A 48,373-nucleotide genomic window follows, 5' to 3' on the forward strand; every position below is an offset into this window, starting at 1 on the left:
GCAATACTAATGCTTTTATCTTTTCTAGGCTGGTGTGTACTTCTGAAAGCACGATGTGAGGATGCTGGATGGTTTGAACGAGAGCGTACAGGCTTCGCTTTCGTTCTTCCAATCTCTGTTTCCCCCCTGTCAAATGATCAAATGCGACAAATGTACACGGCCTTTCCCGGGAGGCCCTGGCTATTACAGCTTCCTTCTTTAACCGTCCTCTCGTCTGCAAGCGAGAGAAGTTTGTCTGCCACCGTGTGTTACGGATGACGAGTTCCCCGTCAATCGTGAAGGGGAGCGAGTCGGCTGGGGGGACAAATCCGCATATTTCCGGGAAGCGGCCACTCAAGTCCTTGCCGTTTCTACTCCATAGCTTTATCCCGTCCTCCGAAGCATGGAGGAGACAGCGGAAGCCGTCATACTTCACTTCATAAATCCAATCCGGTCCGGTCGGCAAATCTTCTGCAGCAGTCAATAGCATCGGTTTCAAAGACACCCGCTCCTTTTTTATATGCTGCTTAGTTTACCCACAGCCGGCGAACATATTTTACCGACCTGTCGTGAATGCTAGGAGAAAAAGGAGTCGAGAACTATGCATACGATGTGGAAAGGAACCATCAGCTTCGGTCTCGTCAATATTCCGATCAAGCTTCATGCAGCGACGGAGAACAAGGATATTAAGCTAAGGCAGCTTCACAAAGAATGTAAGACACCGGTGGAATACAAAAAACGCTGTCCGGTATGTGAAGAGGAAATCAGCCAGGAAGAAATTGTGAAAGCCTATGAATATGCCAAGAACAAATTCGTGGTGCTGGATGAAGAGGATTTGGAACAGCTGAAGAAGGAGCAGGAGGATAAGGCGGTCGAAATCCTCGACTTCGTCAAGTTGGAGGAAATCGATCCGATTTATTTTGAACGAAGCTATTTTATATCGCCCAATGAAGGGGGATCGAAAGCATACGGGTTGTTACGCCAAGCTCTGTCCGATACGGGGAAAATAGGTGTAGCAAAAATTATTATTCGATCCAAGGAACAGTTGGCGGTTGTTCGTGTTTATGAAAATACATTGCTCATGGAAACGATCCATTTCCCGGACGAAGTAAGAAACGTACAGGATGTCCCGAATGTGCCGGCAGAGGCGGATTTAGGAAAGAAAGAGCTTAGTACCGCAGTGACATTGATCGATCAATTGACCGAAACATTTGATCCGGGAAAATATACGGACGAATACCGAACCGCGTTGATGGACTTGATTGAGGCGAAGAAGAACAACGAAGAGGTTACGACGGCAGCAGACAAACAAAAACCGGACAATGTCACCGATTTGATGGAAGCTCTGGAGAAATCGTTGGAGCGGACCAAAGGCGCGAAGAAGAAAAAAACAACGAAACGAAAAACGACTACCTCCACTAAGAAGAAGACGTCATAATCCCTTATGTGACAAGGGTTTGTCGAACGTTTTGACTGTATTATTAAGAGGCGTTGTAGTATAATATATAGTAGATACAAGTGGTTCGGAGGGGAAAGAATGAGTGTTCGGACAGAAGAACAGGCAGAGCATTTGATGCGTTCTGCGAAAGCGTCCATGGCTATTGAAGGGTTCAGCTTGAATAAGAAGCAGGAATCATTAGTTAAGAAGTGTCTTACAGGAGCCATATCCCATAAAGAATTCGTCAAGCGGGCTTTGGAATTGTCCCGCCATGCCTAGTTCCAGGTATGGGGGTGAATCCTCCCGCTATTGTTATGCAGGGACTGATGTGCTGATTAATCACTATGACCTTATGGACGACAAGCAGCTGGAATATATGGAGGCGATCCTTGCCACCCAGCGTTTGTCGGAACTGCAGGAAAAGCCTGTGGAAGGGGACTTCGACCTCAGACATTTGCAGCGTATTCACGCCCGTTTATTTTCCGATCTTTATCCTTTTGCGGGCAATATCAGGACAGAGAATATTACGAAGGACGGGTTTTCTTTTGCGCAGGCCCGCTTCATTCAGGAAGCTTCTGTCCCGATCTTTGATTCTCTAATGAAGGAAGAGTGGGCAGGGATGGACAAAGAGGACTTAGCACGGAAACTGGCTCACTATATGGCGGAGTTGAACGTCCTTCATCCGTTTCGGGAAGGAAATGGTCGGAGCTTGCGTGAGTTCATCCGCACAATCGCCTTGGAAGCCGGCTACCATCTGGATTGGTCCTGTGTACCGAAAGAGGAGGTCTTTCAGGCGAGCATCGATTCAGTCAAGGATATCAGCAGTCTTTATTCGGTTATCCAAGCGTCGCTTGTTCCACTTGCCAAATGAGCAAAAGCCGGGGGAATCCCCGGCTTTTTATTCATCTTCTACAAGCACTTCCTTCTCCGGTCCTTCGTTTTCCTTAAGAACAATCTGCCACTGGTCATCGTCTTCATCAAATAGAATTTCCGCCACGGCAACAATTTTGTCATCTTCTACATCGGTTAGAGCGGAAGCCAAGGCTTCGGAGGTCGTCAATCGGGCCCCTTCTACTTCACTCATCTCCACTTCGGAAACCTTATCGGCAGGTGCTTGTTCTGGAAAACTTTCTTTAATGGGGCCGTCTGTCCAAACATCTACATACTTACCTGTCCATTCGTTGTCCGGAGCTTCAGACACCCACATCGCCCGCCCTTTGTCTTCTGACTCTGTAGTTGGAGTGACGACAAGGATACTGGATCCTTCCTGTTCCATCACATAACCGCTGATTTCTGCTTGCTCCGGAGGCGCCTCTGCTTCCGTTTCCTCATAATCCGAGCCGGCTGGTGCAGAACTGCACCCCGCCAAAAGAATCAAACAAGCGGCCCCCATCATTGTCCAGATGTTTCTCATTGTCATTCTCCTCTCTAATACAGATATTATTCAGAATATTGCACATGACAGAAGATACGAACTTTGTTATCATAAGATTCAACCAAGCAAATAGTACGATTCAACTACTAGGGGGGCCTTGTTACAGGCTGAGAGGAAAGCGTAAAGCTTTTCGACTCTTATGAACCTGATCTGGTTAATACCAGCGGAGGGAAGTAGTCAGACGAACGAATAGTTATTCATCGACTGTCTATGATCCGAGTCAGGTCCTCTCCAGGACCTGGCTTTTTTATTTTCCTATGGAAGGGGGGAATGTATTGAACCGTACACGTTTATTGACTATTATGGCACTGTTTGTTGCCATTGGAACATTCGGAGCACAGCTGCTCTGGTTTCCGGCAGGCATCGCGAAGGCATATCCTGTCCAACATGCGGTAAATGTCATGGCTGCTGTGATGCTTGGACCGCTGCCTGCTGCTGCCATTGCTTTCTGCATCGGCCTGCTGCGATTTCTTTTAGGGCTAGGAACACTGTTGGCTTTTCCTGGTGGAATGGTCGGAGCATTATTTGCTGGTTTGTTTTATCGGATATACAAACGGAAAGGGGCAGCTGTAGTCGGCGAGGTGATTGGAACTGGAATCATTGGAGCATTACTCGCCGTTCCACTGGCTGGATTCGTCATGGGCAGTGCGGCCGGAGCGTTTGCCTTTGTTCCTTCTTTCTTCATCAGCAGTCTGTCAGGAGCTGCCATCGGCTGGTTTGTGCTGTCACGTATCAAAGCAGAACAACTTCTATTACAACCATAATACACGGAAACTGCTAGGGGCGCGAATTATCGCTGAGATAAGGATTATCCTTTGTCCCTCAACACCTGATCTGGTTCGTACCAGCGTAGGGAAGTAGTCTGGACCTCTGCAATCCTCTAGTAGCTTCCGAATAACCCAGGGAGGCACCACTATGTCATTCTCCACTCAATTAAGAAAAGAAAATCAGGACGTGTTTGAAGCTATTTTTCACCATCCATTTGTTGAAGGTCTCGGAAAAGGAGAACTTCCGAAAGAAGCTGTCGCTCATTATGTGAAAGCGGACTTTGAATATTTGAATGCATTTATGCATGTGTACGGCATTGCTGTTTCCAAATCACCAAAAAGAGAAGATATTGAGCTCTTCAATGACCAGATCAACTTTGTGCTCCACAGTGAAGTGCATCCCCATAACAACCTGTGCCGATATATCGGTAAAGAATATGAGGAACTGCAGGGTTACCCGCTGCCACCGACAGCGGACCACTATATTAAACATATGCTCTACCATGCGCATATGGGCAGTATTGGAGAAATTATTGCCGCCTTACTTCCATGCCCCTGGACATATCTCGAAATCGGTAAAGAACTAACGAAAGCCTATCAACCGGACGAAAATCATCCGTTCTTTGATTGGATCGATTTCTATGCAGAGGAAGAAATAGGCGGATTGACAGGACAGCTTTGTGAGAAGCTTGATGCCTATGCAGAGCAAGCTTCAGACGAGGAGAAGAATAAGATGCGTGAAGCTTTCCGAAAGAGCTGCCAGCTGGAATTATCCTTCTGGGAAATGGCCTATACCGTCGAGGAATGGCCCGTAGCTGAGGGGGTTTACCGATGAACCGAGTGAAGTGTGCTCTTACCATCGCCGGAACGGATCCAAGCGGCGGTGCGGGTATCCAGGCGGATTTAAAGACGTTTCAAGAGCTTCAAAGTTATGGGATGAGCGTCGTCACTTCGGTAGTCGCTCAGAATACGACCGGCGTATCTGCGGTTCATCATCTTCCGGTCACGATGCTGAAGCAGCAGCTCTATGCAGTATCAGACGATATGCCGATCGATGCACTGAAAACGGGTATGGTGGCAACTATCGATATGATGGAGGTCCTTAAACAATGGCTGAAGGAAACAGAGGCTGCATACGTCATGGACCCTGTGATGGTAGCAACGAGCGGCGATCCTTTAATTGAGGAAAAGGCGAGGGATTATCTCAGGAAAGAGCTTGTTCCTTTAACAACGCTCGTAACACCGAACATACCGGAAGCGGAGTATTTGACCGGTAAGGCGATAGAGACGGAAGAAGCTATGAAAAAGGCAGCGGAAGAACTTGTCGAGGTTTATGGAGCTGGTGCAGCACTTGTCAAAGGAGGTCATCTGAGAGGTCATGCGGTCGATTATTTATATGATGGAAACGAGATGACCGTTTTGGAAGCAGAGCGAATCGATACGAATAACACCCATGGCACCGGTTGTACGTATTCGGCTGCGATCACGGCATACTTAAGCCGGGGCGATACGTTGAAAGAAGCCGTCCGTAAAAGTAAGTACTTTGTTACCGAAGCCATTCGTTACTCCTTTGACCTGGGAGCAGGAAGCGGACCCACCAATCATTTTGCCACCAGGAAGGAGACGATGAAAGGATGAACACCATCATAGAAAAAGTAAGAGAAAAGCGGCCGCTGATTCATCACATCACGAACCAAGTGGTCGTCCATTTCACAGCGAACGGTGCGCTTGCTTTCGGGTCTTCGCCAATCATGGCAGCCGCCCATCAGGAAGCGGCGGACGTAGCGATGTTGGCAGACGGGGTGTTGTTGAATATCGGAACATTGAATGATTACCAGGTGGAATCCATGATCTTGGCAGGAAGAGCCGCTAATGAGAAAGGTATTCCTGTCGTTCTCGATCCCGTCGGGGTAGGGGCGACCAAGTATCGTTATGAAGCATTTCAACGCATCGTAAAGGAGGTTCAACCGACGGTCATCAAAGGAAATGCAGGAGAGCTGGCTCGGCTGGTTGATATAGAAGTGGAGACGAAGGGAGTCGATTCTGTCGGGGAAGGGAATACCGGGGAAATTGTTCAAGCGGTTGCTGAAGCGTTCCGAACAGCGGTCGTCTGCACAGGTGCCGTTGACCGCTTTTGTGCAGATGGAAAAAGCGGTCGGAACGAGAGCGGTCATCCGCTGCTTGGCCGCGTCACCGGTTCCGGCTGTCTCCTGGGTTCCATTCTCGCCGCTGTTCTTAGTGTCGATGGCGGAGTGTACGAGAAACTGGAAACGGCGTTGAAGCATTACGGTCGTGCAGCGGAGCAGGCCGCTTCTCTCCCATCTGTTCAGGGCCCTGGAACATTCCTGCCGCATTTCCTTGATGCACTCAGCCGGGATCTGGAGGAAGGCATATGACACTTTCTCATCGTCTGCGGAAGTATTTAGTCATGGGTAGCCAAGACTGTGTAAAAGATCCTTTGGAAACGCTGTCTGAAGCTGTTTCCGGCGGAATCACGGCTTTTCAATTCCGGGAAAAGGGGGATGGTTCTATGGAGTGGGAAGATAAAGTCGAACTCGGGCGTGCTTTGAAGCGGGTATGTGATGCAAACAACGTCTTATTTGTCGTCAATGATGACATCCGACTGTTCGAAGTTTTGGAGGCCGAGGCCATTCATGTGGGGCAGGAAGATGCTCAGGTAGAGAGTATCCGGGCGGCATACCCTGACGCTGTGATCGGCCTATCTTTGTCCGATAGGAATCACCTGGAACAAAGCCCTCTTCATCTAGTCGATTATGTTGGTGCCGGGCCGATTTTTCCTACTTCCACGAAGCGTGATGCTAATCCAGTTACGGGTCCGGAGTTTATTCGTGATATACGGATGACTCATCCCGAATTACCAGTCGTCGGTATCGGGGGCATTGATGAGCATAATGCGCATCTTGTCATGGAGGCAGGGGCGGCCGGCGTCGCTGTCGTATCGGCCGTGACGAAAGCCGCGGACATTGAACGAGCGGTTCAGTCATTATAAAAACAAAAGGAGTTCCGGCAAACATTGCCGGAACTCCTTTTTTTAAAAGTCTGTGTAACACTTAAAGCCGTTAACACATCCATTACGGGACGTCATGCCCCATTGAACTTTGCAGGATATCAAACCACTGATCGCGGTTTAATTGGTAATCGAGCGCGCGGACAGCTTGGAGAACCCGCTCCTTCTTGCCGGAACCGATAATCGGCATAATGGAGGCCGGGTGGGCCAGCAGCCAGGCATAAAGCACTTGATCGATACCATCCGCTCCGATTTCATCCTTCACCCTATGTAAGCTGTCGCGCAGGCGCACGGCTTTCTCGTCATTGGAGTGGAAAATATCTCCACCGCCCAAAGGAGACCACGCCATTGGTGCCGTACGTTTCTCCTGGCATACATTCAGCGTACCGTCCTGGAAATTTTCAAGCTGTATGGCGGAGAGCTCCAGTTGGTTGGTCACTAATGAGAAATCCAAATAGGATTGAAGCATAGTCCATTGGTGATTTTTAAAATTGGACACACCAAAATGCCGGACTTTGCCTTCCTTTTTCAATTGAGTGAAAGCGGCCGCCACTTCCTCCCCGTCCATGAAAGGATCCGGGCGGTGAATAAGCAAAGTGTCGATATAATTGGTTTGGAGGTTGGTCAACGAATGATCTACAGAGGTGAGTATATGCTCCCGGCTTGTATTGTAATGGTGTGATTTATGCTCAGGCCGGTTTTTGGAAGGAAGGACGATGCCGCATTTCGTCACGATCTCCATTTTTTCTCGTAAAGAAGGTTTTAGAGCCAAAGCTTCCCCGAATAAAGCCTCACACGTGTAACTTCCGTAAATATCTGCATGATCGAAAGTTGTGATGCCGAGATCAAGGTTATATTCCATTAACTCCAATGTTTCTTCCTTCGTCTGCTTCCAGTCTGCCAGCCTCCAAAGGCCGTGGATGAGTCTTGAGTAAGACATGTCTTCCGTAATAGATACGCGTTGCATATTTGTTCCGCCTCTCGTTATGGTTTTGGTTCTATGCTATATCCTACCATGAAGCATTTAAAACAGTGTGGATAACGCTTCCTTTCCGGTTTCAATTCATCTTGTCGGGGTACAAAGAGGCTAAGGAGGAGATATTAGTGGCTCAATATTTTGCGAATCAGAATCAGCAGGCAGACGGCGGACATGAGGTGCATGTCGAAGGTTGTAATTTCATGCCTTTCGAGAAGAACCTGCTTGCTTTAGGCGGACATAGCGAGTGCAGCAGTGCACTCGAGGAAGCGCGAAATACATTTGATAAGGTCAATGGCTGTCAACATTGTTGTCCGGATTGTCATATGTAAGGGAAAAGGGAGCGGAATTCCGCTCTTTTTTTATTTGGGATGGAACATCTTCTCATGGATAAGTTTTGATTGGGCGTACATAGTAAAACTGATGAAATTCCTGAGGAGGATAAAGAAACATGCCTAAACATTTATGGTACACAGCATTTGCCGTCATGATGCTCATCATGCTTGCGGCTTGTAATACAACAGATCAATCTGCACGGGAAAGACAGCAGAATAATTTAAATGAGGTCAGTTTTGATCCTGCAGACCGTGGGACGCAGGATCGCGGAAGTTATGGGCAGTATGAGAACGGACAGAATCGTTTTGACGCGAACATTCCTTTCGAAGGGATGAACCCGAATGGTACAGCGCAGGATCCATACTTATTTGAACAAAAAGACGGTCAGGATCAGTCTGCCGCACCAGAAGGGGATTTTCAACAGAAGGTCCTGGATCTTACAAATGAAGCTAGAGAAAAACAAGGACTTCAGCCTTTGAAGAATAGTAATGAGGTGGAAGATGTAGCCCAGGATAAATCCGAAGATATGGCAGAAAACAATTACTTCTCTCATACATCACCGAAGTATGGAAGTCCGTTTGAAATGTTGAAAGAGTATGGGGTCGATTATAAAAAGGCCTCTGAAAACATAGCGGCAGGACAAAGCACACCGGATGAGGTTGTCAAAGGATGGTTGAACAGTCCCGGACACCGCAAGAACATAATGGATAAGAACATGACCCATGTAGGAGTCGGATTTTCCGAAGACGGAAACCAATGGGTACAGATGTTTATTCGGAAATAGTCAGACGGGTGCCTTAGCGGGCGCCCTGTCTTACATAATTCAAGAACAGGGGATGTATAAGGTGAAAGTTATATCGATATTGACTGCGCTGTTTCTCGTCTTGTCCTTTCCGCTTACCGCCGGAGCTTTTCAAGATAAAAGAATGGTCGCGATAGGAGACTCCATTCCGTTTGGATACAACCTGGTAGAAGGGAACTTAAATCCTCCTAAGCAATCGTTCCCATCCCTTATTGGTACGGAGCGTGATATGGAGGTCATCAACTTAAGCATCCCTGGTCTTACATCGGAAGAACTGCTTCAGGCCGTCCGTTCTAATGATATATTTCGTGAAGCGCTTCATGACGCCGACTATGTCGTCCTCTATATTGGAGGGAATGACCTGCTGAATATTCTTAAGAAAAATGGTGGCTTGAAGGGTTTGAAGATGGAGGAGGCGGCGCCGATTATCAGAGACCTTATCTACAATGTTTATTCAACTATATTAGAAATCGATCAACTGACTGGCGGGAAGATTCTCGTCTACAATATCTATAACCCTTATCCGGCAGCAGGGGAGAAACTTTCGACACCATTATCCTATATCAATCAGCAGTATGCATCTGTCATTAAACTGCTCCAGCATTTCGCTTCTGTGAAGTTGATCGATGCCCATAAGGCTTTTGAGGGAAAGCCGAAGCTGATCATCGAAGGAGACGTCCACCCGACGACAGAAGGCCAGGAAATCCTTGCTGAAATTGGTCTGAAGCACATCGACTGAAATTTCCATCAGGTAGGTCTTTTCATTGGTGTGTTGTATAATAGTGCTACATTAACGAATGGGGTGTTAGGATGATCAGGTTCGCAGTGATCGGAACAAATACGATTACAGAGAAGTGGATAGAGGCGGCCCGTCAGCATAAAGAGGTAGAACTGACAGCCGTCTATTCCAGGACGGAAAGCCGTGCCAAAGCATTTGCGGAGAATTATGGAGTTTTCCAAACGTACACAAACATCCATGCACTGGCTGAAAGTGATAAAGTGGATGCTGTATATATTGCCAGTCCAAATGCCTTTCATGCCCGACAGGCTGTTGAGCTTATGAAGGCTGGGAAGCATGTTCTGTGTGAGAAGCCGATGGCGTCCAATCAACAGGAGATCGCATCGATGATTCAAGTGGCAAAGGAGAATGGTGTCGTCCTTATGGAAGCTGTCAAATCCACAATGATGCCCGGTTTTCTTGCTGTTCAGGAGAATTTACATAAGATTGGAAAGGTCAGAAGGTACGTAGGTGTTTTCTGCAAATATTCTTCCCGTTATGATGCTTACAGAGAAGGGGAAGTATTAAATGCTTTCCAACCTTCTCTATCCAACGGTTCTCTGATGGATCTCGGTATTTATGGGATTTATCCGATGGTCACCCTGTTCGGGGCTCCGGAGGAAGTAAAGGCAAACGGGGTGATGCTTGAATCCGGCGTGGATGGAGAAGGTACCGTCTTAGCCCGATATAAGGATATGGAAGGTGTCGTCATGCATTCGAAAATCATCAATGCGTATGCACCGTCGGAAATTCAGGGAGAAGAAGGTACCATAGTCATTTCTAATATTTCAGAACCGAAGGACATACAGATTAGATACAGAGATGGAAGCGTGGAGGAGTTGGAAGTGGAAGAAAAGGAGTTTCTTCCTATGTATTATGAGACCGAAGCATTCGTTTCTCTTCTTAAAGGTGAGAAAAATCATGCTGGAAATAATTCATTGACACATACTTTGATCGCAGCGAAGGTAATGGAAGAAGCCCGTAGACAAATCGGCCTTACTTATCCGGCAGATCGTTCGTTTTGATCCATTCCGAAGAGGCCTCTTCACTCGTTCAAGGGCCTCTTCTTCTTTCAGCAGCTGTTATCCTTCTTATGTTGTATTTCACCGGTAATGTCCTTATCTGACAGACTTATTTGATTATGTATAAGCCCCCAGCGGTTCATACTTTCCAAAAACGTGGATGTCGTTTTCCCATAAGGAGTGATGCGGTATTCCACTTTGGGAGGGACGGTTCCATAATCGATTCGCTCGATTAAACCGTCATCAATCAGCATCTTTAATTCCCTGGTAAGGATTCGGGAGGAGATGTTCCCCTCTATAGAGCGGCGTAACTCGTTGAATCGGATTGAATCAATATGCAGCAGCTGCCAAAGGATCAGTCCTTTCCATTTGCCGCAGACAATATCAAGGGTGACATCGATCCCGGTGGTTTTCCCTGTCACTCCATCCACCTCGTTCTTTTATTTTTTTGTTTTTTGTTTCTCCATCGCTTTTTCATAACCTTCCATGATGCCTTGAGCATAAACCTTGTTCAGAACAGCCATGGTTTGAGGAATGACCTGGTCTTCGTTGTCTGTAGAGACCTGATTGAGCAAATCGACGAGTTCGAGGAGCTCTTCCGTCACTGGAAAAATCGGTTTTATATTGTCCATCAAGCATCACCTTCCTCCGTCGTACTTAAAGCATTATTAATATAATTCTATTTTGTTTGTGCAATTCCCACAAGTACTTACATATATGTTAGCGATACATTCCCATTATGCCGGATTTTTGCTTATTAAACAACGACTAAGTCCGGGTTTTTGGATAGGGGTAAGGCCTCGTATACTGTCGTAATGGTTGTACAAAAGTTATACTGAAATATTTAAAAAAGAGAATGTCTGTATAACCCTGACTGAAGTAGGTTTCAAGAAACCTGTAAGGAGAGGAGGAGGTTCCTTCATGCGTTACGTGTTGGCTTATACAAAGACTTATAAAAGCTCGGCATCCATAGCGTTAATTTTGATGCTGTTGGAACTGGTTGTGGAGTTAGTCCAGCCTCTTTTAATGGCTAAGATCATTGATGATGGAATTCTTCAGGAACAATATTCTGTCGTAGCTCTTTGGGGAGGGATCTTGTTGTTGTTGTCTTTAACCGCGTTTGCAGCCGGAATTACGAACTCTTTTTATGCATCCCGTTTTAGTCAGGGGGTAGGGTATGATCTCCGCAGGGACCTCTTCCGGCAGGTACAGGCGTTCACGGATGAAAACTTCCAGCGTATTCCTACGCCGAGTCTGGTAACAAGGGTCACAAACGATGTCATCCAGATTCAGAATTTTTTGTTCATGTTTGTTCGTATCGGTCTCCGGGCGCCTTTATTCATAGTTTTCGCATTAATAATGGCCTTTACAATTGATGTCCGTCTGGCTGTAATCATGCTCGGCAGTGTTCCGTTTCTGCTCGTTTTTTTGTATTTTGTTCTGACTAAAGGAGTCCGGCTGTTTAGAAACGTCCAAACTAAGCTGGATGCCCTGAATACCGTCATCCGTGAGAATTTAACAGGCATCCGTCTCATTAAGGGATTCCATAGACAAGCACATGAGAAGGACCGGTTCAGCGAAAGAAACGATGACCTTGTAAAGCAGAATAAGCGCGCACTATGGCTCGTGGAAACGGCGATGCCGGTCGTTATGCTCGGTATGAACGTCGTGATTCTTTTCCTGCTCTTCTTCGGCGGGGAGTGGCTGCGTGCTGGAGATTTGCAGGCAGGTGAAGTGGTCGCAATCATCAATTACGCAACAAGGATTTTGTTTACTTTTTCTGTTTTTACGTTTCTTATCATGGTGTTCTCAAGAGCTTACGCATCAGCGGTCCGCCTGGAAGAAGTCGGACGGGAGGATACGGACATCGCAGAACCGTCTTCTCCTGTAACGAAAGAGCTGCAAGGATCTGTAACCTTTCAGGATGTTTCTTTTGAGCGATCCGGCGAATGTGTACTTCAGGAAATTTCCTTTCAGATCGAAGCTGGTCAAACCGTAGGAATTCTTGGAGAAACAGGTTCAGGAAAAACGTCCTTGTTACATTTAATACCCCGCCTGTATGAAAAAAACTCAGGGCAATTGTCTTTGGATGGGGAAGAATTGGAGAACTTCGCCCTCCTGCCATTACGGAAAAAAATAAGCCTGGTTCCACAGGACGTCCATCTCTTCTCTGGTTCCGTACGAGAGAACATCGCTTGGGGGAAAGAGGATGCGACGGAAGAGGAAGTAAAGGAAGCCGCTGAACGGGCTCAAATTCACTCCTTCATTTCAAGCCTTCCTGACGGCTATGATACGGAAATCGGTCAAAAGGGTGTCGTCTTTTCCGGTGGCCAGAAACAAAGACTCTCCATAGCGAGAGCGCTCGTCCGAAAGCCTAAAATCCTTTTGCTTGATGACAGTACAAGTGCGCTCGATGCACATACGGAACAACGGTTGTTTCAAGCATTAAATGAACTGCGCTGCACTGTCTTCATCGTTGCACAGAAAATCAGCTCCGTGGAAAATGCGGACACCATTCTGCTGCTTCAGAACGGCAGGCTGATCGCGAACGGAACCCATGAAGAATTACTGGACTCAAACGATTTTTATCGGGAAGTTCATGCAACCCAGCAGGAAGGGGTGATTTCATGAGCAGGCGTCATCAAGGATTAGGCACAAGTCCCCCGAAGGTTGACCGTGTGTGGGAGACGCTGCAGAGGATATGGGGATATATGGCGACCCAAAAGCAGCGGTTTATTATGGTGATAACGGCTATTCTGGTCAGTTCTTCCTTGTCACTATTAGGTCCGTATTTACTTGGCAAAACCGTGGACTTAGTGATCGAAGTTCCTTCCCGTGACACACTTGTCGGTATGCTTGTCCTGCTGCTCATACTCTACGTATGTCAATCTGTCTTCCTGTGGCTGCAAAACTACTTGATGATCGATATCGCGCAAGGATCGGTTCGCAGAATGCGGAATCACTTATTCTCCCATGTACAAAAACTTCCGGTTCTGTATTTTCAACGGATGCAGCAAGGAGAGCTGATGAGCCGGTTGACCAATGATATCGAGAATGTGAGCCGAACCATGAACACAGCGGTCGTCCAGTTCATTACCAGTGTTCTTACTTTGACCGGTACTATTGTGCTTATGTTATGGCTGAGTCCTTTGCTGACATTGCTGACTTTGACTATCGTTCCTGTCATGTATTTCGGAATGAAATGGATTACGAAACGGACAGGACCTTTCTTTAAGCAGCAGCAGACAGATCTGGGGGAAGTGAACGGGTATGTGGAAGAGATGTTTACTGGCCAGCCGGTCGTCCGTATGTTTTCCAAGGAGCAGCGGGTAATAGAGCGTTTTGAAAAGAAGAATGAAGCACTCAGGGAATCCGGTTATTATGCACAGGTTTACACAGGATTCATCCCGAAATTAATGAACATGCTGAATAATGTAAGCTTTGCCATTATTATCGGTGCCGGTGGTATCCTTGCGTTGAATGGCAGTATTTCCATTGGTGTGATCGTTGCTTTCACCACTTATTCCCGTCAATTTACCCGTCCACTCAATGACCTTGCTAATCAGTTCAATATGATTTTATCGGCAGTAGCTGGAGCGCAGCGTGTATTTCAAGTGTTGGATGAGGAAGTAGAGGGTGAGGTCAAAGAAGAGCCGCTTGAAAGTATATCTGGTGACATCCGTTTTGATTCTGTGTCCTTCGCTTATGAGGAGGGGCAGCCGACGCTTGTGGATATCAACTTTGTTGCAGAACCTGGAGAGACAATTGCACTTGTCGGTCCGACGGGTGCAGGGAAGACAACGATTCTTTCGCTTCTTTCCAGGTTTTACGACCCGGATGCAGGCGCGATTTATTTGGACGGGGTGGATCTTCAGAGAGTACCCAGAAGTTGGCTGAGGAGCAGAATGGGAGTGGTTCTTCAAGATGCGACCATGTTTCATTTGTCTATCAGGGAAAACATCCGCTACGGCCGTTTGGAGGCTACGGATGAAGAAGTCGAGGCTGCAGCAAAGGCCGCGCGTGCCCATGAGTTCATCGTAAACCTTCCTGAAGGATATGAGACGGTTCTGGATTCCGATGGAAAAGGGGTGAGTCACGGTCAACGTCAGCTTCTTTCCATCGCGAGGGCGATGATTGCTGATCCCTCCCTGCTCATTTTGGATGAAGCGACAAGTAGTATCGACAGCTTGACCGAAAGTAAAATTAATACGGCGCTACAGCGGCTGATGGCGGGTCGCACAAGCTTTGTCATAGCTCACAGACTTCATACCATCCGTTCGGCCGACAAAATACTCGTTATGCAGCACGGAAAAATTATAGAGCAGGGTAGTCACCGCCGGCTGATGAATCAGGGTGGATTCTACGCGGATTTGATCAAAGCGCAATCTCCTGTAACGGAAGGTCATCACCAGTGACATATTAATGGAACACTCCTATTGTCTCTACATATGGTAAGGATAAAAGGAGGGGAATGCCATGTCTCGTCACTATCCGAGCTGGACCGAAATACCTTATGCAGGGACGAAGGTGCCGCCTGTTGTAGAACGGGGAGTGGAGTTTGAAGCAGGCGAGTGGAAAACATATTTCATTCAGCATAGTCGAAGGCACGGTTTTAAGAAAATGGATGGTCGTCCCATTCGTCTTGCCATTAAAGATCCGGATACGATCGATTGGTATGAGGAATTAGAAACCGTTAAAGAAACCCTTGCAAACTTGACGCAAGAACAAATTACCATTGCCAAGTACTGGGGAGCTGGTCCGCCTTCCAAACAGTGGATTCCGATCATTGATCGACTCATTGATACGTATGGAGTGGAAGCCCCTCGGGCAGCAAGAATCCTTGGAGCTTTGTTCAGCGGCATGAATGATGCCTTCGTGGTGTGCTGGTCTCTGAAATATAAATGGCTCGTACCCCGGCCGAACCAGTTGGACCGCCATTTAGCTACGGTCGTCTGTACGCCGAAGCATCCGTCGTATCCATCCGGTCACGCTACTGTTTCCGGAGCGGCAGAGATAATTCTCGGCTATTTTTTCCCTGCTGAAAGAAGGAAGCTTAATCAGGTTGCTGAAGAAGATGCACGCTCGCGCCTTTATGCGGGTGTACATTACCAGGCAGACAATGACCAGGGGCTCCGGTTGGGCAGACAAATTGGTCGGATCGTTGTCGATGAGTTGAAGAAGGACAGAGTAAATGGGCGTCCCCTCGATCGGCCGTTTACGGAATATAAGGATGCAGATTTTCTCCCGCACGATTATGTGCAGGCTATTCCTTTTGAATACTCCCAATCCTGTGACTCGCTTTTGATGAATGGGGACGATGAATCTTCTTCCGGCTACACGGAGTGGATCGATCCGAAATTATTTATGTAGGAGCTGCCTTTGGCAGTTCTTTTTTTGTTATCTGGACAAGTTATCCACATTCTTGCATATATATGTACTATCAAGAGGGAGAGGGGGATGTGGATGAATGCGTGGATCGTAAATGCACGGAAGATCGGCTGGATTGCGGGTGCTGTTGTCATTGCCTTCGCTGCATATTTTTTGGGGAGCTATTTCTGGAAAGGAGCCGTAGCTACTTCCACTGCACCGACCAATGAAGAACCCAGGGTCATTCAATTAGTTACCGGTGAATTTAAAACGACGACCGCAGACGGCAGAGAGGTGGAGGCTTACCGTTGGGATCCCGGCACAATTGTCGTCGAGAAGGATGAACCCTTCCAATTGAGTATGTACGGGGTGAATGGGGAGGAACATCCATTCTATATAGAAGGTACGGATATTAAAGGGGTTGTAGAGAAAGGGAAGGAAACAGTCGTCGATTTAAAGTTCAAGAAAGAAGGCGTGTATCGTTTGATCTGCACGACACATGCAGACAAGGCAGCCAGCGGTCCGATGATCGCTTATATTGTTGTGGATTAATTGGACAAGACGAACGCTCCTCTCTTAATGAGCAGGAGCGTTTTTATTGTTATTTTAATCAAGCAGCGATTTCCGGAATACCACCATATCGATGCCGCGGATGCCGTTCTCATAAAACGGCTGAGGGTAACGAAGGAAGTAATCGGGAAGGATATGGTCGAAACGGAAGCCCGCCTTTTGATAAAAGGACAAGTTCTCGATGCTGGAGTTTGATGTGCCCACAATCATACTTGTGTACCCTTTTTCCTTATATTGTTGAGCGGCTTTTGTAATCACGCGTTTTCCAATGCCTTTTCCTCTGTAAGCTTCTGATATGGCGATATTTTTAATTTCGACCGATTCTTCATCTGGAAAAACGAACAGGCATACACCGACTACAGCGGAGTCCAATCGGATGGCTGTCAGCTCTCCTTCATGAAGATAAGCGTCAACCATATCCACTTCTTCATCTGCCAGTAAGAGAAGCGGCTTATATTCTTCCCGGTTATCCACAGGCAGCAATTCTATGTCCATATTCTTTTCCCCTTTAATCATCAGTTATCGTTTGTTTATGGTTATGATAACATAGAAGCAATACATCGATTTCTGAAATGAAGGTATTTTCAGATAAAAAAGGGGTAGTGACTATGGAACAACAAGAACCTATATATGATTTGATCGGAATCGGAACAGGACCTTTCAACTTGAGCCTTGCCGCTCTTTTGGATGATATAGAGGAAGTGGATGCATTATTCTTTGAACAGAAATCTGCCTTCGAATGGCATCCGGGTATGTTGATCGAGGGAACGAAGATGCAGGTTCCGTTTCTTGCGGATCTGGTTACAATGGCCGACCCGACGAACCCGTACAGCTTCCTGAACTATATCAGCAAGCACGATCGGATGTATCAGTTCTATTTCCTGCAGCGTCTGGACATTCCGCGCAGAGAATATAATGATTACTGCCGATGGGTCGCCGATCAGTTGTCATCCTGCCGGTTTGGTAAGCGCGTCACGGGGATCCGTCATGTCAAAGATAACGGGGACACCTTCGAAGTCGATGTTCTCGATATCGAAACAGGTAATTCTGCGCTGTATCGAACCAGGAATCTCGTTATGGGAACAGGCAGCGTTCCATCCATGCCGCAATCTTTCCAAGGACTACCGGAAACGGATGTTTTTCATACGGCAGACTTCCTTATAAACAAAGATGCATGCCTGAATAAGAAATCAATCACAGTGGTCGGATCCGGACAGAGTGCTGCCGAAACGTTCCGCGATCTCCTGCAGGAACAGCGCCGGTACGGCTTCCAGCTGGACTGGATTACGAGATCGCCCGGCTTCTCTTCCATGGAAGAGTCGAAATTGAGTCTGGAACACTTTTCTCCGGACTATGTAAACTACTTTTACAGCCTTCCCCAGGAGCAGAAAGATGAAATTTTTGCTACGCAGGGGTTATACTACAAGGGGATCAGTAATCATACAGTGAATGATATCTATAATTTGCTTTACGAATATTCGGTTGGTGGAGAAGAGCTTCCAGTCGGCCTTCAGGTACTTACCGAAGTCCGGGATGTCCATGCAAAAGCAGACGGCGGCTATGAACTAGACTGCTACCATTATCAAAAAGGGAAGAAGTACACGCACGAAACAGATGTCATTATCGCCGCGACCGGGTATAAGCCTTATGTTCCGGATTTCGTTCATTACATGGAGGACTTCCTTGTCTGGGATGATCAAGGCCGTTATGAAGTGACAGAAGATTACAGATTGAAGAAAAATGCAGACACGCCGAATGAAATATTCGTCCACAGCGGCATTTCCCATACGCATGGTGTCGGTTCGACAAACTTGGGGCTGTCCATTTACCGCAATAAGTTAATTATTAATCAGCTGACCGGCCGCGAAGTCTTTCCGCTCAGTGAGAAGAACATTTTCCAATCCTTTTCTGTTCAATAAATGTGAAGCACATGAAAGGTGACAACTCTTTCATGTGCGTTTTTTGGTTCTGTTGATAATGTGTATAAAATTGTGTATATGTGAATGGAAATCAAAGAGGTGGCGCAGTCTTTCCGGGTTATCCACATGTGTATAAATCCACCCATCCTTTCCTAAGGATGCGATTGGGGATAATGTTGATAAAACAAGGGTTCAGCGAATCTGGGAAAATATTAATATGTAAAAAAATCAATTAGTCTCATCTGGCTATTGACATATTAGGGCTAAGGGTTAATAATATTGTAAATATACAGAGGAAATTATAAATATACATAGAGGTGGTTTTAGTTTGAAAGCAGGAATTGTCGGAGCTACAGGATACGGCGGCATCGAGCTGTTCCGGATTTTACAGGCTCATCCAAATATACAAACAATCACATTGTATTCCTCCTCACAGGCAGGGGAGTATTTTGAAGATATATATCCACAAATGAACAGTGGTACGAAGCACGAATTGAAAGATGTCGAGCCGGAGAAGATGAAGCAAGAACAGGATGTCATCTTTTTAGCGACGCCCACCGGGGTTTCCAGTAAACTCACTCCCCAGCTTGCCGGCAGCCGTGCGAAAATTATCGATTTATCGGGAGACCTGCGGCTGAAGGATGCGGAAAGCTACTCCCAGTGGTATAAGAAAGAACCTGCTGCCTCAAACGTGCTGCAAACCGCTGTCTATGGCCTGCCGGAATGGAATAAAGAGGCGATTCGCGGGGCGGATGTCATCGCAAACCCTGGATGTTATCCGACAGCCACACTTCTTGGTCTTGGGCCGCTGGTCAAAGAAGGCCTTGCCGTTCCTTCTTCCATCATTATTGATGCGAAGTCCGGCGTATCAGGGGCAGGGAAGAACCCGAACCCTGTGGCTCATTTTGCACATGCACAGGAAAACTTTCAAATATATAAAGTGAATCAGCACCAACACATTCCCGAAATTGAACAGCAGCTTGCTGAGTGGGAAGAAGGTACGGAGCCTGTTACGTTCTCTACACATCTCGTTCCAATGACGAAGGGGATTATGTCGACGATCTATATGACTCTCAAACAAGAGGCGACGGAAGAACAACTGCGCTCCATCTACCGTTCCTATTACGCACAGGAGCCGTTCGTGCGTGTCAGGGAAGATGGTACGTTCCCTTGTACGAAGGACGTGTACGGAACGAATTATTGTGATATCGGTGTGACGATCGATCCGAGGACGAAACGGGTAACCATCGTCAGCGTCATCGATAATTTGATGAAAGGCGCAGCAAGTCAGGCGGTACAAAATATGAATCTAATATTCAATAAGGACGAAAGTGCAGGATTACCAGAATTTCCTGTCTATCCTTAAGAAGAGGAGGAGAAACGTTGATAGAAGCGAAGAACGTACATCAAATTGAAAAACTAGAAAAAGGGTCAATCGTGACGCCGAAAGGCTTTACAGCGGGAGGGGTGCATTGCGGTCTCCGATATCGCAGGAAGGATTTCGGTTTGCTGATGAGTGAGACTCCAGCCTCCATCGCGGCTGTTTATACGCAGAGTCACTTTCAGGCTCCACCTCTGAAGGTCACACAGGAGAGTATCGCTAAGGGCGGGAAGATTCAAGCCATTGCAATCAACAGTGCTATTGCCAACGCTTGTACTGGAGAAGAGGGTATGGCCAACGCCTACGAGATGCGTGACCTCATCGCTTCTAGATTCGAGATCCCTAATGAATACGTGGCTGTCGCTTCTACGGGTGTCATCGGGGAACAGCTTCCGATGGATAAGATTGCGGAAGGTAGCCGGACTGTAGAACTCAGCGAGCAAGGCAGCGGGGATTTCCAGGAGGCTATCCTCACTACAGATACATGTCAAAAGCATACATGTTATCAAGTGCAGATCGACGGAGTCGCAGTCACGATCGCCGGTGCAGCAAAAGGTTCCGGTATGATCCATCCGAATATGGCTACTATGCTGGGCTTCATAACAACAGACGCTGTCATTGATACGGCCGATATGCAGGCTGCCCTGAGCCATACGATTGATAAGTCATTCAACCAGATCACCGTAGACGGCGAGACGTCTACGAATGACATGGTGCTTGCGCTTGCAAACGGAAAGGCAGGCCACGAACCGTTAAATACAGATCATCCGGACTGGGAAGCATTTCAAGCAGCCCTTCAGCTCGTCTGTGAAGACTTGGCTAAGCAGATCGCCCGGGACGGAGAGGGTGCCACTAAGCTGATTGAAGTAAATGTTACCGGTGCTAAATCCGACCATGAAGCTCGAATTATCGCCAAGAAAGTCGTCGGTTCCAGTCTTGTCAAAACGGCTGTTTACGGTAGGGATGCCAACTGGGGCCGTATTGTAAGTGCAATTGGTCACAGTGAAGCAACGCTTGATCCGAATGAATGCGATATTCATATGGAAGACCAACTCGTATTCAGTAAAGGTACGGCGTGTGCCTTCTCTGAAGAGAAAGCAGCAGAAGACCTGGAGAATGAAAAGGTGACAATCGGCATCAAGCTTGGCGTAGGGGAAGGTACCGGCACAGCTTGGGGGTGTGACTTGACTTATGACTACATCAAAATCAATGCAAGCTACAGAACATAAACCGGTGATTGTCGTCAAGCTTGGCGGCAGTATGACAGACCAGCTTACGGACGAATTCTATCAAAGCTTCCGGTCAGTGCTAGCACACTATCACTGCATTATCGTCCACGGCGGCGGCCCGGCTATCAACAGAATGTTGGAACAGTTGAAAATAGAAGGTGAATTCTACAATGGTCTGCGTAAAACGACCGCTCCGACGATGGCTGTCGTCGAGATGGTGCTGGGTGGTCAGGTGAGTGCACAGATTACAGGAAGCTTAGCCGCACAGGGTATATCTGCAATCGGAGTCAAAGGATCAGAAGCGGATTTATTAACCTGCAGCTTCGTAGATGAAAAAAACCTTGGCTACGTTGGTCAGGTAGAAGCAGTAGAACCAGGAGTACTGAACCATATTCTCGAAGGAGGGTATCTTCCTGTTGTAGCCCCGTTCGGTAAAACATCGGATGGAGTGACGGTAAATGTCAATGCTGACATGGCGGCAGGAGCAATTGCACGTGCAGTCGGAGCGAAGAAGCTGCTGTATGTGACGGATGTTCCCGGTATTCTTATTAATGGCTCTCTATTGGACGCAACGACGCCGGAAGAGATTGAAAGTATGATCGAAGACGGTTCCATTTATGGTGGTATGATTCCTAAAGTGAAATCCGCTGTCGAAGCACTGTCCGACGATTTGGAAGAGGTTTTGATCGTTAGTGGAGAGACAGCACTGATGGAACATGGAACGATAAAAGGAACGTCGATTTCAGAGAAACGAAAGGAGAAAGTCAAATGAGCTTATTTCCTACCTACAATCGGTTTCCGTTGACGATCGTCTCCGGAAAGGGAACGAAAGTAATGGATGATCAAGGGAAGGAATACCTCGATTTCGTTTCCGGAATCGCCGTATGTAATCTTGGTCACCGGCCGGACAAAGTGGAAGCTGCAGTGAAAGAACAAATGGAGCAGGTTTGGCATGTCTCAAACCTTTATCAGATCCCTGTGCAGGAGCGGGCAGCGGAGCTTTTAGTTTCAAAGACCGATCTGGATCATGTCTTCTTTTGTAATAGTGGAGCAGAAGCGAATGAAGCGGCCATTAAGTTGGCACGTAAACACACTGGAAGAGAAAAGATCATTACATTTAAGCAGTCCTTCCACGGAAGGACATTTGCAACGATGAGTGCAACGGGGCAGGCGAAAATCCACGACGGGTTTGGTTCCTTGCTGCCTACCTTTAACTACTATCCATACAATGATGTGGAGGCTATTGAAGAGGTTCATGACGGCCATGTTGCTGCGATCATGGTCGAAGTCATCCAAGGGGAAGGCGGCGTCGTCCCGGGTACGAAGGAGTTCCTGAAAGCTGTCGAAGCGAAGTGTGACGAGCTCGGTGCTTTGCTGATCATTGATGAAGTGCAGACGGGAATCGGCAGGACAGGTCGACCGTTCGCGTATCAGCATTATGATCTGAATCCCGATATCGTTACTTCTGCAAAAGGTCTCGGCAGTGGTTTTCCTGTAGGAGCCATGCTTGGAAAGGCAGAGCTCGTGGAAACATTCACAGCTGGTGTCCATGGTTCGACTTTTGGTGGGAACCCGTTGGCTTCTGCCGCAGTGAAAGCGACGCTCGAAACAATTTTCAATGATTCCTTCCTCGAAGATGTGACAGAGAAAGGGCGCTTATTCAAGCAAAAGCTTGTGTCTGAGCTATCTTCTGTCGATTACGTGAAGGAAGTGAGGGGCGAAGGATTGATGCTTGGGATTGCACTGGATACGGAAGCAATCCAGCTCGTACATGCTTTAAGGGAGAGTGGATTATTGACAGTCCTTGCTGGTCCTAATGTTCTTCGGCTTTTACCGCCTCTGACAGTTTCGGAAGAGGAGATCGATCAGGCGGTTGCGCTTTTGGGCGAAGTATTAAAGAAACATGAGCAGGAACTTCAAAAAGCTTAATATAAGCAGTGGTGGACCTCGCATTTCGGGGCCACCTTTTCTGGAAATTAAATGTATAAAAATTCATTAAAAATAATATTTATTCAAGTTATGAGGTGAACGTATGAAAGGTTACTTAAGCTTACAAGATGGAAAAACGTTCGAAGGAAAAGTCTCGGGATATTATCAACAACCTGTTCAGGGAGAGGTCGTTTTCTTTACCGGTATGACAGGTTATCAGGAAGTTTTGACGGATCCGTCCTATAAAGGGCAGATTGTTGTTTTCACGTATCCACTAATCGGCAATTACGGCATCAACGCCGATGATGGGGAGAGTAAGGAGATACAGGTAAGCGGCGTCGTCATGTTTCAGTGCGCAGACATGGTGACCCATTACAAAGCGACACATTCTCTTGGTGAATACTTGGAGGAGAATAACGTCCCGTATCTGACTGGTGTCGATACAAGAGAGTTGACTAAGGCCATTCGGTCTGGAGGAACGAGACAAGCGATTTTGGCAGATGAACCTGTCCGTGACTTCGAACCATTGGAAACAAACCAAATGTATGAGGTGCATGGGGAGGAAATAGAAACGCACGGCGATGGACCGCTGCATATAGGAATGATCGACTTCGGATGGAAGAAGTCCATTTTGAAATCCCTACTTAAATGGAACGTCCGTGTGAGCGTTATTCCTTTTACTCAGGTGGAGAAAGTGAACGATCTTCACCTTGATGGACTTGTCCTATCTAATGGTCCGGGGGATCCGAAAGACGTTCTGCCTCATCTTCCGGCTTTAAAAGAGGCGTTGGATACCCACCCAAGTTTCGGAATTTGCATGGGACACCAAGTCATCGCTCTCGCCTATGGAGCCAATACCAAGAAACTGCCTTTCGGGCACCGTGGGGCCAATCACCCGGTTAAAGACCAGCTGACAGGAAAGGTGTTCCTGTCTTCTCAAAACCACAGTTATGTGGTGGACGAAGCCAGTCTAGATGTTACACCACTTACAAAACGATTCTATAACGTAAACGATGGGTCTGTCGAAGGCTTAATGCATAAAGAAAAACCGGTAATGTCTGTGCAGTTCCACCCGGAAGCGAATCCGGGACCTGCGGATGCACAATGGTTATTTAATGACTTTGTAAAGGTAGTGGAAAAAGGAGTGAACGTTCATGTCTAAGAAAGTATTAGTCATCGGTTCTGGTCCGATCGTGATCGGCCAGGCGGCGGAATTTGATTATTCAGGCACACAAGGGTGTCTTGCACTTAAAGAGGAGGGGCATGAAGTCGTATTGGTCAACAATAACCCGGCGACGATTATGACCGATCATGAAATAGCGGACGTCGTCTACTGTGAACCGCTGACGGTCGAGAGCATTGCTGCCATCATCGAGAAAGAGAAGCCGGATTCCGTTCTTGCGGGACTTGGCGGGCAGACGGCACTAAACCTTGCTGTTGAGATGGAAAAAGAAGGAGTACTGGAAAAATACGGAGTAGAACTTCTTGGAACAAGCGTGGATTCTATCAAACAAGGGGAGGACCGGGAGTTGTTCCGTGCTTTGATGAACGAGCTGGATCAGCCGGTTCCTGAGAGTGAAGTAATTACGACGCTGGAACAGGCGAAAGCATTTGCCGAGCGTGTCGGATACCCGATTATCAGCCGCCCAGCCTACACACTTGGCGGCCGAGGCGGTGGAATCGTGGACGAAGAATCAGGATTGGAAGAGTTGATCCTGACTGGTCTGAAAGCGAGTCCGATTCATCAGGTCATTGTTGAAAAGAGCATTGCCGGTTTTAAAGAAGTCGAATACGAAATTATGCGGGACCATAATGGAACATGTATTTCGGTCTGTAACATGGAGAACTTCGATCCGGTTGGCGTTCATACAGGTGATTCCATTGTTGTAGCGCCTTCCCAGACATTAACGGATGAAGAATACCAAATGTTGAGAAGTGCTTCCCTTAAAATCGTTTCGGCTTTGGAGGTTATCGGAGGCTGCAATGTTCAACTCGCCCTCGATCCACACAGCAAAAACTATTATGTCATCGAAGTTAATCCGCGTGTAAGCCGTTCTTCTGCATTAGCATCAAAAGCGACCGGTTATCCAATCGCCAAGATGGCGACAAAAGTGGCTCTCGGTTATTCGTTGGATGAATTGTTGAACCCATTGACAGGCCATACGTATGCAAGCTTCGAACCTGCTTTGGATTATGTCGTTGTGAAATTCCCGCGCTGGCCGTTTGATAAGTTTCCCGAAGCGGAAAGAAGCCTTGGCACGAAAATGAGAGCAACGGGAGAGGTCATGTCGATCGATCGAACGCTCGAAGGGGCTTTTCAGAAGGCCGTCCAATCGCTCGATACAAGCATTCCTGTCATTACAGATAAGTGGACACAATTGACGAAACCGACGGACCTCCGCTACTTCGCCATTTTAGAGCTTCTGAGAGAAGGCGTGACGATCGAGAAGATTCATGAAGTGACTAAAATTGACCTGTTCTTCCTGAACGTCCTTAAGAACATCGTCCATACAGAAAAGCAGCTGGAATCCGGTCCTGTCACCGAAGAGCTTCTTCAGCAGGCGAAGGTCTATGGATTCTCTGACCCGACCATTGCCGTGCATACAGGTGCGTCGGTACAGGAAGTTAAGAGTTGGAGAAAGGATTTCGATTTACAGCCGAAGTTCAAAGTCGTCGATACATGTGCGGCTGAGTTTGAAGCAGCTACCAACTATGTGTACAGCACGTATGCCGGCAACAATGAAATAGCACCGTTGGCGGGGGAGAAGAAAGCATTGATCCTCGGATCCGGACCTATTCGGATCGGTCAGGGTGTCGAATTCGATTATAGTGCCGTTAAAGCGATCGAAAGTCTCCAAAAGCTGGGCTGGACGACGGTCATGATCAACAATAACCCGGAAACGGTAAGTACCGATTACGCAACTGCTGATCGTTTGTATTTCGAACCGATTCATACAGAAATTGTGGAAGCCATTGTCGAACAGGAAGGAATCGATCTCGTATTCACACAATTCGGTGGTCAGACAGCCATCAACCTGGCCGAGGAGCTTTCAAAAGCAGGTCTCCCGCTGGCTGGTGTATCAACAGACGTTCTGGATGAGCTGGAGGACCGTGACAAATTCTATGAAGCATTGAAGAAATTGGATATTCCGCATGTTTCCGGAACGACATGTCATACGAAGGAGGAAGCTTGGTCTGCGGCGGCAACTTATAATTTCCCGATTCTCTGTCGTCCTTCCTATGTTATCGGCGGACAGGGAATGGTGAAGATCGAGAACGAAACAGAATTGAAGCAGGCGCTCGACGAAACGGAAGACCGTCACTATCCGATCGTTCTTGACTCCTTCATGCAGGGCATGGAAGTGGAAGTCGACCTGGTCGGGGATGGTGAAACCATCTTCCTTCCGGATGTCATGGAGCACATTGAACCGGCAGGCGTTCATTCCGGTGACAGTATGGCGATCTTCCCTTCGGCTCTGTCGGAAGAAATCAAATCCACAGTACGCCGCTATAGTGAGCAGATCGTCCAGCACTTCCAATACAAAGGTATCATGAATATTCAATTCCTCTGTGTCGATGGACGCGTGTACGTACTGGAAGTGAATCCGCGCGCAAGTCGTACGGTGCCGATCATCAGTAAAGTTGCTGCCGTTCCTTTGGTCGATTACGCGGTACAAGTGCTCGTCGATGCTCCTGGGTTCGCACTCGCTGAGAAGCAGGTTCCGAACATCACCGTAACAGCTGTTAAATATCCGGTCTTTTCTTCTTATGCCATGACGGAACTGGACCACAAGCTTGGACCGAACATGAAGTCCACTGGAGAAGGGATGTGTCTCGGTAATACGGTAGAGGAAGCCTTGCAGAAAGTATTCGCTCATCTTCCTGATATCCGGGAGGACAAGGACATTTGTTACGTCGATGTGGAGGGATATTCTCACATTCCGTCATCTGAACTCGACTTTGAAGAGTGGCTGACGACCGCATCTGCCGTCCTTTATGTCAATGACCAGGAAACGGAGCTGGCGCGAAGCAGAAGAATTCAGGCAACGAAGAACGGTGTGCAGGTGTTTAGCGAAACAACAACGTTTGAAGCCTTTTGGCAGGGGCTTCAAGTAGATAAGAACGAACCTACCCCATTGCCGGAGATGATCCTGGAAGGAGTGCATACGTAATGAATTTAATGGAGCAGATGTATTCAACGAACAGTTCTATGCAGGGCAAACATATTCTGACTTGGCTGGATTACAGCCAGTCGGAAGTCTGCCAACTGCTGGCACAAGCGCAATATATTAAGGAAAATCCCTACAATCAGTCATTAAAAGGAAAAAATCTAGCGATGATTTTTGAGAAATCATCCACCAGAACCCGTGTTTCTTTTGAAGTCGGGATGGGGCATATGGGAGGGCACGCTCTTTATCTCAACACGAAAGACATTCAGGTCGGGCGTGGAGAAACGATTGCCGATACCGCCCGCGTCCTATCCGGCTATGTAGATGCCATCATGTTCCGTACGACTTCCAACGAGCGCTTAACGGAGCTCGCCGAGCATGCGACAGTCCCGGTTATCAATGGATTGTGTGATATCTATCACCCGTGTCAGGCGCTTGCGGATGTGTTTACCATCCTTGAACTGAAAGGCCAATTGTGCGGCATCAAGCTGGTTTACATCGGAGACGGTAACAACGTCGCTCATTCTCTAATGATCCTTGCAGCGATGATGGGGATGGAAGTGGTGGTATCTGCTCCGGAAGGATATGAGCCGGATGAAGAGATTACCGCTAAATCAAAAGCTCTGGCGGAAGAATATAACGGTTCTGTCACCATCGAACCGGACCCTGTCCAAGCGGTGAAAGATGCAGACGTTGTCTATACGGATGTGTGGACCAGCATGGGACAGGAGGAGGAAGCGGAGCAGCGCTTAAAAGACTTCCAAGGCTGTCAGGTAAATAAAGAGCTTCTTTCTCATGCCAAACCGGACGCCTCTTTCCTGCATTGTCTTCCAGCTCACAGAGAAGAAGAGGTGACAGCAGAGATCATCGACGGTCCGCAATCCGCCGTTTTCCAACAGGCGGAAAACCGTATGCACGTACAGAAGGCAATTTTACAGGCGATTATCGGCTGGCGGTAAAAAACAAGCATATTTTTATAGAACCGAACCGTATGATATGGAATGAGGAACTTCATTAATGGACGATTCACTAATATGGTCGAATTACTACGAATAACATCGAACAACCTTTTTTATAAAGGGAATTTTGATTGAATGTGGAAGTAGTTAGGGAAAGCGATCAAATCTTAAAGGAGTGGCCATTGAATGAGTGAACAAATGACAACGGCTGTGGAACCTAAAGTCATGAAGAAGTCCCATTTCAAAGTGGTCGGTGTCTCTTGCCAAACGATGATGGATGAAAGGGAAGTGAAGGTTCCGCAACTAATGGAACAATTCCATACGATGAAGCTTCCGAAAGTAAAAAATCGTATTAATGCTCCCTGTTCTCTCGGTATGTTCGTCGATCCTCCCAATTGGAATGAGATGACGGATGCCTTTTACTGGATCGCCGGTGTCGAGGTAGACAGTTTCGAGAAGATTCCACAAGATATGATTACAAAAACAATTCCTGCTTATACGTATGCGGTGTTGGAGTATGATCCGTCCCTTCATGAGTTCAATCCTTACCTTTATCTCCACGATTGGATCAAGGAAAAGGGTTATGAACAGGTGGAAGGATTCGGTTTCGAAGAATACCAGCCTTACACGGGATCCCAAACCAGCTATCGGCTATATCTTCCTATCAAATAAGTGCAATAAAAAATCCGAACGCTCCTGGAATGCTCTGATCAGCATTCCGGGAATCGTTCGGATTTTTTAGAGGAGAAAAGATAAACCAAAGTACAAAACAGCTGCAATGGCAGCGGCGATCAAGGCTGGCTTTAACTTGAATTTGGCATATTTAATTGGATTCAAGTTGAGGATTCCGGCTGTCGTATTCGTATCATCACTTAAAGGTGAAGCGAATGCACCGAAGGTCCCGCTCGCGAAGACAGCGCCGATCACCATCGGGAGAGAACTGCCGGCGACTGTGGCAATGGATATTCCGACGGGCATCAGTATTCCCCACGTGCCCCAGGAAGATCCGATGAAATAGGACAGCCCGCAGCCGACGATGAACAGCACAACAGCTACGAATCCGGAGGGAATCCAGCCGAAGGAGGAAGATATCGTGCCGGCGAAATCCAGTGTTTCGGAGCCGCGACTCAGGCCCCAGACGAGAGCGAGCAGCATAATAACGCCCATCATTTCATTGCCGCCTTCTGTAATAACTGTCATCATCTTTTTCAGTGATTCCGAACGAACCTTCAGGAACAGGACGAGTGCAATTAACGTGATGAGAACGGCGAGTACCATTGCATCCAGTACGTTATCGTTGATCAATGCATCAAATCCGCTTTTGCCATCACGGACTCCCGACATATACATAAGCAGGAAGGTGAGCCCGATTACGGCGAAAAGCGGGATAATCAAACGCCAGGGTTTTGCGGGCAGCTCCTTCGTCACGGCAGGGTGACAGTCTTCCCACTGGTCATCATCTTCCCGCGGCTCCTGATCCATATTTTCCGCATCTGTGGCAGCTTTTTTATTCCTGTGGAAGAAACTTAAATAAAGGCCTACAAGGAGCATAGAGAAGGCGAAGAAGTTGAATGGAATGCTCTGGATGTATAAGCTGTAAGCATCTCCTGTCGTATTCGCCTGCTCCAGAGAAAGGGCGATGACCGAGGTCATATAGCCGACGAAAGCAGTTGCTACCGGAATCAGCACGACGAGTGGGGAAGCAGTTGTTTCAATGACGAAGCCCAGCTCCTGTTTGGACATAGGAATGTTCTTCCTCATTGCTTTCATCACCGGCCCGATCGTCACAATACGAAAACTGGGTGCAGAGAAGGTGCCAAGGGATGACAGCCACGTCAGCAGGAAGGCTCCTCGTTTGGTTTCGATTCTTTCGGTAGCTTCTTTTACGAAGCCTTTGATGCCTCCGGCCATTTTGATCAGACCGATTAAGGCAGCGAACACATAAAGAAAAAGGATGATTTTCAAATTGCTGTCATCAGAAAGCCCTTCGATAATGAACCCAAGGGCTGCCATCATGCCACCCAGCAGGTGGAAGTCGGATATGTATCCTGCGACGACGACGGCGAAAAGCAGGCTTGGAATGACTTGTTTAGTCCAGACAGCAGCAATGATGACCACAATGAAAGGGACGACGGATAACCAGTCCATGACAATGTACCTCTCTTCCTTCTATATCTTCTTCTAGCATGCGTGAGTTGATGCTTGGATATTCTTTTTATTGAAAAAGGACTTTTATCACTATCACACGAATAGGTGGAAGAACTGACTTTTGACAGGAGGGCTTTCCTATGACATTTATGAAGCAGTCTGTAATAATACAAAAACCGTTGGAAGAAGTATTTGCTGCCGCCATCGATTTCTCTAATAGTCCGGAAGTGATGGACGCCGTTGTTGATGTGGAGCTGTTGAGTGAGGGGCCTTTGCGTGAGGGGTATCGTTTCAAGGAGACGAGGTTGATAAGAGGAAGGAAAATCCCGGCGGTTATAGAAGTAACGGACTTCGTAAGGAATGAAAGTTATTCTGTCCGAAGTGTCCAGAACGGTCTTGACTTGCGTTATCACTATGTGTTCACGGAGCGGGAAGCGGGGAGTACGGAAGTGACATTCCGAGGAGAAATGAAGACGGAGGGAATCCGTAACACCATGATGAAGCCCTTGATCCAGCGGATTATCAAAAAGGAAGATGAGGACCATCTGCCTCGTTTGAAGAAGTTTATCGAAAATAGGCCGTAATGGTGGTATAATAAAATTAAGCTATGGATCATGTATGAAAGGTCTCTCCGCCATCCAATATGGGAAGAGGCCTATTTTTTTATAGACAGCTCCCGGAAGCATTGACGGAGCCTTATGGAATGAGGAAAGGAAAGATATAGATTATGACTCAACAAGAACAGCCTTGGTTTGCTGAACTATCCCCTTCGCTTAAGGAGGCGTGGAAGAATTCTGGTTTCCACACTTTCACGAATGTACAGGAGCAGGCCATCCCATTTATTTTAAATAAAGAAGACGTCCTTGCGGAGGCGCCGACCGGAAGTGGTAAAACCCTTGCTTATTTACTGCCTTTAATCCAGCAGGTGGACGCGGAGAAGAAGCAGACGCAGGTTTTGGTCATGGCTTCGTCTCATGAACTGGTGATGCAGATTCATCAGGAAATACAGGTATGGACAAAAGACAGCGGTATGACAAGCACTACTTTGATCGGCGGAGCGAACGTGAAGCGTCAGATCGATAAGCTGAAGAAGAAACCTCATATTGTGGTCGGGACACCGGGAAGGGTGTACGAGCTGATTCAGAAGAAGAAGCTGAAAGCACATGAAATGCATGCGGTCGTGATGGATGAAGCGGATCAATTGCTTGTCCCTGAGCATATTCAGACGGTTGAGAATGTGTTGAAAAGCACAAGGAAGGATACGCAGATCCTGCTGTTTTCTGCTACTTTGCCGGATACGGTCATTGATGTAGCTCAAAGCTTTATGAAGGAAGACGCTGAGGTAATCCGGGTGCAGGAAGAGGCTCAGAAGCCGGCAGTCACCCACACCTATATTGCTTGCTCCGACCGTGATAAAGTGGAGCTCGTTCGTAAACTGTCCTACACAGATGGTTTCTTCGGCCTGGCCTTCCTTCAAGACATCGCCAAGCTGAATATTATGGCAGAGAAGCTGACTTACCATAAGCTGGACATTGGTCTCCTGCATAGTGATGCAAAAAAAGAACATCGGGCGAAGGCGATCCGGGAATTCCGCCAGGGTCAGTACCCATTGTTGTTAGCGACAGATGTAGCGGCCAGGGGGTTGGATATCCAGGAAATCAACTGCATCATTAACTTGGACATGCCTAAGGACAGAACTTCCTACATTCATAGAGCTGGTCGTACAGGAAGGATTGGATCGGAGGAGGGCACGGTTGTGTCACTCGTCAATCCGGTCGAGGAGAAGCGGTTGAAGAAGTATGCCCGTGACTTGGACATTGACTTGAAGAAAGTAGAAATATATAAGGGACGTCTGCAGGAAGCGCGTCGCTAGCTAGCAGACGCCGTGACACGGAAGTTGATTATATTAATTAAACGAGGAGACAACCACCATGAGAAAGTTACTATTGTTTCTGATTGCTTTACTTGTCATCATCGTCGTTGCAACCCCTGTCTCTGCTCAAGATATATGGAAATGGAAAGATAACCCGAAAGAATCGTATGAGAAGGTGACCCGTCATATTCAGGGCCTGGTCGAAGGTACGGATGTGAAACAGGAAGTTCAAACATTCGGGGAGGATCTACGCTCTTTCTTTGACGGAATCGAATGGAAATACGTAGAGGACTCTGAATTGGAGCAGCCGCAGGCGGAAAATAATGGTGTGGAAGAACAGGCAGAGCCGGCAGCTGAGGAAGGGTCCATCGACGATTATCAACCGAATGAGTTCGAGAAGGAAGTTGTAGCGCTTGTCAATGAAGAACGGGAGCAGCGCGGCCTTGCCCCGTTAAAAATAGATAATCGGTTAAGCGGTATGGCCAAGGTTAAATCGCAGGATTTATCGGATAAAGACTACTTCAGCCACGAATCGCCGACTTACGGTTCGCCTTTTGATATGATGAACCAGTTTGATTTCGACTATAGGGCAGCTGGTGAGAATATTGCTGCAGGTCAAAGGACGCCGGAACAGGTAGTGGAAGGTTGGATGAACAGTGACGGCCACCGTGCCAACATTCTTCACAAAGACTTTACGCATATCGGTGTCGGTTATGTGAAGGGTGATGGAAGGTACACAACGTATTGGACGCAGCTTTTCATGACACCAAAATAAACAGAGAGCAGGGCACGAAATCGAGGTGCTCTGCTTTTTTTTGTTATATATATCTGATTGTTTAGAAAATTGGGTAAAATATGCAGATCACAATAGTTTTTATTCGTTATAAAGTGCTATAATTCTATAGCGACTATTTATTATTACTAATTGAAGATAAAGAAAGAAGGGTAACTGCATGGACAACCTCCCCGGTCTGTTTAAAAACGAGAGATGGATGAAAAGCCTTTTTCAACAATTGGAAGACGGTATAGCGATTGTGAAGAAGGAGGAGGACTGTTTTCTGTTCCTTTATGTGAACCCAAGTTTGCTGGAGAGGTACCCCGGGATGGAAGGGAACATCCTGAAGAAAACGGACCACGCAGCAATGTATAATCATCTGTGTCGTGTGTGTGAAGCGGCAGATCGAAAGAACGGACAGGTGGTACCTATAGCCGAAGAACCTTCTTCCCCATTTCAGGAGCCTTATCAATTATATTGCATGAAACCGGAGGCCGTCTATTGCATTTCCATAGATGGGAAAGCGAGGAGAGGTGCCGGCAGTATAGAGATGTGGATGGAGGATGCGTACCGCTATCGTTCTCTCGTAGAGACGTCGCCGGATGCAGTGTTCGTTCACGATCAGGATGATAGAATTGTCTATATTAATCAGACGGCCGTTCATATGATCGGGGTGAATAAACCGGAAGACGTGTATGGACAGGATATAAAAAGATATTTCTCAGGGGAAAACGAGGAGAAAACAAGGGATCGTCTCAGGCGTCTGTTTGCCGGTTTGGAGGTTAAGGGACCGATTGAACGTCAACTAGTCAAAGTGGACGGCACATGCATGGAAGTGGAAGTACACGGGGGACTTGTACACTATTCCGGAGAAAAGGCGGTACAAACCGTGTGCAGGGATATTTCCGAGCGAAGGATGCAGCAGGAAAAACTGAAGACGATGGCCTATTTTGACCAACTTACCAATGTAGCAAATAGAAGGTACTTTTTTGATAAGTTGAACAGCGAACTCGAACAGGCGGAAGAAGATCAGTCTATGCTTGCTCTCCTTTTCATTGATTTAGATAACTTTAAACAAATCAATGATAGGTATGGACATCAGATCGGAGATGAAATACTTGTCATCTTCACCAAACGTGTGAAACAGAAGCTGCGTGATTCTGATACACTTTCCAGGCTCGGCGGTGATGAGTTCGTCATCCTGCTTACCAGTATAACATCGGGTGATCAGCCGAATAAAGTGGCCGATCGGATCATGAACAGTATCACGAAACCTATCTTCAAAGAGGGCCGCGCTATCCATATCAGTGCTTCTATAGGGATTTCTATTTACCCAGATCACGGACGGGACAGGAATGATTTGATGACGAGGGCGGACAGAGCCCTTTATGACGCTAAAGAACGAGGAAGAAGCAGAATTTCTGTCTCTACGGAAGAAGACAGGTGATAACTGGAAGGCGTGAACCAGCAAGGAGGAATACATATGGATTACATCCGTTATTTACGCTCTATGGTCGGACAGCAGCGGGTAATTATGACAGTGAGCGGGGTCTTCGTTCTTGACGAACAGGATAGAATCCTGCTGCAGCTCCGTTCGGATACAAACAGTTGGGGGATCCCGGGGGGCTTTATGGAAATGGATGAAACTGTGGAAGATGCAGCGAGGAGGGAAACGAGAGAAGAAACGGGACTGGATCTCGGGAAAATGGAATTGTTCGGTGTTTACTCAGGAACCTCCTTACATAAGACATTCCCAAATGGAGACAAGGCTGCCCTCGTACAAATTCTTTTTACCTGCAGAGATTTTGAAGGGGAATTGAATGAAGGGGACAGCGAGACGTTGGATGTAGGATTCTTTCCTCTGCACGATCTGCCTGAGAAAATGTTTGAAAAGCATAGGTTGTTCATTGAGGATTTTTTACAAAAACAGCTCCGGTGATCGGATAAAAAATCATTCCTATTCTTTTAAAAAGAACCCTTAAGGGTTCTTTTTTTAGTTGTCTGTTCACTATAATGAAAGGGTTTTGTCGATAAATTAAGAAAAAAGTAGATATATTGAGAAAATAAGGCATAAACACGCATTTTATGTTCGTTATAGAGGATTTATGGGAGAATTTTAGCTTTGACACTTTCATAAAATATCTTATAATCAAAGTAACATTCGTTAAAACGAACAGAGGAGGCGGTCTTCCACCCATCGTTTTGGACGTGTCATTGTTGGACTCCGTCATGAAAAATCAGGAGGTTAAGATATGGAAAATGTAGTGACTATTCCTAATGTAAACGAACAATCCCCCTCATTGAATATTTCTGGTGTAAGACATACGTACATGAAGCCTCGTATCACTGCCTTCATTCCTGCACATAACGAAGAAAAGTCGATTCGTGACTGCCTCGAAGGACTCGGGGACCAGACCCTGCCGAAAGATGTGGAATTGGACGTCATCGTCATTGCTGATAACTGTACTGACAGAACAGAAGAAATCGCACTCCTTGCCGGTGAAGAGTTCAACCTCAACTTGAAAGTGTTGACAACGGAGAATAATAAACAACGCAAAGTTGGAGCATTGAATTCTGCCTGGAAGAGTATTTATGGCGATCCGCTGGACTTGTATAACAAAAAACCGACGATCTATGAAGAATATTATAAGAGTTCGGTAAAAGCCATCCTCGGTATGGATGCGGACAGTCGTCTTGCTCCGGATGCTCTTGCAGAACTCTGGGAAGGATTGATGAGTGCTCGTAATATCGGTGGAGTTATGGCCAAGTACACGATGAGAATGCCTAAGAAGAAGAGCCTGCTTTCGAAAGATGACGTTCGTTATGAAGAACTTCTGGCGAGCGGTCAGTATGGAGGTCCTGTGACCAGATGGTGGACGCACCAGCAGAAGCAGGACATGGCGAGCTGGCTGCTCGATCTACAATACAGGGGAGGAAGCACATACGTTCTTGGAGGTCAGGCGACCCTGTTCCGTCCGGAAGCGCTGCAGGATATCGTAGACGAGAACAAACTCGACGGTCCATGGCAGGATGAAAGTGATGTAGAGGATATGCTGCTTACATGGCAGATACAGAAACGCTGGAAGACATTGATCAGTCCCAAAGCCCGCTGCTTCGTTGATGCTATGAGGTCCTATCATACGTTTCGTCAGCAGCGTAATAAGTGGCAGGGAGGAACGGTCGAATTACTTACGAATAACGATATCGGGGTGAAATCAAAGCACAGGGCGAAAATCTGGCGGTCACAAATCAAGACGATGATTGATCTATCCATCCGTCTTATCTTCTTTACCCTTCTGCTCGTATCTATTACGACCGATCAATTTTACTGGGCGTGGATATGGTTGACGCCTGTTGCGCTTGCTTCGATCCTTAATACGATTCTTGCTCTGAAGACGCCGATGCACAGGCCGGTTGATGTGATCCTGGCAGCGCTGCTTATCAGCCCCGAGATTTATTTATGGGTAAACTTCATCACCTTCTCCAACGTTTGGCTTGGTAAGTTGTCTGCCCATAAGAAGGATGGATGGGCAGTCCAGTACAATGCAGAGCGCGGGCAGACGAAGAGTAAGATTGTAGAAGGGATGCTCGCAGTCATTGTCTTGATCGGTGCACTCGTTTATGTAGCCGTTACACACAGGGATTTCTTTACCAGTGAGAAGGTTCAAACGGCTGTTTATCCATACTTGGATGCAGGCTGGACAATTTTGACCTTCCTTACCGTGTACACGTCATTACTGATGCTTTATCAGATTTGGACATTAAGAGGAAGACATACGGCTTGATCCCATAAACCAGGAGGTAGAACGATGAACATTAAAAAAGCGATCATTCCTGCTGCTGGATTCGGAACAAGGTTCCTTCCTGCTACAAAAGCCCAGCCGAAAGAAATGCTGCCGATTGTCGATAAGCCGACCATTCAGTATATCGTAGAAGAAGCAATAGCTGCCGGCATTGAGGAAATCATCATCGTGACCGGGAAAGGAAAACGCTCGATTGAAGACCACTTCGATCACGCCTTCGAGCTGGAAGCCAATTTAAAGAAGAAAGGCAAGTGGGAGCTCCTGGAGGAAGTGCAATACTGCTCAGGGCTTGCTGATATTCACTACATCCGTCAGAAAGAGCCGAAAGGACTGGGGCACGCCATCTGGTGTGCAAGGAAGTTCATTGGTGAAGAGCCGTTTGCGGTTTTGTTGGGAGACGATATTGTGAGGTCCGATTACCCGGGTATCCGGCAGTTGATGGACGTTTACGATGAAACGGGAGCATCTGTAATCGCTGTCCAGGAGGTTGCCCCCGAAGAAACCCACCGATATGGGGTAATTGCCCCGACAGCCAACACGGGCAGGAAGTTTGAGGTCGGTGGTTTTGTAGAAAAACCGGTGCAGGGGACGGCTCCATCCAATTTCGCAATCATCGGCCGTTATGTACTTACTCCGGAAATATTTGCTTATTTGGATAAACAAGAGATTGGGGCAGGGGGAGAGGTGCAGCTGACGGATGCGATTGATCGGTTAAACCGTACCAATCCCGTGTATGCCTGGAATATGGAAGGTCGCCGGTATGACGTTGGGGAGAAGGTCGGTTTCGTCCAAACGACCATCGATTTCGCTCTGGAGCGCGAAGAGCTGAAGGATGAACTGCTTGCCTACCTGCGGGACGTCGTCGCCCTTCATGAAGAACAGAAGCTGCGCGTCTTATAAATTATAGAGAAGCTGCGGATAATGGATCGCCTCTTGGAAAGCGTTCCATTATCCGCAGCCCTATCCTATAAAAATTGCTGGAAGCAGCCCCGGTATGGGGCTGCTTCTTTATTAGTAATCATCGTCTTATTTTTTGAAGGAGTCTTAGAATTTCAATGTAGAGCCATACGAGCGTTACGATCAAACCGAAGGCTCCGTACCATTCCATGTGCTTCGGCGCACCACGGTTGACTCCCTGCTCGATGAAATCGAAGTCGAGAACAAGGTTCAGTGCGGCAATCGCTACGATGAACAAACTGATTCCGATACCTACAGGTCCGCTGGAATGAAGATAGGGGACCGAGGCACCGAAGAAATTCATGATGAAATTGATCAAATAAACAATTAGGATTCCGAACGTCGCGGAAACGACCATCAGTCGGAAGTTGCGTGTCACTTTGATTATTCTTGTGGCATAAAGGAACAACAGAGCTGCCATAACGGCGAAGGTGAGACTAACGGCTTGGATGACAATCCCCGAGTATGCTCCCTCGGCAAAGGCTGAAATACCGCCGATGAAGAAACCTTCCAATGCCGCATAGATCGGCCCTGTTACGGGTGCCGCTTTAGGAAAGAATGCTGTTATGATGGCGAACACCAATCCGCCGATCACTCCGATCATCATCATCATCGTTACGTCGACGCCTTGAGTATATTGGTACCATGTATAGAAAGCTGTTCCTAATAAGAAAAGGAATAAGAGTGCGATTTTCGCTACTGTACCCCCTAGGGTCATCGTCGCGCCCATCTCACCCCGGCGTTGAAACGTATCGTTCTTTAAAATGGGATTTCCACTGCGCATGTTCTTCCTCCTTTATACGATATATGAGATCGTTCCCTGCATCAATGAGCGTACCACTGATACAATTTCTTTGGTCTGCCGATCTTTTGATGACTGACGACCTGCTTGACCTTTCCTTCTTCCAGAAGGTGCATGAGATAACGATAAACCGTCGGATAGGCCAATCCGATCTCTTTGGAAATATAGTCGACCGGATACGGTTCTTTGTTTTTCTTGAGAAAATCGGAAATCGACTGCAGCGTACCGCGGCTGATACCTTTCGCGGTAAAGACATCCTCTTCGTCCTCTTGTACGAGCTTCATGTTGGCAATCTGGGCATGAAGCTTGATTCGTGAAATCAAATCAGGTGCTTTTACCGGTTTTAAGGCAAAATCCGTCGCTCCCTCTTCCAGGAATTTGTCTGCGATCTCCTGCCGTTCATCCACCGTCAATACAAGAATGGGTACCACCGAATTGTGTTTGCGGATCTCCCGTACGGTTTGAAGTCCGTCCATCTCCGGCATATGATAGTCTACCAGAATGACGTCATAGGAATTTTCCAGGAATTTAGCCACTCCCTGACGGCCGTTCTCTGCAGTATCCGATTCCCACTGGGCATGCCTGCAAAACTCTGTCAGCATATACCGCAGTGATTCATCATTATCCATGATCAATATTTTCATCTCGTACTCTCTCCTTCGGTAAATGAATCCAAAATGCTGTTCCTTCCCCTTGCTGGCTTTCAATAGAAAGGTCAGCGCCATGTTCCTGAACGACATTCTTCACAAAGGTCAGTCCGACGCCTGGGTGTGATTTGGTGCTGTATCCGGCATTCCATATTTTATTAATATTTGCCTGGCTGATCCCGTGCCCATTGTCTTTGACACCGATCTGGACGTTACTACCGGATACCTTAGTGGCGATAATGACTTTGGCGTCCTGCTTCCCGGCGACGGCGTCGCTTGCGTTATCTATCAAGTTCACCAGCGCTCGCGTCATTCGTATCTTGTTAATGTAAATTTCAATCGTTTCTTTCGCTTCTAATTCAAATTGATAGATCGGTTCATCCGATAATTTATTGGCTCGGACGTATTCGATGAACGTCTTCAAAGAGCACCAATTCTTCTTCTCATGATAGAGGATTTCCGAGACCATATCACTGGTAGATTGAATGGAGGCGGAAATCTTCTGTGTGTACTGCCGAATGTCCTCATCCTTCGTTTTCATCTGGATGAGAGAATTTAAGCCTTCCATTAAGGATAAAGGTGTTTTCAAGTCATGCACTAGGTGCAGAGCTTCCCGTCCTGATCTTGATTCCACCATGTCGAGGCGGGCGATATCGAGATCCTGCCTCATTTTTGTCCGCTGTTCTGAGACGATCAAATAAATGCCCAGAACCGTCGCATTGGTAACAAAAACAAGGAAGAAAACGAGGCTGTAGAAATTAAGTGTCGTTCCGAACCCGAGTGCTTCCGCTGCTGCCTTCACCTGAAGAGAAATCTCCCCGCCGCCGAATCCGAAAGCGGTCAGGAACAGAACCATATCAAGCCACTGGGCTCCGAACAGCAGTTGAATGAACAAAATTGATTTGAACAGCGGCCGCAGCCTTCCTTTTCCGAGAAAGTGAAGAATGGAAATGGAGACAAGTAGGAAAAGAGCCGGTCCGCCAAAATAATAGTTTATGGAATTATACCCGTTGATGACAGCATAGACAAGAGGAATGATAAGAAGCGGGATGACTACTTTCAGCCACGGGCGCTGTAACTTATCCCCGAGCTCATCTCCAAGCAGTAAGGCTCCAAGGTAATGAGGAAGAGCCCTGATGGTATTTAATAAGACGAGTCCGAAGGCGGCGAGCATTAAGGTGCTTCCGGAAGGCGTCTCATCCAAATCCTCAAGGACGGATGCGAGCCCGGATCGTTCGACCGTGAGCCAGAGCGGCATCGTTGCACCAATGAGGATGAGAGCGACCTGCAGCCAGATGCTCTTCGAGTGTATGACTTCTTTGAACATGATATCCCCCTAATCATCGTATATCTTTCTCTACATTTTAATACAGGTTACTGCTTTTTACGATCTTTTTTCCAATAAAGGGCAGAAGGGAAGAGATTTTGAAGATCGGTCCTACCAATCTTCTGCAGGCATAGTATAATGGATTCAAAAAAAGAGGATGAAAGGTGAACGACACTTATGATTGTGATCATCGACAACTATGATTCTTTTACTTATAATTTAGCCCAATATTTTCAAACAATGGAGGAGGATGTCCGCGTCTTCCGCAATGATGAAGTGACAGCGGAAGAGGTACAGCAACTGGACCCCACACTAATTGTGCTGGCGCCAGGTCCTGGAAATCCGGGAGAAACAGGTGTAGCCAAGGAAGTTCTTACCCTTTGCAGCAGAACCATTCCCATTCTCGGCATCTGCCTTGGGCATCAGCTGATTGTGGAGCATTTTGGAGGGGTGATTGAAAAGGGAGAGCAGCCCGTACACGGGAAAGTGACGGAAATGACACATGACGGGCGCACGATTTTCCGTGATCTTCCGGAGCGGATTAAGGTGACCCGCTACCACTCCCTGAAAGCATCCACAAGCAGGCTGCCGCAAGTCTTTGAAATTAGTGCGGTCTCAGAGGATGAAGTAGTTATGGCTGTCCGGCACTGTGAACTGCCTGTTGAAGGGATCCAGTTCCATCCGGAATCGATTCTGACGGAGTTTGGGATGGAGATGCTTGAGCGTGCGTATCGTCAGGCGGTTGTTTTTAAACGTGCGTCCTTGGAAGTGGCCGGCATATGATCGAAGAAGGCTCCCTGTTGTTTGAGTTTGCGGACAAGGAAGGAAAGGTCACACCTCAATGGTTCCGGCATCCTCTTGAAGTTTTGACCGCAGCGAGTGTGGAAGAAGTCCAGCAGATCTTTGCACGAGTAGACGAGCTGCTCAATCAGGGGTACTACGTCGCTGGGTATGTTGCTTATGAGGCAGCTCCGGCCTTTGACGAGTCCTTTACTGTTCACACGGAGACAGATTGGCCCTTAGTCTGGTTCGGCGTCTATGATGGTCCTGTGGAAGACAGTGGCGATCAAGACAGGTGCGGTTCTTTCTCTGTCTCTGATTGGCAGCCGATCGGTGATTATGAGACATATAAAGAAGGGATAGGGAAGATCAAGGAAGGAATTGAGCGTGGAGATACCTATCAGGTGAACTATACGACCAGATTAAGAGCGGCGATTAAAGGGGAGGACTATGCTTTTTACCGTCAGCTAGTTGAAAATCAGCGCGCTAAATACAGTGCTTATCTGCATATGGGAGAACGACGCGTCCTGTCTGCGTCTCCGGAACTGTTCTTCCGGATTGACGGTTCGACTATCACGACAAAACCGATGAAGGGTACGGCTCCGAGGGGGAGAACTTATGAAGAGGATGAGCAGAGGAAGAGGCAGTTGGTGGAATCAGAAAAGGAACGGTCGGAAAACTTGATGATCGTTGACCTGCTCCGGAACGACGTCGGCCGTATTGCCCGTCCTGGTTCGGTACGAGTGCCAAGATTGTTTGATGTGGAGACATATCCCACCGTTCATCAGATGACATCAACGATAGAAGCGGAGCTTCCTGACATCTGCCGCATGGGTGACATCTTTCAAGCGTTGTTCCCATGCGGGTCGATCACTGGTGCTCCTAAGGTTCGTACGATGGAGTATATTTCCCGGCTGGAATTGTCCCCGCGAGGCGTTTATTGTGGTGCGATCGGATATATGACACCAAAGAAAGAGGCTGTCTTTAACGTGCCGATCCGAACGGTCATGTTGGAAGGGGATAAGGCCGTGTATGGTACAGGCGGCGGAGTGACGTGGGATTCAACGTCGGAGGGAGAGTATGAAGAACTTCATACGAAAGCGAGACTGCTGAAGGAAAATCGTCCTGAATTCCGGCTTTTGGAAACGATGCGCCTGGAGGATGGAAGGATAGATCTGCTTTCTTACCACCTTCAAAGATTAAGCCACTCAGCAGATTATTTTGATTTTCGTCTGGATGAATCTTCGGTGAAGAGCAAGCTGGAAGAGCAGATGCGCCTTCATCCGCATGGAGCCTTTAAAGTCCGTTTACTAGTGGATAGAAACGGGGAGAGTACTGTAGAAGTACATTCTATTGACCCGCCTCATGGGCCTGTCGTCTGCGGTGTTGCCGATCAGGCGGTGGATGAGGATGATCCGTTTCTTTATCATAAGACGACTCACAGGACTGTTTACGAACAGCATCAGAAACCGGGGATGTTCGCCACTTTACTGTGGAATTCCAGAGAGGAATTGACGGAATTTACGTTCGCTAATCTCGTTGTCAAGGATAAGGGGAAGTATTATACGCCTCCAGTCTCCAGTGGATTGCTTGCCGGGACATTCAGAGCAAAGCTGCTCGATGAAGGAGTGATCGAGGAGAAAGTGCTGGAGAAATCATCCCTCTCCGGTTTTGAAGAAGTTTGGATGGTCAACAGCGTGCGTGGGTGGATTCGGGTGGATTTTGAATAGGATGATCATAGGTTAACAAAGGAGTTTGGGGTCATGAAACATATTGTTTTTTATGATGCACAGTGTCCATTCTGTTTCTATGTGAAGAAGACTTTCCGAGCATTCGATTGGCAGAATCGTATTAAATGGGTATCTGTTCAGGAAACGGAGAAAACAGACAGGTATCCTTATCTGGAAGGAAGACCTGTTCTGGAAGAGATTCATATGTTGACGAAAGAAGGAGAAATCGTTCAGGGGTTCCATACAATCCGCAAACTGCTGCTGGCCCTTCCGCTGTTCTCTGTTTTCGGTATTCTGTTATCTCTACCCGGGATGAGTACCATCGGTTCCCCGCTCTACCGGTTCGTGTCCGATCATCGCCACCAATGGTTCGGACGCTATGATATCCCTAGATATGAATAAGCAGGTAAGGGAGCATCTTTCAAGGAGAATTCCATTCTTGAAAGATGCTTTTTTTTGTTCATAAAGTTTATTTTTCTTCTCTTAAAGGGATTAAAAGGGAGGTAATCTATGTTACATTTGTTATATCAAAATAATAATGGCGCGAGGAGTATGCATGATGAATACGGAGTACATGTATATCGGTGAGAAATTAATAAACGACCATGTTATGCTCTCAGACAAGGTGGAAGAGATTGGGAGATCGGAATTTCCGAGAGGGTATAACAAAACAGCTGCCTGGGAGAAACTGTTCGTTTATCTCGGAGAAGCGCTTCTGAATGGGAGCGGACAAGTAGACGATAAAGTGTTCCGTTGGGCGGAAGAGGCGGCGGAGAGGAAAGTGGAAGCCGGTATCTCGCTGGATCAATCACTTCAGACGATCGGATTTGTCCGCCGGGCTCTTTGGGAAGTTTTCGAAACCCAGATCGAAGGCAATCGGTTCTCCCCGAGTTCGATTCTTCAAGTATGTAAAGTTGTCAATCCGTTGATCGACAAGGTCGCCTTATACTTTAGTCAGGTTTATTTAGAGAATATCCGGATAGAGACAGAAAAGAAAGAGACGCGTCTGGAAGAGTTATCTGTGCCGGTCGTACCGATTACAGAAGGAGTGGCTGTACTGCCATTAATCGGGGAAGTTGATACGATACGAGCGCAGTGGATGATGGAACACACACTTGATAAAAGTACCGTACTGGATTTGGATTTTCTTTTTATCGATGTGTCAGGAGTGCCGGTCATCGATACAGTGGTTGCTCATTATATCTATCAGGTCGTACATGCTCTCGAGCTTGTCGGCGTCCACGCAACATTGACAGGTCTGCGTCCGGAAACGGCAAAAGCGCTGGTGGATATGGGGATTGACTTTGCTCACGTCCATACTAAGGCTGGGCTGCACCAGGCTTTGGAGGAAATCGGAATGTACAGACATGTCTAGCAGTCAGCAACACCCTTAAATTGGAAAAGGGTGAAAGTTGTTTTATAATGAAAGGGCCGTTGGAACTGTTCCAACGGCCCTTGTCTTATCTTTTATTTAGAAGATGGTTCAGAAACTTTCACCAGTTGTTTACCAAGGTTTTTCCCTTCGAACAATCCGAAGAATGCATCAGGAAGATTCTCGAAACCGTCCACAATCGTCTCCTCATAGGTGAGCTTTCCTTCTTTCACCCATTTGGACAAGTATTCGAATCCTTCAGAGAAACGATCTGCATAGTCGCCTACAGTAAAGCCTTTAAGAAGCGCACTGGATTTGATCAGGTGCATCTGGATGCGCGGGCCTTGGTCGTTCGGTACGTTATAAGAAGCGATGGCACCACATTGAGAAATGCGGGCAAACTTATTAAGCAACGGATAAACCGCATCAGAAATGTCGGCACCTACGTTATCAAAGTAGATGTCTACACCGTTCGGGCATGCTTTCTCTAAAGCTTCCGCAACGTTTTCTTTCTTATAATTGATAACTTCATCTGCGCCGAGCGTGTCTTTCACGTAGGCAAGTTTCTCATCAGATCCGGCGATTCCGACAACGTGGAGTCCTTGGATCTTACCAATTTGGACGACTGCGGAACCAACGGCACCGGCAGCTCCGGATACGACAAGTGTTTCGCCTTGTTTCGGCTGGCCGATATCCATGAGTCCGAAGTAAGCCGTCAATCCAGGCATACCTAGAATTCCAAGAGATGTTGTCACAGGCCCCAGGCTTGTATCTACTTTACGTACTTGATCGGCCTTGGCAATCACGTATTCCTTCCATGGAAGCATTCCAGTGATGACGTCGCCTTCTTTCAAAGCATCGCTTTCAGATTTTACGACTTCCGCAACGACGCCGCCTTCTAGTGGCTCGTTTAGTTGGAACGGCGCAACATAGGATTTCGTATCATTCATTCTGCCTCGCATGTATGGGTCTACAGATGCGTAGAGCAGCTTGACGAGTACTTCTCCATTCTGCGGGTCCGGTGTTTGTGTTTCGACCATTTTGAAATGTTCATGTGTTGGTACAGCTTCAGGTCTTTGAACTAATTGAATTTCACGATTCATCTTAACACTTCCTTTCATATTTTTAATGGTAACTCGTAATTTACCGAGAGGGAAATCATCCGCTCATATCAAAGGAAGTTGAACTATTAATTCTATTTTTACTTTTCACTGATCAAGGAGTGGGTCTATGAACTGGAGGGAAAAGGTGTCCTACATACAGGGGGAATCCTTCATCGTTATTGAATCCATTGTAAAGGAGGATCCGGAGGAATGGTTGGAGGTGTTGGAAGCTTTGTCCAAGGACGCTTCCATCTGGAGGTGTTCCTCCGTCCGTGTCCTCCTTTCTGCAATGAATGATACGGTAGAAACCCGGTTGAAGAAACTCGGATTTACCTTCTTGGAAGAAAAAATCTTCGTGCGTTTCGATTTGGATAAGCTGGGAAAGGAAATCTCTCTCTTTATCTTGAGGTCCATCCATGATGTCCCGCCGCACGTGTTTCAAAAGACATGGCAGAGAACGATGGCCGGCTCCCCCAATGCCCCTTCCACCATGTCGATGGAGGAACAGATGCGCAATGTCGCAAATGAACTCGGCCCAACTTACAGGGACAGCTGCCTGATCGCTTATGAGGAAGAGGAACCGATCGGTGTCCTCATGCCTCACCTTGAGCCGGGAAAAGAAGGGGAAGGCAGGTTCTTTTATTTCGGTCTCGTACCGGAGGAAAGAGGTAGGGAGAAAAGTCTGCCTTTGTATGTACAAGGGCTGCATCTATTAAAAGAACAGTTTGGAGCGTCTTATAGTGTGGGTTCGACAAGTGCTGGGAACATACCGATGAGAAAAGTGTTCCGTAAAGCAGGTGGAATCCAGACGGGAAGGAAATACGTTTATGAATGGAGAAAAAGGGGAGACGGTAAATGAAGCTGTACACCAATATTCAAGGAGAAGGCGATCCGCTTGTATTTCTGCACAGCGGTCTTCAGACAGGCAGTAGTGACTTCCAAAAGCATGCGGAGCACTTCAGTAAGTCCTTTAAGGTAATTAGACCTGATCTGCGGGGACACGGGAATTCATTCAGCGGTGATTTTACCAATTACTTCGAAGACGCAGGCGAGGATTTAAAGGAAACACTGGACGGACTCAAATTAGATTCGGTACATATAGCTGCCAGTTCGTTAGGATCTCTCGCAGCTCTCAGTTTTGCCTGCAAGTATCCGGAATGCGTAAAGAGCCTTACTATTTCCGGAATTCAAGCAGTAAAACCAAAGAAGTGGAGCGACATGCACCGTCAGGAGGTCGACCATCAACGGAAGCTCCTGCGGGAAGAAGCGTTTGTTCAATACTTTAATCAGCTCCATAATACGAATTGGCGGGAGCTGATCTATTTATCCAGGGAAGAGAACTGGTATCCCTTTTACTTAACGAAGGCTTTGCCGGGAATTGGAGTTCCGACGCTTTACCTTGCCGGAGAACAGAATGGACCGGAAGTGAAAGCAGCTCACCTCTTTTCCGGCTATGATCACATCCATACAGCTGTCCTCCCTTTTGCCGGGCACCTGGTCCATAACGACCAGCCGGAGTGGTATATAAATCTACTGGAACGTTTTCTCTCAGAATTCGAAGAGTACTAGAAGCATAAAAAAAGAGGAAGGTTGAATTCCTTCCTCTTTTTAGACTGCCTCGATATCCATTTCGTGGAATTGATCTAGACGGACTCGGATTCCTTCAGTTCTTCCAGCTCTTCTTTTGTAAAGGCCCGGGACCGCGTCAGGAAACGCTTGCCTTCTACACCCTCTAAGGAAAACATTCCGCCCCGGCCATCCACGACATCAATGATCAGCTGCGTATGCTTCCAATAATCGAACTGCTTCTTGTTCATGTAGAAGGGCGTATCATCAATGCTGCCGAGCAGCACATCCTGACTACCGATCAAAAGATCCCCTTCTTCATAACACATAGGAGAACTGCCGTCGCAGCATCCCCCGGATTGATGGAACATGACTGGTCCGTGCTTCGCTTTCAGCTTATTCAGCAGTTCATACGTCTCCGCTGTCGCTTTCACACGTTCCACCATGGTCATTCCTCCTTTGCTTCAGATTAAAAGAATCCAAGTTTCTTAGGGCTGTAGCTTACGAGCATATTCTTCGTCTGTTGGTAATGGCTCAGCATCATCTTATGGTTTTCCCGGCCGACTCCGGACATCTTATATCCACCGAATGCTGCGTGGGCAGGGTAGGAGTGATAGCAGTTCGTCCACACGCGTCCTGCTTCAATGCCACGACCGAAACGATAGGCGGTGTTCATATCACGGGTCCATACACCGGCTCCAAGGCCGTAAAGGGTGTCATTGGCAATGGCCATTGCTTCTTCTTTGTCTTTGAAGGTCGTTACGGATAACACAGGACCAAAAATCTCTTCCTGGAAGATGCGCATATTGTTGTTTCCTTTGAATATGGTCGGTTGGACATAATATCCTTCTTTGAAGTCGCCGCCGATGTCATTACGGGCTCCTCCGACAAGGCATTCTGCACCTTCATCTTTACCAATCTCCAGATAAGAGAGGATCTTTTCCAATTGTTCAGAAGATGCCTGGGCTCCCATCATTACTTCCGGATCGAGCGGGTTGCCTGTCTTGATCTCTTTCACCCGTTTGACAGCACGATCCATGAACTCGTCATAGATAGACTCCTGAATCAAGGCGCGGGAAGGACATGTACAGACTTCCCCCTGGTTTAATGCAAATAGCACCATTCCTTCTATTGTCTTATCAAGGAAGTCATCATCTTCCCTCATGACGTCCTCGAAGAAAATGTTCGGTGATTTTCCGCCAAGCTCGAGGGTTACCGGGATAATGTTTTGGGATGCATACTGCATGATCATCCGCCCGGTCGTCGTTTCACCAGTAAAGGCGACTTTGTTGACACGCGGACTCTGGGCGAGCGGCTTGCCTGCCTCCAGTCCGAAGCCGTTTACGACATTCAATACACCAGCCGGCAGCAGGTCTTCAATCATTTCCAGCAGGTAAAGGATAGAA

49 protein-coding genes, 2 pseudogenes and 2 riboswitches are annotated in these 48,373 nt (G+C 47.2%); of the genes and pseudogenes, 38 read left to right on the top strand and 13 right to left on the bottom strand.

The window, feature by feature from the left end; all coding sequences use genetic code 11:
* A pseudogene (locus D479_RS10630) lies at positions 1-469 on the bottom strand (ATP-dependent DNA ligase); the annotation flags it as partial.
* A 111-nt stretch (positions 470-580) separates the two neighbouring features.
* Here D479_RS10630 and D479_RS10635 point away from each other — a divergent pair.
* The 3 genes from D479_RS10635 to D479_RS10645 all read left to right on the top strand — a co-directional run bounded on the left by D479_RS10635 (position 581) and on the right by D479_RS10645 (position 2,288).
* Positions 581-1,417 carry a Ku protein gene (locus D479_RS10635; protein WP_008636784.1) on the top strand — a complete coding sequence of 279 codons (837 nt, stop codon included), beginning with the start codon at positions 581-583 and terminating at the stop codon, positions 1,415-1,417.
* A gap of 99 nt (positions 1,418-1,516) precedes the next feature.
* Positions 1,517-1,696 carry a hypothetical protein gene (locus D479_RS10640; protein WP_008636785.1) on the top strand — a complete coding sequence of 60 codons (180 nt, stop codon included), beginning with the start codon at positions 1,517-1,519 and terminating at the stop codon, positions 1,694-1,696.
* Positions 1,697-1,745: 49 nt separating this feature from the next.
* Positions 1,746-2,288: a Fic family protein gene (locus tag D479_RS10645; RefSeq protein WP_235601504.1), complete on the top strand. Its 543-nt coding sequence runs from the start codon at positions 1,746-1,748 to the stop codon at positions 2,286-2,288.
* Positions 2,289-2,315: 27 nt separating this feature from the next.
* Here D479_RS10645 and D479_RS10650 read toward each other — a convergent pair whose 3' ends face one another.
* The gene (locus D479_RS10650) at positions 2,316-2,831 is read right to left on the bottom strand and encodes a DUF3221 domain-containing protein (RefSeq protein WP_008636787.1); all 516 of its coding nucleotides are present in this window, start codon (positions 2,829-2,831) and stop codon (positions 2,316-2,318) included.
* A gap of 99 nt (positions 2,832-2,930) precedes the next feature.
* A riboswitch (TPP riboswitch) is annotated at positions 2,931-3,041 on the top strand.
* An 86-nt stretch (positions 3,042-3,127) separates the two neighbouring features.
* Here D479_RS10650 and thiW point away from each other — a divergent pair.
* The 5 genes from thiW to thiE all read left to right on the top strand — a co-directional run bounded on the left by thiW (position 3,128) and on the right by thiE (position 6,629).
* A complete protein-coding gene (gene thiW / locus D479_RS10655; RefSeq protein WP_008636789.1) occupies positions 3,128-3,616 on the top strand; it encodes an energy coupling factor transporter S component ThiW in 489 nt (162 codons plus the stop codon).
* A gap of 5 nt (positions 3,617-3,621) precedes the next feature.
* Positions 3,622-3,725, top strand: a riboswitch (TPP riboswitch).
* 42 nt (positions 3,726-3,767) lie between these two features.
* A complete protein-coding gene (gene tenA / locus D479_RS10660; RefSeq protein WP_008636790.1) occupies positions 3,768-4,454 on the top strand; it encodes a thiaminase II in 687 nt (228 codons plus the stop codon).
* Entirely contained in the window at positions 4,451-5,257 is an 807-nt protein-coding gene (thiD, locus tag D479_RS10665) for a bifunctional hydroxymethylpyrimidine kinase/phosphomethylpyrimidine kinase (RefSeq protein WP_008636791.1), read from the top strand. Before tenA ends, thiD begins: the two co-directional genes overlap by 4 nt.
* Positions 5,254-6,015: a hydroxyethylthiazole kinase gene (thiM, locus tag D479_RS10670; protein WP_008636792.1), complete on the top strand. Its 762-nt coding sequence runs from the start codon at positions 5,254-5,256 to the stop codon at positions 6,013-6,015. The genes thiD and thiM overlap by 4 nt, the downstream gene beginning before the upstream one ends.
* A complete protein-coding gene (gene thiE / locus D479_RS10675; RefSeq protein ID WP_008636793.1) occupies positions 6,012-6,629 on the top strand; it encodes a thiamine phosphate synthase in 618 nt (205 codons plus the stop codon). The genes thiM and thiE overlap by 4 nt, the downstream gene beginning before the upstream one ends.
* 82 nt (positions 6,630-6,711) lie before the next feature.
* Here the strand turns inward: thiE and D479_RS10680 are convergent, their stop codons facing one another.
* Positions 6,712-7,614: an aldo/keto reductase family oxidoreductase gene (locus D479_RS10680; protein WP_008636794.1), complete on the bottom strand. Its 903-nt coding sequence runs from the start codon at positions 7,612-7,614 to the stop codon at positions 6,712-6,714.
* A gap of 137 nt (positions 7,615-7,751) precedes the next feature.
* Here D479_RS10680 and D479_RS10685 point away from each other — a divergent pair, with 137 nt between their 5' ends.
* The 4 genes from D479_RS10685 to D479_RS10700 all read left to right on the top strand — a co-directional run bounded on the left by D479_RS10685 (position 7,752) and on the right by D479_RS10700 (position 10,564).
* Positions 7,752-7,955, top strand: coding sequence for a hypothetical protein (locus D479_RS10685; RefSeq protein ID WP_008636796.1), 204 nt, complete (start codon positions 7,752-7,754; stop codon positions 7,953-7,955).
* A 119-nt stretch (positions 7,956-8,074) separates the two neighbouring features.
* Entirely contained in the window at positions 8,075-8,743 is a 669-nt protein-coding gene (locus D479_RS10690; RefSeq protein ID WP_008636797.1) for a CAP domain-containing protein, read from the top strand.
* Between the two features lie 61 nt (positions 8,744-8,804).
* Positions 8,805-9,500 (top strand): SGNH/GDSL hydrolase family protein, encoded by a 696-nt coding sequence (locus D479_RS10695; RefSeq protein WP_008636804.1) that lies wholly within the window; start codon positions 8,805-8,807, stop codon positions 9,498-9,500.
* A gap of 71 nt (positions 9,501-9,571) precedes the next feature.
* On the top strand, positions 9,572-10,564 hold the full coding sequence (locus tag D479_RS10700) for a Gfo/Idh/MocA family oxidoreductase (protein ID WP_008636805.1): 993 nt from the start codon (positions 9,572-9,574) through the stop codon (positions 10,562-10,564).
* Positions 10,565-10,611: 47 nt separating this feature from the next.
* On the opposite strand, the gene D479_RS10705 is transcribed toward D479_RS10700, so the two are convergent.
* Complete coding sequence (locus D479_RS10705; protein ID WP_008636807.1) at positions 10,612-10,983, bottom strand: helix-turn-helix domain-containing protein; 372 nt, start codon at positions 10,981-10,983, stop codon at positions 10,612-10,614.
* 18 nt (positions 10,984-11,001) lie between these two features.
* Positions 11,002-11,193 (bottom strand): hypothetical protein, encoded by a 192-nt coding sequence (locus tag D479_RS10710; protein WP_008636808.1) that lies wholly within the window; start codon positions 11,191-11,193, stop codon positions 11,002-11,004.
* A 289-nt stretch (positions 11,194-11,482) separates the two neighbouring features.
* Between D479_RS10710 and D479_RS10715 the strand changes: the two genes are divergently transcribed.
* From D479_RS10715 to D479_RS10730, 4 genes are all read left to right on the top strand, one after another.
* Positions 11,483-13,192: an ABC transporter ATP-binding protein gene (locus D479_RS10715; RefSeq protein WP_008636809.1), complete on the top strand. Its 1,710-nt coding sequence runs from the start codon at positions 11,483-11,485 to the stop codon at positions 13,190-13,192.
* Positions 13,189-14,976, top strand: coding sequence for an ABC transporter ATP-binding protein (locus D479_RS10720; protein WP_008636812.1), 1,788 nt, complete (start codon positions 13,189-13,191; stop codon positions 14,974-14,976). Before D479_RS10715 ends, D479_RS10720 begins: the two co-directional genes overlap by 4 nt.
* Before the next feature lie 61 nt (positions 14,977-15,037).
* Positions 15,038-15,931 (top strand): vanadium-dependent haloperoxidase, encoded by an 894-nt coding sequence (locus tag D479_RS10725; protein WP_008636813.1) that lies wholly within the window; start codon positions 15,038-15,040, stop codon positions 15,929-15,931.
* 93 nt (positions 15,932-16,024) lie between these two features.
* Entirely contained in the window at positions 16,025-16,480 is a 456-nt protein-coding gene (locus D479_RS10730; protein WP_026577762.1) for a cupredoxin domain-containing protein, read from the top strand.
* A 54-nt stretch (positions 16,481-16,534) separates the two neighbouring features.
* Here the strand turns inward: D479_RS10730 and D479_RS10735 are convergent, their stop codons facing one another.
* Positions 16,535-16,993, bottom strand: a complete 459-nt coding sequence (locus tag D479_RS10735) for a GNAT family N-acetyltransferase (RefSeq protein WP_008636815.1) — start codon at positions 16,991-16,993, stop codon at positions 16,535-16,537.
* Positions 16,994-17,106: 113 nt separating this feature from the next.
* Between D479_RS10735 and D479_RS10740 the strand changes: the two genes are divergently transcribed.
* The 9 genes from D479_RS10740 (at position 17,107) to D479_RS10780 (ending at position 28,756) form a co-directional block, all read left to right on the top strand.
* Positions 17,107-18,417: a lysine N(6)-hydroxylase/L-ornithine N(5)-oxygenase family protein gene (locus tag D479_RS10740; RefSeq protein ID WP_008636819.1), complete on the top strand. Its 1,311-nt coding sequence runs from the start codon at positions 17,107-17,109 to the stop codon at positions 18,415-18,417.
* Between the two features lie 328 nt (positions 18,418-18,745).
* On the top strand, positions 18,746-19,783 hold the full coding sequence (gene argC, locus D479_RS10745; RefSeq protein ID WP_008636826.1) for an N-acetyl-gamma-glutamyl-phosphate reductase: 1,038 nt from the start codon (positions 18,746-18,748) through the stop codon (positions 19,781-19,783).
* Between the two features lie 17 nt (positions 19,784-19,800).
* Positions 19,801-21,027, top strand: coding sequence for a bifunctional ornithine acetyltransferase/N-acetylglutamate synthase (gene argJ / locus D479_RS10750; RefSeq protein ID WP_008636828.1), 1,227 nt, complete (start codon positions 19,801-19,803; stop codon positions 21,025-21,027).
* Positions 20,990-21,799, top strand: a complete 810-nt coding sequence (gene argB / locus D479_RS10755; protein WP_008636829.1) for an acetylglutamate kinase — start codon at positions 20,990-20,992, stop codon at positions 21,797-21,799. The genes argJ and argB overlap by 38 nt, the downstream gene beginning before the upstream one ends.
* Positions 21,796-22,956 (top strand): acetylornithine transaminase, encoded by a 1,161-nt coding sequence (locus D479_RS10760; protein ID WP_008636830.1) that lies wholly within the window; start codon positions 21,796-21,798, stop codon positions 22,954-22,956. Before argB ends, D479_RS10760 begins: the two co-directional genes overlap by 4 nt.
* A 103-nt stretch (positions 22,957-23,059) precedes the next feature.
* On the top strand, positions 23,060-24,118 hold the full coding sequence (locus tag D479_RS10765) for a carbamoyl phosphate synthase small subunit (RefSeq protein WP_008636831.1): 1,059 nt from the start codon (positions 23,060-23,062) through the stop codon (positions 24,116-24,118).
* Positions 24,111-27,128: a carbamoyl phosphate synthase large subunit gene (locus D479_RS10770; RefSeq protein ID WP_008636832.1), complete on the top strand. Its 3,018-nt coding sequence runs from the start codon at positions 24,111-24,113 to the stop codon at positions 27,126-27,128. Before D479_RS10765 ends, D479_RS10770 begins: the two co-directional genes overlap by 8 nt.
* 17 nt (positions 27,129-27,145) lie before the next feature.
* Entirely contained in the window at positions 27,146-28,084 is a 939-nt protein-coding gene (gene argF / locus D479_RS10775) for an ornithine carbamoyltransferase (RefSeq protein WP_152413376.1), read from the top strand.
* 186 nt (positions 28,085-28,270) lie between these two features.
* Positions 28,271-28,756: an effector binding domain-containing protein gene (locus D479_RS10780; RefSeq protein WP_008636835.1), complete on the top strand. Its 486-nt coding sequence runs from the start codon at positions 28,271-28,273 to the stop codon at positions 28,754-28,756.
* A gap of 66 nt (positions 28,757-28,822) precedes the next feature.
* On the opposite strand, the gene D479_RS10785 is transcribed toward D479_RS10780, so the two are convergent.
* Positions 28,823-30,232: a Na+/H+ antiporter NhaC family protein gene (locus tag D479_RS10785; RefSeq protein ID WP_008636837.1), complete on the bottom strand. Its 1,410-nt coding sequence runs from the start codon at positions 30,230-30,232 to the stop codon at positions 28,823-28,825.
* A gap of 140 nt (positions 30,233-30,372) precedes the next feature.
* On the opposite strand from D479_RS10785, the gene D479_RS10790 reads away from it, so the two are divergent.
* The 7 genes from D479_RS10790 to galU all read left to right on the top strand — a co-directional run bounded on the left by D479_RS10790 (position 30,373) and on the right by galU (position 37,583).
* A complete protein-coding gene (locus D479_RS10790; protein WP_008636838.1) occupies positions 30,373-30,816 on the top strand; it encodes an SRPBCC family protein in 444 nt (147 codons plus the stop codon).
* 143 nt (positions 30,817-30,959) lie between these two features.
* Complete coding sequence (locus D479_RS10795; protein ID WP_008636839.1) at positions 30,960-32,105, top strand: DEAD/DEAH box helicase; 1,146 nt, start codon at positions 30,960-30,962, stop codon at positions 32,103-32,105.
* 58 nt (positions 32,106-32,163) lie between these two features.
* The gene (locus D479_RS10800; protein ID WP_008636840.1) at positions 32,164-32,880 is read left to right on the top strand and encodes a CAP domain-containing protein; all 717 of its coding nucleotides are present in this window, start codon (positions 32,164-32,166) and stop codon (positions 32,878-32,880) included.
* A gap of 178 nt (positions 32,881-33,058) precedes the next feature.
* Positions 33,059-34,327, top strand: coding sequence for a sensor domain-containing diguanylate cyclase (locus D479_RS10805; RefSeq protein ID WP_008636848.1), 1,269 nt, complete (start codon positions 33,059-33,061; stop codon positions 34,325-34,327).
* A 36-nt stretch (positions 34,328-34,363) separates the two neighbouring features.
* Positions 34,364-34,819, top strand: a complete 456-nt coding sequence (locus D479_RS10810; RefSeq protein ID WP_008636849.1) for an NUDIX domain-containing protein — start codon at positions 34,364-34,366, stop codon at positions 34,817-34,819.
* A gap of 313 nt (positions 34,820-35,132) precedes the next feature.
* The gene (locus tag D479_RS10820; RefSeq protein ID WP_008636850.1) at positions 35,133-36,665 is read left to right on the top strand and encodes a glycosyltransferase family 2 protein; all 1,533 of its coding nucleotides are present in this window, start codon (positions 35,133-35,135) and stop codon (positions 36,663-36,665) included.
* 24 nt (positions 36,666-36,689) lie between these two features.
* Entirely contained in the window at positions 36,690-37,583 is an 894-nt protein-coding gene (gene galU / locus D479_RS10825; protein WP_008636851.1) for a UTP--glucose-1-phosphate uridylyltransferase GalU, read from the top strand.
* 118 nt (positions 37,584-37,701) lie between these two features.
* Here the strand turns inward: galU and D479_RS10830 are convergent, their stop codons facing one another.
* From D479_RS10830 to D479_RS10840, 3 genes are read right to left on the bottom strand one after another with little or no spacing between them, the layout of a single operon-like run.
* Entirely contained in the window at positions 37,702-38,424 is a 723-nt protein-coding gene (locus D479_RS10830) for a Bax inhibitor-1/YccA family protein (RefSeq protein WP_008636852.1), read from the bottom strand.
* Between the two features lie 41 nt (positions 38,425-38,465).
* On the bottom strand, positions 38,466-39,086 hold the full coding sequence (locus D479_RS10835) for a response regulator (RefSeq protein ID WP_008636853.1): 621 nt from the start codon (positions 39,084-39,086) through the stop codon (positions 38,466-38,468).
* Positions 39,064-40,416: a HAMP domain-containing sensor histidine kinase gene (locus tag D479_RS10840; protein WP_008636855.1), complete on the bottom strand. Its 1,353-nt coding sequence runs from the start codon at positions 40,414-40,416 to the stop codon at positions 39,064-39,066. The genes D479_RS10835 and D479_RS10840 overlap by 23 nt, the downstream gene beginning before the upstream one ends.
* Positions 40,417-40,593: 177 nt before the next feature.
* Between D479_RS10840 and D479_RS10845 the strand changes: the two genes are divergently transcribed.
* The 4 genes from D479_RS10845 (at position 40,594) to D479_RS10860 (ending at position 44,301) form a co-directional block, all read left to right on the top strand.
* Positions 40,594-41,199: an aminodeoxychorismate/anthranilate synthase component II gene (locus tag D479_RS10845; protein ID WP_008636857.1), complete on the top strand. Its 606-nt coding sequence runs from the start codon at positions 40,594-40,596 to the stop codon at positions 41,197-41,199.
* Entirely contained in the window at positions 41,196-42,926 is a 1,731-nt protein-coding gene (pabB, locus tag D479_RS10850; RefSeq protein ID WP_008636858.1) for an aminodeoxychorismate synthase component I, read from the top strand. The genes D479_RS10845 and pabB overlap by 4 nt, the downstream gene beginning before the upstream one ends.
* Before the next feature lie 33 nt (positions 42,927-42,959).
* Complete coding sequence (locus D479_RS10855; protein ID WP_008636859.1) at positions 42,960-43,328, top strand: DUF393 domain-containing protein; 369 nt, start codon at positions 42,960-42,962, stop codon at positions 43,326-43,328.
* A gap of 157 nt (positions 43,329-43,485) precedes the next feature.
* Positions 43,486-44,301, top strand: a complete 816-nt coding sequence (locus D479_RS10860; RefSeq protein ID WP_008636860.1) for an STAS domain-containing protein — start codon at positions 43,486-43,488, stop codon at positions 44,299-44,301.
* A 92-nt stretch (positions 44,302-44,393) separates the two neighbouring features.
* Here D479_RS10860 and D479_RS10865 read toward each other — a convergent pair whose 3' ends face one another.
* A complete protein-coding gene (locus tag D479_RS10865) occupies positions 44,394-45,401 on the bottom strand; it encodes an NADP-dependent oxidoreductase (protein WP_008636861.1) in 1,008 nt (335 codons plus the stop codon).
* Positions 45,402-45,528: 127 nt separating this feature from the next.
* On the opposite strand from D479_RS10865, the gene D479_RS19925 reads away from it, so the two are divergent.
* Together D479_RS19925 and D479_RS10875 are read left to right on the top strand one after the other, a co-directional pair.
* Positions 45,529-46,260: a hypothetical protein gene (locus D479_RS19925; protein WP_008636862.1), complete on the top strand. Its 732-nt coding sequence runs from the start codon at positions 45,529-45,531 to the stop codon at positions 46,258-46,260.
* Complete coding sequence (locus D479_RS10875) at positions 46,257-46,970, top strand: alpha/beta hydrolase (protein ID WP_008636864.1); 714 nt, start codon at positions 46,257-46,259, stop codon at positions 46,968-46,970. The genes D479_RS19925 and D479_RS10875 overlap by 4 nt, the downstream gene beginning before the upstream one ends.
* A 74-nt stretch (positions 46,971-47,044) precedes the next feature.
* On the opposite strand, the gene D479_RS10880 is transcribed toward D479_RS10875, so the two are convergent.
* Both D479_RS10880 and adh read right to left on the bottom strand, forming a co-directional pair.
* Positions 47,045-47,413: a DUF779 domain-containing protein gene (locus D479_RS10880; protein WP_008636865.1), complete on the bottom strand. Its 369-nt coding sequence runs from the start codon at positions 47,411-47,413 to the stop codon at positions 47,045-47,047.
* 23 nt (positions 47,414-47,436) lie between these two features.
* Positions 47,437-48,373, bottom strand: a pseudogene (adh, locus tag D479_RS10885) (aldehyde dehydrogenase); the annotation flags it as partial.

Source organism: Halobacillus sp. BAB-2008 (assembly GCF_000328325.1).
Lineage (GTDB): Bacteria > Bacillota > Bacilli > Bacillales > Halobacillaceae > Halobacillus.

Coding starts and splice junctions, on each gene's coding strand:
- D479_RS10635 (WP_008636784.1), top strand. CDS start 581: ATGCATACGATGTGGAAAGGAACCATCAGCTTCGGTCTCGTCAATATT.
- D479_RS10640 (WP_008636785.1), top strand. CDS start 1,517: ATGAGTGTTCGGACAGAAGAACAGGCAGAGCATTTGATGCGTTCTGCG.
- D479_RS10650 (WP_008636787.1), bottom strand. CDS start 2,831: ATGAGAAACATCTGGACAATGATGGGGGCCGCTTGTTTGATTCTTTTG.
- tenA (WP_008636790.1), top strand. CDS start 3,768: ATGTCATTCTCCACTCAATTAAGAAAAGAAAATCAGGACGTGTTTGAA.
- thiD (WP_008636791.1), top strand. CDS start 4,451: ATGAACCGAGTGAAGTGTGCTCTTACCATCGCCGGAACGGATCCAAGC.
- thiM (WP_008636792.1), top strand. CDS start 5,254: ATGAACACCATCATAGAAAAAGTAAGAGAAAAGCGGCCGCTGATTCAT.
- thiE (WP_008636793.1), top strand. CDS start 6,012: ATGACACTTTCTCATCGTCTGCGGAAGTATTTAGTCATGGGTAGCCAA.
- D479_RS10680 (WP_008636794.1), bottom strand. CDS start 7,614: ATGCAACGCGTATCTATTACGGAAGACATGTCTTACTCAAGACTCATC.
- D479_RS10690 (WP_008636797.1), top strand. CDS start 8,075: ATGCCTAAACATTTATGGTACACAGCATTTGCCGTCATGATGCTCATC.
- D479_RS10700 (WP_008636805.1), top strand. CDS start 9,572: ATGATCAGGTTCGCAGTGATCGGAACAAATACGATTACAGAGAAGTGG.
- D479_RS10710 (WP_008636808.1), bottom strand. CDS start 11,193: ATGGACAATATAAAACCGATTTTTCCAGTGACGGAAGAGCTCCTCGAA.
- D479_RS10715 (WP_008636809.1), top strand. CDS start 11,483: ATGCGTTACGTGTTGGCTTATACAAAGACTTATAAAAGCTCGGCATCC.
- D479_RS10720 (WP_008636812.1), top strand. CDS start 13,189: ATGAGCAGGCGTCATCAAGGATTAGGCACAAGTCCCCCGAAGGTTGAC.
- D479_RS10725 (WP_008636813.1), top strand. CDS start 15,038: ATGTCTCGTCACTATCCGAGCTGGACCGAAATACCTTATGCAGGGACG.
- D479_RS10730 (WP_026577762.1), top strand. CDS start 16,025: ATGAATGCGTGGATCGTAAATGCACGGAAGATCGGCTGGATTGCGGGT.
- D479_RS10735 (WP_008636815.1), bottom strand. CDS start 16,993: ATGGACATAGAATTGCTGCCTGTGGATAACCGGGAAGAATATAAGCCG.
- D479_RS10740 (WP_008636819.1), top strand. CDS start 17,107: ATGGAACAACAAGAACCTATATATGATTTGATCGGAATCGGAACAGGA.
- argB (WP_008636829.1), top strand. CDS start 20,990: ATGACTACATCAAAATCAATGCAAGCTACAGAACATAAACCGGTGATT.
- D479_RS10760 (WP_008636830.1), top strand. CDS start 21,796: ATGAGCTTATTTCCTACCTACAATCGGTTTCCGTTGACGATCGTCTCC.
- D479_RS10765 (WP_008636831.1), top strand. CDS start 23,060: ATGAAAGGTTACTTAAGCTTACAAGATGGAAAAACGTTCGAAGGAAAA.
- D479_RS10770 (WP_008636832.1), top strand. CDS start 24,111: ATGTCTAAGAAAGTATTAGTCATCGGTTCTGGTCCGATCGTGATCGGC.
- argF (WP_152413376.1), top strand. CDS start 27,146: ATGTATTCAACGAACAGTTCTATGCAGGGCAAACATATTCTGACTTGG.
- D479_RS10780 (WP_008636835.1), top strand. CDS start 28,271: ATGAGTGAACAAATGACAACGGCTGTGGAACCTAAAGTCATGAAGAAG.
- D479_RS10785 (WP_008636837.1), bottom strand. CDS start 30,232: ATGGACTGGTTATCCGTCGTCCCTTTCATTGTGGTCATCATTGCTGCT.
- D479_RS10790 (WP_008636838.1), top strand. CDS start 30,373: ATGACATTTATGAAGCAGTCTGTAATAATACAAAAACCGTTGGAAGAA.
- D479_RS10795 (WP_008636839.1), top strand. CDS start 30,960: ATGACTCAACAAGAACAGCCTTGGTTTGCTGAACTATCCCCTTCGCTT.
- D479_RS10800 (WP_008636840.1), top strand. CDS start 32,164: ATGAGAAAGTTACTATTGTTTCTGATTGCTTTACTTGTCATCATCGTC.
- D479_RS10805 (WP_008636848.1), top strand. CDS start 33,059: ATGGACAACCTCCCCGGTCTGTTTAAAAACGAGAGATGGATGAAAAGC.
- D479_RS10810 (WP_008636849.1), top strand. CDS start 34,364: ATGGATTACATCCGTTATTTACGCTCTATGGTCGGACAGCAGCGGGTA.
- D479_RS10820 (WP_008636850.1), top strand. CDS start 35,133: ATGGAAAATGTAGTGACTATTCCTAATGTAAACGAACAATCCCCCTCA.
- galU (WP_008636851.1), top strand. CDS start 36,690: ATGAACATTAAAAAAGCGATCATTCCTGCTGCTGGATTCGGAACAAGG.
- D479_RS10830 (WP_008636852.1), bottom strand. CDS start 38,424: ATGCGCAGTGGAAATCCCATTTTAAAGAACGATACGTTTCAACGCCGG.
- D479_RS10835 (WP_008636853.1), bottom strand. CDS start 39,086: ATGAAAATATTGATCATGGATAATGATGAATCACTGCGGTATATGCTG.
- D479_RS10840 (WP_008636855.1), bottom strand. CDS start 40,416: ATGTTCAAAGAAGTCATACACTCGAAGAGCATCTGGCTGCAGGTCGCT.
- D479_RS10845 (WP_008636857.1), top strand. CDS start 40,594: ATGATTGTGATCATCGACAACTATGATTCTTTTACTTATAATTTAGCC.
- pabB (WP_008636858.1), top strand. CDS start 41,196: ATGATCGAAGAAGGCTCCCTGTTGTTTGAGTTTGCGGACAAGGAAGGA.
- D479_RS10855 (WP_008636859.1), top strand. CDS start 42,960: ATGAAACATATTGTTTTTTATGATGCACAGTGTCCATTCTGTTTCTAT.
- D479_RS10860 (WP_008636860.1), top strand. CDS start 43,486: ATGAATACGGAGTACATGTATATCGGTGAGAAATTAATAAACGACCAT.
- D479_RS10865 (WP_008636861.1), bottom strand. CDS start 45,401: ATGAATCGTGAAATTCAATTAGTTCAAAGACCTGAAGCTGTACCAACA.
- D479_RS19925 (WP_008636862.1), top strand. CDS start 45,529: ATGAACTGGAGGGAAAAGGTGTCCTACATACAGGGGGAATCCTTCATC.
- D479_RS10875 (WP_008636864.1), top strand. CDS start 46,257: ATGAAGCTGTACACCAATATTCAAGGAGAAGGCGATCCGCTTGTATTT.
- D479_RS10880 (WP_008636865.1), bottom strand. CDS start 47,413: ATGGTGGAACGTGTGAAAGCGACAGCGGAGACGTATGAACTGCTGAAT.